The organism is Stenotrophomonas sp. GD03680 (genome assembly GCF_029844625.1).
GTDB classification, from domain to species: domain Bacteria; phylum Pseudomonadota; class Gammaproteobacteria; order Xanthomonadales; family Xanthomonadaceae; genus Stenotrophomonas; species Stenotrophomonas maltophilia_P.
This window is the reverse complement of the sequence record NZ_JAOCKC010000019.1, coordinates 1-57671: the sequence shown is the minus strand read 5'-3', so window position 1 is coordinate 57671 and position 57671 is coordinate 1. Positions and strand designations below refer to the sequence as shown.

The 57671-nt window shown below is 67.5% G+C and carries 41 protein-coding genes and 2 pseudogenes (1 of these 43 running past the window's edge); 25 read left to right on the top strand and 18 right to left on the bottom strand.

Translation table 11 applies throughout. The features are described from left to right. Window positions 1–461, bottom strand: partial view of a gamma-glutamyltransferase gene (gene ggt / locus N5J29_RS15770; protein WP_164150846.1) — the 5' end (the start) only. It extends 1258 nt beyond the left edge of the window; only the first 461 of its 1719 coding nucleotides appear in the window; the start codon lies at window positions 459–461; its stop codon lies off the left edge, out of view. Between the two features lie 696 nt (window positions 462–1157). Here ggt and ilvC point away from each other — a divergent pair. The 9 genes from ilvC (at window position 1158) to leuB (ending at window position 10819) form a co-directional block, all read left to right on the top strand. Continuing rightward, window positions 1158–2132 (top strand): ketol-acid reductoisomerase, encoded by a 975-nt coding sequence (gene ilvC, locus N5J29_RS15765; protein ID WP_053520296.1) that lies wholly within the window; start codon window positions 1158–1160, stop codon window positions 2130–2132. 37 nt (window positions 2133–2169) lie between these two features. Beyond that, complete coding sequence (ilvG, locus tag N5J29_RS15760; protein WP_111186805.1) at window positions 2170–3906, top strand: acetolactate synthase 2 catalytic subunit; 1737 nt, start codon at window positions 2170–2172, stop codon at window positions 3904–3906. Further along, entirely contained in the window at window positions 3890–4153 is a 264-nt protein-coding gene (locus N5J29_RS15755; protein ID WP_053520294.1) for an ACT domain-containing protein, read from the top strand. The genes ilvG and N5J29_RS15755 overlap by 17 nt, the downstream gene beginning before the upstream one ends. 96 nt (window positions 4154–4249) lie before the next feature. Then, window positions 4250–5341 carry a threonine dehydratase gene (locus N5J29_RS15750; protein WP_053520293.1) on the top strand — a complete coding sequence of 364 codons (1092 nt, stop codon included), beginning with the start codon at window positions 4250–4252 and terminating at the stop codon, window positions 5339–5341. Then, on the top strand, window positions 5338–6924 hold the full coding sequence (locus N5J29_RS15745; RefSeq protein ID WP_065181712.1) for a 2-isopropylmalate synthase: 1587 nt from the start codon (window positions 5338–5340) through the stop codon (window positions 6922–6924). The genes N5J29_RS15750 and N5J29_RS15745 overlap by 4 nt, the downstream gene beginning before the upstream one ends. Window positions 6925–6934: 10 nt before the next feature. After that, window positions 6935–7711 carry a class I SAM-dependent methyltransferase gene (locus tag N5J29_RS15740; RefSeq protein ID WP_111186152.1) on the top strand — a complete coding sequence of 259 codons (777 nt, stop codon included), beginning with the start codon at window positions 6935–6937 and terminating at the stop codon, window positions 7709–7711. 60 nt (window positions 7712–7771) lie between these two features. Then, the gene (leuC, locus tag N5J29_RS15735; protein ID WP_164152803.1) at window positions 7772–9190 is read left to right on the top strand and encodes a 3-isopropylmalate dehydratase large subunit; all 1419 of its coding nucleotides are present in this window, start codon (window positions 7772–7774) and stop codon (window positions 9188–9190) included. After that, window positions 9190–9768 carry a 3-isopropylmalate dehydratase small subunit gene (gene leuD / locus N5J29_RS15730; protein WP_053520097.1) on the top strand — a complete coding sequence of 193 codons (579 nt, stop codon included), beginning with the start codon at window positions 9190–9192 and terminating at the stop codon, window positions 9766–9768. The genes leuC and leuD overlap by 1 nt, the downstream gene beginning before the upstream one ends. Further along, window positions 9758–10819, top strand: a complete 1062-nt coding sequence (gene leuB, locus N5J29_RS15725; RefSeq protein WP_164152806.1) for a 3-isopropylmalate dehydrogenase — start codon at window positions 9758–9760, stop codon at window positions 10817–10819. The genes leuD and leuB overlap by 11 nt, the downstream gene beginning before the upstream one ends. Window positions 10820–10931: 112 nt before the next feature. Here the strand turns inward: leuB and N5J29_RS15720 are convergent, their stop codons facing one another. Next, window positions 10932–11705: an SDR family oxidoreductase gene (locus N5J29_RS15720; protein ID WP_053520099.1), complete on the bottom strand. Its 774-nt coding sequence runs from the start codon at window positions 11703–11705 to the stop codon at window positions 10932–10934. Between the two features lie 117 nt (window positions 11706–11822). Here N5J29_RS15720 and N5J29_RS15715 point away from each other — a divergent pair, with 117 nt between their 5' ends. Continuing rightward, window positions 11823–12728, top strand: coding sequence for a LysR family transcriptional regulator (locus tag N5J29_RS15715; protein WP_164152808.1), 906 nt, complete (start codon window positions 11823–11825; stop codon window positions 12726–12728). A 158-nt stretch (window positions 12729–12886) separates the two neighbouring features. On the opposite strand, the gene N5J29_RS15710 is transcribed toward N5J29_RS15715, so the two are convergent. Beyond that, entirely contained in the window at window positions 12887–16048 is a 3162-nt protein-coding gene (locus N5J29_RS15710; RefSeq protein WP_164152810.1) for an efflux RND transporter permease subunit, read from the bottom strand. A 4-nt stretch (window positions 16049–16052) separates the two neighbouring features. Next, entirely contained in the window at window positions 16053–17183 is a 1131-nt protein-coding gene (locus N5J29_RS15705) for an efflux RND transporter periplasmic adaptor subunit (protein ID WP_065181718.1), read from the bottom strand. A 114-nt stretch (window positions 17184–17297) separates the two neighbouring features. Here N5J29_RS15705 and N5J29_RS15700 point away from each other — a divergent pair, with 114 nt between their 5' ends. From N5J29_RS15700 to N5J29_RS15690, 3 genes are all read left to right on the top strand, one after another. After that, window positions 17298–17975 carry a TetR/AcrR family transcriptional regulator gene (locus N5J29_RS15700; RefSeq protein ID WP_065175109.1) on the top strand — a complete coding sequence of 226 codons (678 nt, stop codon included), beginning with the start codon at window positions 17298–17300 and terminating at the stop codon, window positions 17973–17975. Window positions 17976–18115: 140 nt separating this feature from the next. Beyond that, a complete protein-coding gene (locus tag N5J29_RS15695; RefSeq protein ID WP_053520104.1) occupies window positions 18116–18763 on the top strand; it encodes a protein-L-isoaspartate O-methyltransferase in 648 nt (215 codons plus the stop codon). Between the two features lie 16 nt (window positions 18764–18779). Next, window positions 18780–20138, top strand: coding sequence for a TolC family outer membrane protein (locus N5J29_RS15690; RefSeq protein WP_065175111.1), 1359 nt, complete (start codon window positions 18780–18782; stop codon window positions 20136–20138). Window positions 20139–20207: 69 nt separating this feature from the next. Here the strand turns inward: N5J29_RS15690 and N5J29_RS15685 are convergent, their stop codons facing one another. Further along, window positions 20208–21398, bottom strand: coding sequence for an amino acid transporter (locus N5J29_RS15685; protein ID WP_239519816.1), 1191 nt, complete (start codon window positions 21396–21398; stop codon window positions 20208–20210). 214 nt (window positions 21399–21612) lie between these two features. Then, the gene (gene waaA / locus N5J29_RS15680) at window positions 21613–22911 is read right to left on the bottom strand and encodes a lipid IV(A) 3-deoxy-D-manno-octulosonic acid transferase (protein WP_111186158.1); all 1299 of its coding nucleotides are present in this window, start codon (window positions 22909–22911) and stop codon (window positions 21613–21615) included. A gap of 60 nt (window positions 22912–22971) precedes the next feature. On the opposite strand from waaA, the gene N5J29_RS15675 reads away from it, so the two are divergent. Then, window positions 22972–23889, top strand: a complete 918-nt coding sequence (locus N5J29_RS15675; protein ID WP_053517401.1) for an LpxL/LpxP family Kdo(2)-lipid IV(A) lauroyl/palmitoleoyl acyltransferase — start codon at window positions 22972–22974, stop codon at window positions 23887–23889. A gap of 27 nt (window positions 23890–23916) precedes the next feature. Here N5J29_RS15675 and N5J29_RS15670 read toward each other — a convergent pair whose 3' ends face one another. From N5J29_RS15670 to N5J29_RS15655, 4 genes are all read right to left on the bottom strand, one after another. After that, window positions 23917–25260, bottom strand: coding sequence for an O-antigen ligase family protein (locus N5J29_RS15670; RefSeq protein ID WP_164152812.1), 1344 nt, complete (start codon window positions 25258–25260; stop codon window positions 23917–23919). Next, window positions 25241–26356 (bottom strand): glycosyltransferase, encoded by a 1116-nt coding sequence (locus tag N5J29_RS15665; RefSeq protein WP_065181722.1) that lies wholly within the window; start codon window positions 26354–26356, stop codon window positions 25241–25243. Before N5J29_RS15665 ends, N5J29_RS15670 begins: the two co-directional genes overlap by 20 nt. Before the next feature lie 13 nt (window positions 26357–26369). Then, the gene (locus N5J29_RS15660; RefSeq protein WP_053517405.1) at window positions 26370–26567 is read right to left on the bottom strand and encodes a zinc-finger domain-containing protein; all 198 of its coding nucleotides are present in this window, start codon (window positions 26565–26567) and stop codon (window positions 26370–26372) included. A 120-nt stretch (window positions 26568–26687) separates the two neighbouring features. After that, window positions 26688–29429 carry a TonB-dependent receptor gene (locus N5J29_RS15655; RefSeq protein WP_164152814.1) on the bottom strand — a complete coding sequence of 914 codons (2742 nt, stop codon included), beginning with the start codon at window positions 29427–29429 and terminating at the stop codon, window positions 26688–26690. Between the two features lie 459 nt (window positions 29430–29888). On the opposite strand from N5J29_RS15655, the pseudogene N5J29_RS15650 reads away from it, so the two are divergent. Together N5J29_RS15650 and N5J29_RS15645 are read left to right on the top strand one after the other, a co-directional pair. After that, window positions 29889–33232: pseudogene (locus N5J29_RS15650) on the top strand (GH92 family glycosyl hydrolase). A 4-nt stretch (window positions 33233–33236) separates the two neighbouring features. Continuing rightward, complete coding sequence (locus N5J29_RS15645) at window positions 33237–33983, top strand: basic secretory protein-like protein (RefSeq protein ID WP_164152816.1); 747 nt, start codon at window positions 33237–33239, stop codon at window positions 33981–33983. Window positions 33984–34138: 155 nt separating this feature from the next. On the opposite strand, the gene N5J29_RS15640 is transcribed toward N5J29_RS15645, so the two are convergent. Both N5J29_RS15640 and N5J29_RS15635 read right to left on the bottom strand, forming a co-directional pair. Then, window positions 34139–36430, bottom strand: a complete 2292-nt coding sequence (locus tag N5J29_RS15640; RefSeq protein ID WP_065175119.1) for an NADP-dependent malic enzyme — start codon at window positions 36428–36430, stop codon at window positions 34139–34141. A gap of 230 nt (window positions 36431–36660) precedes the next feature. Then, on the bottom strand, window positions 36661–38004 hold the full coding sequence (locus tag N5J29_RS15635; protein ID WP_053517411.1) for a dicarboxylate/amino acid:cation symporter: 1344 nt from the start codon (window positions 38002–38004) through the stop codon (window positions 36661–36663). A gap of 330 nt (window positions 38005–38334) precedes the next feature. On the opposite strand from N5J29_RS15635, the pseudogene N5J29_RS15630 reads away from it, so the two are divergent. After that, window positions 38335–39503: pseudogene (locus tag N5J29_RS15630) on the top strand (porin). Window positions 39504–39571: 68 nt separating this feature from the next. Then, window positions 39572–42217, top strand: coding sequence for a PAS-domain containing protein (locus N5J29_RS15625; RefSeq protein WP_164152818.1), 2646 nt, complete (start codon window positions 39572–39574; stop codon window positions 42215–42217). A 280-nt stretch (window positions 42218–42497) separates the two neighbouring features. On the opposite strand, the gene N5J29_RS15620 is transcribed toward N5J29_RS15625, so the two are convergent. The 4 genes from N5J29_RS15620 to N5J29_RS15605 are packed head-to-tail and all read right to left on the bottom strand — an operon-like array spanning window position 42498 to window position 46331. Continuing rightward, a complete protein-coding gene (locus N5J29_RS15620; RefSeq protein WP_053517414.1) occupies window positions 42498–43145 on the bottom strand; it encodes a response regulator transcription factor in 648 nt (215 codons plus the stop codon). Between the two features lie 60 nt (window positions 43146–43205). After that, window positions 43206–44261, bottom strand: a complete 1056-nt coding sequence (locus N5J29_RS15615; protein ID WP_164152820.1) for an ABC transporter substrate-binding protein — start codon at window positions 44259–44261, stop codon at window positions 43206–43208. After that, window positions 44258–45649, bottom strand: coding sequence for a sensor histidine kinase (locus N5J29_RS15610; RefSeq protein ID WP_164152822.1), 1392 nt, complete (start codon window positions 45647–45649; stop codon window positions 44258–44260). Before N5J29_RS15610 ends, N5J29_RS15615 begins: the two co-directional genes overlap by 4 nt. Then, window positions 45642–46331 carry a response regulator transcription factor gene (locus N5J29_RS15605; protein WP_053517418.1) on the bottom strand — a complete coding sequence of 230 codons (690 nt, stop codon included), beginning with the start codon at window positions 46329–46331 and terminating at the stop codon, window positions 45642–45644. The genes N5J29_RS15610 and N5J29_RS15605 overlap by 8 nt, the downstream gene beginning before the upstream one ends. A 326-nt stretch (window positions 46332–46657) precedes the next feature. On the opposite strand from N5J29_RS15605, the gene N5J29_RS15600 reads away from it, so the two are divergent. The 4 genes from N5J29_RS15600 (at window position 46658) to N5J29_RS15585 (ending at window position 52397) form a co-directional block, all read left to right on the top strand. Next, complete coding sequence (locus tag N5J29_RS15600; protein WP_065175123.1) at window positions 46658–47797, top strand: porin; 1140 nt, start codon at window positions 46658–46660, stop codon at window positions 47795–47797. Window positions 47798–47870: 73 nt separating this feature from the next. Beyond that, entirely contained in the window at window positions 47871–49199 is a 1329-nt protein-coding gene (locus N5J29_RS15595; RefSeq protein ID WP_053517450.1) for a CitMHS family transporter, read from the top strand. Window positions 49200–49224: 25 nt separating this feature from the next. Next, a complete protein-coding gene (gene phbB / locus N5J29_RS15590) occupies window positions 49225–49965 on the top strand; it encodes an acetoacetyl-CoA reductase (RefSeq protein WP_053517420.1) in 741 nt (246 codons plus the stop codon). 140 nt (window positions 49966–50105) lie between these two features. Further along, window positions 50106–52397, top strand: coding sequence for a TonB-dependent receptor (locus N5J29_RS15585; protein WP_164152824.1), 2292 nt, complete (start codon window positions 50106–50108; stop codon window positions 52395–52397). An 81-nt stretch (window positions 52398–52478) separates the two neighbouring features. On the opposite strand, the gene N5J29_RS15580 is transcribed toward N5J29_RS15585, so the two are convergent. Together N5J29_RS15580 and rsgA are read right to left on the bottom strand one after the other, a co-directional pair. Further along, window positions 52479–53732 (bottom strand): flavohemoglobin expression-modulating QEGLA motif protein, encoded by a 1254-nt coding sequence (locus N5J29_RS15580; RefSeq protein WP_164152825.1) that lies wholly within the window; start codon window positions 53730–53732, stop codon window positions 52479–52481. Between the two features lie 123 nt (window positions 53733–53855). Next, the gene (gene rsgA, locus N5J29_RS15575) at window positions 53856–54965 is read right to left on the bottom strand and encodes a ribosome small subunit-dependent GTPase A (protein WP_065175126.1); all 1110 of its coding nucleotides are present in this window, start codon (window positions 54963–54965) and stop codon (window positions 53856–53858) included. A 115-nt stretch (window positions 54966–55080) separates the two neighbouring features. Here rsgA and N5J29_RS15570 point away from each other — a divergent pair, with 115 nt between their 5' ends. From N5J29_RS15570 to N5J29_RS15560, 3 genes are all read left to right on the top strand, one after another. After that, window positions 55081–56355 (top strand): pyridoxal phosphate-dependent aminotransferase, encoded by a 1275-nt coding sequence (locus tag N5J29_RS15570; RefSeq protein WP_065175207.1) that lies wholly within the window; start codon window positions 55081–55083, stop codon window positions 56353–56355. A 3-nt stretch (window positions 56356–56358) separates the two neighbouring features. Beyond that, window positions 56359–56976, top strand: coding sequence for an SGNH/GDSL hydrolase family protein (locus tag N5J29_RS15565; RefSeq protein ID WP_164152827.1), 618 nt, complete (start codon window positions 56359–56361; stop codon window positions 56974–56976). A gap of 3 nt (window positions 56977–56979) precedes the next feature. Beyond that, on the top strand, window positions 56980–57671 hold a 692-nt coding region (locus N5J29_RS15560), incomplete at its 3' end, for a class I SAM-dependent methyltransferase (protein ID WP_279924473.1).

Genomic DNA, 57671 nt, shown 5'->3' with positions numbered 1-57671 from the left:
AAGCGGCCATGCAGGGCGAACCAGCCATCGACGGCACCCGGCACGGAGACCGGCAACGGCCCGGTCGCCGGGATCTCCTTCAGACCGCGGCGCTGGAACTCGGCCAGGGTCAGCGACTTCGGCGAGCGGCCGGACCCGTTGTAGCCGTACAGCTTCTGTGTCTTCGGGTCCCAGACGATGGCGAACAGATCGCCACCGATGCCATTGCCGGTCGGCTCCATCAGGCCCAGCGCAGCATTGGCGGCGATGGCGGCATCGACCGCCGAGCCGCCGGATTTCATCACGTCCAGTGCGATCTGGGTGGCCAGTGGCTGCGAAGTGGCCGCCATGGCGTGAGGCGCGATGACTTCCGAGCGGGTGGCGAAGGTGTGGCCGGTGATGCGGTCGGCAGCGAGGGAAAGCGCGGGCATGGCCGCCAGGACGGCGGCAGCCAGCAGGGAACGGGCAAGGCGTCGGGACACAGTCGGGTTCCGATGGAAGGGTGGTAGCACCGATCATCGCCGCTGCGGCCTTCACGCGGTATCGGGCAGAGGTCATGGGGCGAGGCGGCCGCGGCGACCGCTGCCGGCACCGGGTCACGCCCGGCGGGCAGAACCCCCAAAATCCGCGCAAAAACCTTGGTGAAAGGAGTGAATTCGGGTTCACCGAAACACTTTCAGCGGCAACCATCCTTGCGCCACAAGCGATTCCGCTGGACGCAGCGGAAAGTGCCTGGAATCACCCCGACAAGGGTTGACATCGTCAAAACAGCTGTGTTTCTCTCGATCACATGCTGCAACACAACACACCACCGCGAACCCACATCGAAGCCGCCGACATCGGCGCCGCGTCGCTGCGTTCGATTCTTGTGCTCGTACTTATTACCCAACCAACAGGTGCGGGACGAGCCAGCGTGTAAGCAGATAGAACACACCGGAACTCGATCAAAAACCCGCACCCGCCCAGGTGCGGGTTTTTTCATTTCAAGACCTGGTTTCAGACGCAACCACCATGACCACCGCCTTCTGCAAAACCCGGACCTGCTGCACCACGATGCCTCGTGGCGGCCGTTCCTGTGCGATGCGCGGCCCCTCCTCCACCGCTTTCCCCTGACCGGCCGGTACGTCGCTTCGACGACCGGCCGTTCTTTTTTCTTCCCACCGCAAGGAACCTCCCCCATGAGCACCAACGACCTGCCCCAGACCAAGATCGCCGTCATCGGCTACGGCAGCCAGGGCCGCGCCCACGCACTGAACCTGCGCGAATCCGGCTTCGATGTGGTGGTAGGCCTGCGGCCGGGCGGCCCGACCGAAGCCAAGGCCCAGGCCGATGGCTTCACCGTCGTGGCTCCCGCCGATGCGGTGAAGGATGCCGACCTGGTCGCCGTGCTGACTCCGGACATGGTGCAGAAGAAGCTCTACAACGACGTGCTGGCGCCCAACATGAAGCAGGGCGCGTGCCTGCTGTTCGCCCACGGCCTCAATGTCCACTACGGCATGATCGAGCCGCGCGCCGACCTGGACGTGGTGCTGGTCGCACCGAAGGGCCCGGGCGCGCTGGTGCGTCGCGAGTACGAGATCGGCCGTGGCGTTCCGTGCATCTGGGCGGTCTACCAGGACACCAGCGGCCAGGCCGCGCAGCATGCGCAGGCCTATGCGACCGGTCTCGGTGGCGCCCGCGCCAATCTGATCCAGACCACCTTCAAGGAAGAAACCGAGACCGACCTGTTCGGTGAGCAGGCGGTGCTGTGCGGTGGCGCCTCGGCGCTGGTACAGGCCGGTTTCGAGACCCTGGTGGAAGCCGGCTACCAGCCCGAGATCGCCTATTACGAAGTGCTGCACGAACTGAAGCTGATCGTGGACCTGTTCTACGAAGGCGGCATCTCGCGCATGCTGGAATTCATCTCCGAAACCGCGCAGTACGGCGACTACGTCAGCGGCCCGCGGGTGATCGATGCCGGCACCAAGGAGCGCATGAAGGAAGTACTGAAGGACATCCAGGACGGCACCTTCACCAAGAACTGGGTGGCCGAGTACGAAGCGGGCCTGCCGAACTACAACCGGTTCAAGCAGGCCGACCTGGAGCATCCGATCGAGAAGGTAGGCAAGGAACTGCGCGCCAAGATGGTCTGGTTGCAAGGACAGGCCGCGTAACCACGCGGCCCTCCCCCACCCGCTTGCAAGGTCCCCCATGAACTCTTCCACACACCGCAGCGCGCCACCCAACGGGGCGCGCTGGCTGACCCAGGCACTGGAGGCCGAAGGCGTCCGCACGCTGTTCGGCTATCCCGGCGGCACCATCATGCCGTTCTACGACGCGCTGGTGGATTCGTCGTTGAAGCACATCCTGGTGCGGCACGAGCAGGGCGCGGCGCTGGCCGCCAACGGTTTCGCACGCGCCAGCGGCCAGGTGGGCGTCTGCGTGGCCACCTCCGGCCCCGGCGCATCGAACCTGGTCACCGGTATCGCCGATGCGATGCTGGACTCGGTGCCGATGGTCTGCATCACCGGCCAGGTCGGTACGCCCCTGCTGGGTACCGACGCCTTCCAGGAGCTGGATGTGTTCGGCCTGACCATGCCGATCGTCAAGCACAGCTGGCTGGTACGCAGCGTCGATGACCTGCCCCGCGTGGTCGCCGATGCCTTCCGCATTGCCCGCGAAGGACGTCCCGGCCCGGTGCTGATCGACCTGCCCAAGGACGTGCAGGTGGCCGATGCCAGTCACCTGCCGGTGCATGTGCCGAGCAGCGTCGAACCACCGCCGGCAGCCACCGACGACGCCATCGCCGCCGCCATCGCAGCGCTGGCGGCGGCGGAGAAGCCGGTGGTGTATGCCGGCGGTGGCATCGCACTGGGCGATGCAGTGCAGGACCTGCGCGATTTCGTCGAGGCCAGTGGCATTCCCACGGTGATGACCCTGCGTGGACTGGGTGCTCTGCCGGCACACCATCCGCAGTCGCTGGGCATGCTGGGCATGCACGGCACCCGCGCTGCCAACATGGCGGTGCAGGAAAGCGATCTGCTGCTGGTGCTGGGCGCACGGTTCGATGATCGCGCCACCGGCAAGCTGGCGGAGTTCGCTCCGTTCGCGCGCGTGGTCCATATCGATGCCGATGCGTACGAGATCTCCAAGCTGCGCAGCGCCGACGTCGCCGTGCCCGGCAATGTCGGCCACGCCATCCGTGCCCTGCATGCGGCCTTCCCCTCCCCCAGGGCCCATCAGGACGCATGGCGCAGCCGCTGTGCGCAGCATCGCGACCGCTTCGCCGCCCGCTACGACGCGCCAGGGCAGCACATCTACGCACCGGCGCTGCTGAAGCGCCTGAGCGAACTGGCACCCGCCGACACGGTGATTGCCTGCGACGTCGGCCAGCACCAGATGTGGGTGGCCCAGCATTGTCGCTTCAATCATCCGCGCAACCATCTGACCAGCGGCGCGCTGGGCACGATGGGCTTCGGCCTGCCGGCGGCGATGGGCGCGCAGTTTGCCTGCCCGGAGCGCACCGTGGTGCTGGTGTCCGGCGATGGCAGCTTCATGATGAACGTGCAGGAGCTGGCGACCATCGCCCGGTGCCGCCTGCCGGTGAAGATCGTGCTGCTGGACAACAGCTCGCTGGGCATGGTCCGGCAGTGGCAGGAGCTGTTCTTCGCCGAGCGCTACAGCGAGATCGATCTGTCCGACAACCCGGATTTCGTCGCCCTGGCCCAGGTGTTCGGCATCGCCGCCAGCCGCATCGATTCGCGCGATGACGTCGAAGGTGGCCTGGCCGCGCTGCTGGCCGAGCCGGGCCCGGCGCTGCTGCACGTGGCCATCGACGCCCGCGCCAACGTGTGGCCGCTGGTGCCGCCGAACACCGCCAACAGCACCATGCTGGAAAGCAATCCAGCCCATGCCCGCCAGGAGACTCCCAATGCAATACCGGCTTGACCTGGTGCTGCAGCCGGCCGAAGGCGCGCTGCTGCGCGTGATCGGCATGGCCGAGCGCCGTGGCTTCGCGCCGCGTTCGATCAGCGGTGCTCCGGACGCCGCCGATGACGGACGCTGGCACCTGCAGCTGGTCGTGGACGGCCAGCGGCCGGCGGAGACGCTGTGCCGGCAGATCGAAAAGATCTACGACTGCGTATCGGTGGAGCTGACGCCGGTAGACAGCAGCATCGAAGGAGTATCGCAATGAACACCCGTACCGTTGTGACCACGGTGCCGGTACGGAGGCGTCTTCTTCGCCGCCCGTACCCGCATGCGGTGGTCGCGCACACCGCACCGGTGGCCCATGCCGGCCGCTGATACCAGCAAGGAAAGTGATGTCGGCGACGTAAGCGTCGCCGATGTCCTGGCCGCGCAGGCGCGCCTGCGCCGCTTCCTGCCGCCCACGCCACTGCATCATGCCGAACGCTTCGGCACCTGGCTGAAGCTGGAGAATCTGCAGCGGACCGGCTCCTACAAGGTGCGCGGGGCGTTGAACGCCCTGCTGGCCGGCCGCGAGCGCGGTGACAGCCGCCCGGTGATCTGCGCCTCGGCAGGCAATCACGCCCAGGGCGTTGCCTGGGCCGCCTACCGGCTGGATGTCCCCGCGATCACCGTAATGCCGCACGGTGCACCGGCAACCAAGATCGCCGGTGTCGCCCACTGGGGGGCTACCGTACGCCAGCACGGCAACAGTTATGACGAGGCCTGCGCCTTCGCCGTCGAACTGGCGCAGCGTCATGGCTATCGCTTCCTGTCCGCCTTCGACGACGCCGACGTGATCGCCGGCCAGGGGACGGTCGGCATCGAGCTGGCCGCGCACGCGCCGGACGTGGTGATCGTACCGATCGGCGGTGGCGGCCTGGCCGCCGGCGTCGCCCTGGCGCTCAAGTCGCAGGGCGTGCGCGTGATTGGTGCGCAGGTGGAAGGCGTGGACTCGATGGCCCGTGCGATCCACGGCGATGTCCGCGAGATCGCCCCGGTGGCATCGCTGGCCGATGGCGTGCGGGTGAAGATCCCCGGCTTCCTGACCCGTCGCCTGTGCAGTTCGCTGCTGGACGACGTGGTGATCGTGCGCGAGGCCGAACTGCGTGAAACGCTGGTGCGGCTGGCACTGGAAGAACACATCATCGCCGAAGGCGCGGGCGCGCTGGCACTGGCTGCCGGTCGACGCATCGCCGGGCGCCGCAAGTGCGCCGTGGTCTCCGGCGGCAACATCGATGCCGGCGTGCTGGCCGGCCTGCTGACCGACATCCGCCCACGCCCGCCGCGCAAGCCGCGCCGGCGTCGCGCCGAGACGCCCCGCCCGCCGGCACGGACCGGCGTCACGCCCACCACCGCTGCCCCCCCTTCCCCCCTGCACGCCGTTGCACCTGTTGTCGAGGAGATCTCCCTGTGACCACCATCGAACGAATTACCACCCCGCGCATCCGCATCTTCGACACCACCCTGCGTGACGGCGAGCAGTCCCCCGGCTGCAGCATGAGCCCACCGCAGAAGCTGGTGATGGCGCGTGCGCTGGACGAACTGGGCGTGGACATCATCGAGACCGGCTTCCCGGCCAGCTCGCAGTCCGACCGCGAAGCGATGGCCCTGATCGGCCGCGAACTGCGCCGTCCGGGCCTGAGCCTGGCCGTGCTGTCGCGCTGCCTGCAGGCCGATATCGAGACCTCGGCACGTGCCCTGGAAGCCGCGGCCAACCCGCGCCTGCACGTGTTCCTGTCGACCAGCCCGCTGCACCGCGAGCACAAGCTGCGGATGACCCGCGAGCAGGTGCTGGAGTCGGTACGCAAGCATGTATCGCTGGCCCGTTCCTACATCGACGATGTCGAATTCTCGGCCGAAGATGCCACCCGCACCGAGCTGGACTACCTGATCGAGGTCTCGCGCGTGGCCATCGCCGCCGGCGCCACCACCATCAACCTGCCCGACACCGTCGGCTTCACCACGCCGGAGGAAATCCGCGCGATGTTCCAGCAGGTCATTGCCGGCGTGGCCGACGTGCCCAATGCCGCCAACGTGATCTTCAGCGCGCACTGCCACAACGACCTGGGACTGGCTGTGGCCAACTCCCTGGCCGCCATCGAGGGCGGCGCCCGCCAGGTCGAGTGCACCGTCAACGGCATCGGTGAACGCGCCGGCAACTGCTCACTGGAAGAAATCGCGATGGCGCTGAAGGTGCGCCAGGCCTTCTACGAGCAGGACACCGCGATCAACACCCCGCGCATCGTCGGCACCTCGCAGCTGCTGCAGCGCCTGGTCGGCATGCCGGTGCAGCGCAACAAGGCCATCGTCGGCGCCAATGCCTTCGCCCATGAATCGGGAATCCACCAGCATGGCATGCTGCGCCATCGCGGCACCTACGAAATCATGCGCCCGGAAGACGTGGGCTGGGAGGATTCGCAGATGGTGCTGGGCCGCCACAGTGGCCGCGCCGCCGTCGAAGCGCGCCTGCGTGCACTGGGCTTCTGGCTGGACGAAGAAGAGCTGAAGCTGGTGTTCGAACAGTTCAAGGGCCTGTGCGAGCAGCAGCGGGTGGTCACCGATGCCGACCTGCAGACCTTGATGCAGGGCGGCGCCAATGCACAGGGCTATCGCCTGGCCTCGATGACCATCAGCGATGTCGGCAGTCGCGCCAATGCACTGGTCGAGCTGTCCGACCCGGACGGCAACCGCGTGGCCGAGACCGCACAGGGCGATGGCCCGGTGGATGCGCTGTTCGGCGCGTTGTCGGCCGCCACCGGCGTGCAGCTGATGCTCGACAGCTATCACGTGCACAGCGTCGGCATCGGTGCCGATGCACGCGGCGAGGCCAACCTGAGCGTGCGCCACGACGGCATCGAATACGACGGCACCGGCACCAGCAAGGACATCATCGAAGCCTCTGCGCTGGCCTGGCTGGACGTTGCCAACCGGCTGCTGCGCCAACGCCAGGCTGCTGCCAGCAGCGTCAGCGAAACCGCCACCCCTGCCACCGCCTGAGAAACCTGACATGAGCGCCTTCGACACGACCACGTCCGCTACGGCGGGCCAGCAGTGGAACGCCCAGGACTATGCGATCGATGCCGGCTTCGTGCCGCTGCTCGGCGGCGCGGTGTCGCGCCTGCTCGACCCGCGCGCCGGTGAGCACATCCTCGATCTGGGCTGTGGCGATGGGGTGCTCAGCAGTGAACTGGCGTTGAGCGGTGCACGCATCCACGGCGTGGACGCGTCGCCGGAACTGGTGATCGCCGCGCGCGCGCGCGGCGTCGATGCGCAGGTGATGGACGGCCATGCCCTGTCCTTCGACAGCGCGTTCGACGCGGTGTTCAGCAACGCCGCGCTGCATTGGATGCGCCACCCCGACGCCGTGCTGGAAGGCGTGCGCCGTGCACTGCGTCCCGGCGGCCGCTTCGTGGCCGAGTTCGGTGGCCATGGCAACGTGGCGACCATCATCGCCGCGGTGCAGGCCGCACGTGCTGCGCATGGCCATGGCGCCAGCGGTTTCCAGTGGTATTTCCCGACCGCCGACGCCTATGCCGACCGCCTGCGCCAGCACGGCTTCCAGGTGCAGCTGATCGAATGCCTGCCGCGCCCCACCGCACTGCCGACCGGCGTGGCAGGATGGCTGCGGGTGTTCGCCGCACCGCTGCTGGACGACCTGCCCGTCGAGGCCCGTGCCACCGTTCGCGAGGCCGCCGCGGCCCTGCTGGCCGACCTGCCCCGCAACGCGGCGGGCCAGCCGCTGGCTGACTACGTGCGCCTGCGCGTACTCGCGCGCCGCCGTTGACTTGACCCTTTCCCGTTATTTCCCGATGTTCGTTCAATCGTACTTCTGCCAGGCAACCGCATGACCTCCGCACCCCGCACCCTGTACGACAAACTGTGGGACGCCCACGTGGTCGTTCCCGAATCCGACAGCGCCCCTGCGGTGCTGTACATCGACCTGCACCTGATCCACGAGGTGACCTCGCCGCAGGCGTTCACCGAGCTGCGCGAACGCGGTCTCCGCCCACGCCGGCCGGACCGCACCAAGGCGACGATGGATCATTCCACGCCGACCCTGCCGGCCACCGCCGACGGCCGGCTGCCGTACGCCAGCGCCGCCTCCGAGGCGCAGGTCGCCACGCTTGCGCGCAACTGCAGCGAGCACGGCATCGAACTGTTCGACATGAGCTCGGACAACCGGGGCATCGTCCATGTCATCGCGCCCGAGCAGGGTTTCACCCAGCCCGGCATGACCATCGTCTGCGGCGACAGCCATACCTCCACCCATGGTGCGTTCGGCTCGCTGGCCTTCGGCATCGGCACCAGCGAAGTGAGTCATGTGCTGGCAACACAGTGCCTGCTGCAGCGGAAGGCGAAGACGCTGGCAATCACGGTCGACGGCCCCCTGGCGCCGGGCGTCGGCGCGAAGGACGTGGTCCTGCACATCATCGGTGTGATCGGCGTCAACGGCGGCACCGGCCATGTGATCGAGTTCCGTGGCAGCACCATCGAAGCGATGGACATGGAGCAGCGCATGACCCTGTGCAACATGTCCATCGAGGCCGGCGCGCGGGCGGGCATGGTGGCACCGGACCAGGTCACCTTCGATTTCGTCGCCAACACGCCACGCGGCCCCAAGGGCGCCGATTTCGAGGCGGCCGTGGCCCGTTGGCAGGAACTGCGCAGCGATGAAGGCGCGCGCTTCGACAGCGAAGTCCACATCGATGCAGCCGACATCCGTCCGACCCTGACCTGGGGCACGCATCCCGGCACCGCCATCGCGGTCGATGTGCCGATTCCTGCGGCCAACGACGCCGCCGCGCAGAAGGGCCTGGACTACATGCACTTCCAGGCCGGCCAGGCACTGGCCGGCACGCCGGTCGATGTCGTGTTCGTCGGTTCGTGCACCAACGGCCGCCTCAGCGACATGCGCGAAGTGGCACAGGTGCTGCGTGGCCGCCGCGTCGCCGAGCGCGTGCGCATGCTGGTGGTACCGGGCTCGGAGATCGTCAAGCGCCAGGCCGAAGCGGAGGGCATCGATGAGATCGTGCGTGCAGCCGGTGCCGAATGGCGCGAGCCGGGCTGCTCGATGTGCATCGCCATGAATGGTGATCTGGTCGCCCCCGGCCAACTGGCAGTGAGTACCAGCAACCGCAATTTCGAGGGCCGCCAGGGGCCGGGCTCGCGCACACTGCTGGCCTCGCCGATGAGCGCCGCCTGGGCGGCGGTGAAGGGCCACGTGGCCGATACCCGCGAACTGTTCGCGCAGGAGGTGGCGTAATGGCCGGTTTCCGCACCTTGACCTCGTCCAGCGTCGTGCTGCGCCAGACCAACATCGACACCGACCAGATCATTCCGGCCCGGTTCCTGTCCACCACCGAGCGTGCCGGACTGGGCCGCAACGCGTTCAATGACTGGCGCTGGCAGTCCGACGGTTCGCCGGTGGCCGATTTCGCCTTCAACCAGCCGCACAACGCCGGCCGCAGCATCCTGCTGGCGGGCCGCAACTTCGGCTGTGGTTCCTCGCGCGAGCACGCGCCGTGGGCGCTGACCGACCTGGGCCTGCGCGCCATCGTCAGCAGCGAGATCGCCGACATCTTCCGTGGCAACTCACTGAAGAACGGCCTGCTGCCGATTGTCCTGGACGAAGCCGACGTTCAGGCACTGATGCAGCGCCCCGACGACGAACTGACCATCGACGTGGCGGCACGCGAGCTGCGTACGCCGGATGGCCGGGTCTACTCCTTCCCGCTGGATGGCTTCTCGCAGACCTGTCTGCTGGAAGGCGTCGATCAACTGGGTTATCTGCTGGGCCGCGTCCCTGACATCGAACGTTACGAGAGTGAGCATGCACGCTGAGATCGTTGTACTCCCCGGTGATGGCATCGGCCCGGAAGTGGCCGCCGCTGCGGTTGCGGTCCTGAAAGCCATCGGCGAACGCTTCAACCACACCTTCACGTTCAGCGAGCACGATATCGGTGGCATCGCCATCGATCGCCATGGCGAGCCCCTGCCCGCCGCCACCCTCGCCGCATGCCAGGCCGCGAATGCCGTGCTGCTGGGTGCAGTGGGTGGACCGAAGTGGTCCGACCCGAACGCCAAGGTGCGCCCCGAGCAGGGCCTGCTGGCGATCCGCAAGGCGCTGGGCCTGTACGCCAACCTGCGGCCGGTGCGTACCCATGATGCCGCCCTGGGGGCATCGCCGATCAAGGCCGAACTGCTCAAGGGCGTGGACTTCGTGGTGGTACGCGAACTGACCGGCGGCATCTACTTCGGCGACAAGACCCGCGATGCCGACAGCGCCAGCGACCTCTGCCGCTACACCGTGGCCGAAATCGAGCGCGTGCTGCGCAGCGCGTTCCGCCTGGCACAGCAGCGCCGAGGCAAGGTGACCTCGGTGGATAAGGCCAACGTGCTGGAGACGTCCCGCCTGTGGCGTGACGTCGCCGCCCGTATCGGCCGCGAGGAGTTCCCGGACGTCGCGCTGGAACACCAGCTGGTCGATTCGATGGCGATGCACCTGCTGGCCAAGCCACGCGAATACGACGTGATCGTGACCGAAAACATGTTCGGCGACATCCTCACCGACGAGGCCTCGATGCTGGCCGGCTCACTGGGCCTGCTGCCGTCGGCATCGCTGGGAGAACCGGGTGCGGTCGGCATCTACGAGCCGATCCACGGCTCGGCACCGGACATCGCCGGCAAGGGCATCGCCAACCCTTACGCGACGATCCTCAGCGCGGCCATGCTGCTGCGCCACTCGCTGGGCCTGGATGCCGAAGCGGCGGCTGTGGAGGCGGCCGTGCACGCGGTGCTGGATGATGGCGTGTTCACTGCTGATCTGGCTGCAAAGGGCCAGGCCGTGAGCACGACGGCGGCGACCGACGCCGTACTGGCGAAGCTGGGCTGACCCGCCGGGCGGCACCTGTAGCGTCGAGCCATGCCCGATGGCTGTTGCATGAGCCGGGCATGGCCCGGCGCCACAGGTGCAGTGCGGTGGAGCCGCGCCCAGCGTGGCCCGGTTACTTGGTGGTGTAGCCACCGTTGACCAGCACCGTCTGCCCGGTCATCCACCAGCCGTCGGTAACCAGGAAACGGATCCACGGCACGATGTCGGCAATGTCGGTCAGACCGGTGCGGGTGAACGCGGACAGCGCCGCCGCGGTCTTGTGATACGCCTGCGCATCGGCACTCTCGGCAGGATAGAAGAACGGCGTGTCCATCGGCCCGGGACCGATCGCGGTCACCGAGATGCCCCGCTCGCCGAACTCCTTCGATGCCGCGCGGGTGAAGTGCTCCACCGGCGCCTTGGTGCCTGCATAGCTGGAGTAGAACGGCGTGTAGGCGCCCAGCAGCGACGTCACCAGGGTGCAGATGCGGCCACCATCATTGACGTGACGGCCGGCCTCCTTGAGGAAGAAGAACGCCGCCTTGGCATTCACCGCGCTCATCTCGTCGTACTCCGCTTCGCTGATCTCCAGCAGCGGCTTCTTCAGGACCTTGCCGACGGTATTGATGGCGACATCGGGACGGCCGACGGCTGCGACAGCGTCGGCGAACAGGCGCTCCATGGCGGCAGCGGAGGTCAGGTCGCCCTGCAGGGCCACGGCCTTGCTGCCCGCAGCCTGGACCGCCGCGACGGTCGCTTCGGCGTCGGCCTGGCTGGCGTCGCTGTTGTAATGGATGACGATGGCCCCGGCGCCGTGGGCGGCGAAATCGCGGGCGAGCAGGCCACCGAGGTTCTTGGCACCGCCTGCGATCAGCACGGTCTTGCCCTTGAGGGAGTGGTCGGTCATGGCTTCGGTCTCGGAGTGGGGCTGTCCGGGATGGCAACCCTGCCCCGATGACGATATCGTGCGGAAAATGCGGATAAAGCCCGCAACATTGACTTAACTTTCCAGATCGAGCGAACAATGGATCGGATCGACCGCTTCCGCATCTTCAGCCGGGTGGTGGAGTGCGCCAGCTTCACCCGCGCCGCCGACCAGCTCGGACTGCCCCGTTCCACGGTATCGGCGGCGGTCGCCGAACTGGAGCAGCGGCTGGGTACGCGCCTGTTGCAACGCTCGACGCGACGCGTCTCCACCACCCACGATGGCGATGTGTTCCACGCCCGCTGCCTGCGCCTGATCGCCGAGGTCGAAGATGCCGAATCGCTGTTCCGTCAGGAGGACGCGCAGCCGGTCGGCCTGCTGAGGATCGACGTACCCAGCCGCATCGGCAGGCGCATCGTGGCGCCGGCGCTGCCTGACTTCTTCGCCCGTTACCCGCAGGTGGAGGTGGATCTGGGCATGACCGACCGCGCAGTGAACCTGATCGAGGAAGGCTGCGATGCGGTGTTGAGGGTCGGCCAGCTGGGCGATTCCAGCCTGGTTTCGCGCACGCTGGGCACGCTGGACTTCGTCAACGTGGCCGCGCCGTCCTACCTGCGCGCGTACGGCGTCCCGCAGCAACCGACGGACCTGCAGCAGCACCAGGCGGTGAACTACGCCTCGCCGACGACCGCGCGGGTGGAACCGTGGGAATGGCAGGACGGAACCCAGCTGCGCACGCTGCCCATGCAGGGTTGGGTGCGGGTGAACAGCGCCGAAGCCTCGATCGCCTGCTGCGTGGCCGGACTGGGACTGCTGCAGATTCCGCGCTATGACGTGCAGGACGAGCTGCAGTCCGGCACGTTGGTGGAAGTGATGCCACGACACGTCGCACAACCGTTGCCGGTGACCCTGCTGCAACCGCATCGGCAGCATCGGGCACAGCGCGTGCACGTATTCCTGGAGTGGCTGGTGCCACTGCTGCGGAGCGGCCTGCAACTGCAGTAGATCCACGCCATGCTCGACTCACCCCATCATCGCGCGAAGAGCAGCCGAGCATGGCTCGGCTCTACAGAAAGCAGATCCCGCGAGCATGCGTGGATGCAACGCGCCGTGCCAACCAGGGTTGGCACCTGCCAGAGGCGGCGGCCCTGGAACCCGGGGCATTACGCCCCGGATTCATCCGGCTTCACCCGGAACCACGCCGCATACAGCGCCGGCAGGAACACCAGGGTCAGCACGGTACCCACGATCAACCCGCCCATGATCGAAATCGCCATCGAGCCATAGAACGCGCTGCGCGACAGCGGAATCATCGCCAGCACCGCCGCCAGGGCGGTCAGCACGATCGGGCGGAAACGCCGTACCGTCGCGTCGATGATCGCATGCCAGCGATCATGCCCGGCATCGATGTCCTGCTGGATCTGGTCGATCAGGATCACCGAGTTGCGCATGATCATGCCGGCCAGCGCGATCGTGCCCAGCAGCGCCACGAACCCGAACGGTGCACGGAACAGCAGCAGGAACAAGGTCGCGCCGATGATGCCCAGCGGTGCCGTCACCAGCACCATCGCGGCACGCGAGAAGCTGCGCAGCTGCAGCATCAGCAGCGTTGCGACCACGATCAGGAACAACGGCATGCCTGCCTTGATCGAGTCCTGGCCACGTGCCGAATCCTCCACCGTTCCGCCGGTTTCCAGCAGGTAACCGCTCGGCAGTGCAGCGCGGATGCCATCCAGCGTCGGCAGGATCTGCTGCACCACGTCCAGCGCCTGGCTGCCGTCACTGATATCGGCACGCACGGTCACGGTCGGCAGGCGGTTGCGATGCCAGATGATGCCGTCCTCGAAGACGTACTCCAGGCGCGCCACCTGCGAGAGCGTCACCGACGTGCCACTGGCGGTGGGAATGGCCAGGCTGCCCAGCATGCCCAGCTGCACGCGCTCGTTCTCCGGCCCCCGCAGCAGCATCTCGATCAGGCGATTGCCCTCGCGATAGGTGCTCACGCTCATGCCCGACAGCGAAGTGCCCAGCAGCTGGCTCACCTGCGCACTGCTCACGCCCAGCGCGCGCGCACGGTCCTGGTCAAGCACCAGCCGCACGACCTTGCTCGGCTCGCTCCAGTCCAGGTTCACGTTCATCACATGCGGGTTCTCCCGCACCTTGTCCTGTATCTGGCGTGCGATCGCCTGCACCTGCTCGATGTGCTCGCCGGAGATCCGCAGCTGCACCGGGTAGCCCACCGGCGGACCGTTCTCCAGCCGCGTCACGCGCATCTGCACATCCGGGAACTGCGGGATCACGTCCTTCAACAGCCAATCGCGCGTGGCCTCGCGCGCCTTGGCGTCTTCGGTGAGCACCACGAACTGCGAGAAGTTGGTCGCCGGCAGCTGCTGGTCCAGCGGCAGGTAGAAGCGCGGCGAACCGGTACCCACATAGGCCACATAGTTGGCGATGCCCTCACGGCCCTTCAGCAGCTTTTCCAGCTTGCTGGCCTGCGCCTGCGTGGCCTGCAGAGACGCGCCTTCAGCCAGTTCGATATCCACCATCAGTTCCGGGCGGGTCGAATCCGGGAAGAACTGCTGCGGCACGAAGCGGAACATCAGCAGCGAGAACACGAACAGGGCCACCGTTGCTGCGATCACCCACCAGCGGTGGCGCAGGCACATGTCCAGGAAACGGCGGAAACGCGTGTAGAACGGCCGCTGGTACGGATCGTGGTCGTGTGCATGCTCCTTCGGTGCGACCCAGCGCAGCAGCGCCGGATGGCGATCGGCCCAGGCCAGGCGCTTCGCACGCCAGCGACCGGCCAGGCTGTCCGGCTTGGGCAGCTGCGGATTGAACAGATCCGGCAGCATCTTGTCACCCAGGTACGGAATGAACAGCACCGCCGCAATCCATGACACCACCAGCGCGATGGTCACCACCTGGAACAGCGAACGGGTGTACTCACCGGTGCTTGACGCCGCCGTGGCGATCGGCAGGAAACCTGCCGCCGTGATCAGCGTACCGGTGAGCATCGGGAACGCCGTGGATTCCCAGGCGAAGCTGGCCGCGCGCAGGCGGTCGTAGCCCTGTTCCATCTTGGTGGCCATCATCTCCACCGCGATGATCGCATCGTCCACCAGCAGGCCCAGCGCCAGCACCAGCGCGCCCAGCGAGATCTTGTGCAAGCCGATATCGAAGTAGTGCATGACGAAGAAGGTCATCGCCAGCACCAGCGGAATGGTCACGCCCACCACCAGGCCCGTACGCAGGCCCAGCGAGAAGAAGCTCACCAGCAGCACGATCACCACCGCTTCGGTCAGCACCTGCACGAACTCACCCACCGACTCTTCCACCGCATGCGGCTGGTCGGAGACCTTGCGCAGGTGCATGCCCGCCGGCAGCGTCTTCTGCAGGCGCTCGAACTCGGCATCCAGCGTGGAGCCCAGCTTCAGGATGTCGCCGCCGTCTTTCATCGCGACCGCAATGCCGATCGCATCCTCACCCATGAAGCGCATCTTCGGCGACGCCGGATCGGCGAAGCCGCGCTTGATCTCGGCGATATCGCCCAGGTGCACCGTGCGGTCGCCGGCCTGGATCGGGAAGCGACGGATGTCATCGATGCTCTGGAACTGGCCGGTCACGCGCAGCTGCACGCGATCGGTCGGGGTCTCGAAGAAGCTGGTGGCGCTGATCGCGTTCTGGTCGGCCAGCGCCTGCTGCACCTGCTGCAGCGACACGCCCAGCGTGGCCAGCTTGGTGTTGGACAGCTCGATCCAGACCTTCTCGTCCTGCAGGCCCTGCAGCTCGATCTTGCCCACGTCCGGCACCCGCTGCAGTTCCAGCTGGATGCGATCGGCGTAGTCACGCATCACGGCGTAGTCGAAGCCCTGCCCGGTCAGCGCGTAGATGTTGCCGAAGGTGTCGCCGAACTCATCGTTGAAGAACGGACCGACGATTTCGCGCGGCAGGTTCGGCTTGATGTCGCCCACGCGTTTGCGCACCTGGTACCACAGGTCCGGAATGGCCTTGGAGCGCAGGCTGTCCTTGGCCGCGAAGATCACCTGCGACTCGCCCGGGCGCGAGTAGGAGCGGATGAACTCGTACTGCCCGGTGTTGAGCAGCGCCTTCTCGATCGGCTCGGTCACCTGGCGCGAGACCTGCTCGGCGGTCGCGCCCGGCCACATCGTGCGTACCACCATCACCTTGAAGGTGAACGGCGGATCCTCGGACTGGCCCAGATGCTTGTACGACCAGGCGCCGATGAGGGCGAAGGCGAGCATGGCGAACAGCACCAGCGCGCGGTTGCCCAGCGCCCATTCGGATAGATTGAAACGGCGCACAGGCTTACTCCTTCGCCTTCGGTGCGGCAGCCGGCGCTGCGGGCTTCAGCACCGGGCGATTCTGCCGGTCCACCGCGACGACCTGCTGGCCGGATCGCAGCAGATGGCCGCCCGCAGCCACCACCCAGTCGTCGGCGTCCACGCCGGACAGCACCGGCACGGCGTCGATGCCATAGGCGCCCGTGCTGACGGTGACCGATTTCAACGTGCTGCTGGCCGGGTCCACCACCCACACACTGGTTGCGCCACCTGCACCGCGCTGGAGAGCGGCCATCGGCAGCTGCAGGGTGCCGTGGCGGCCGGCGCTGCTGAACACGCGCGCGCTCTGCCCCAGCTCGACATCGGCCAGTGCATCGGCGGGCAGGCTGACCCGGGTTGCGTAGGTCCGCGCCTGCGGATCGGCGGCGGCGGCGATCTCGCGGATCGTGCCGGGCAGGCGCTGCCCCGGGCGGTTCCACAACTCCACTTCCACCGGCTGGCCTACCGCGTAGTCGCGGATGGTGGCTTCCGGCAGGTCGATCAGCACTTCGCGGCCACCGTCTGCGGCCAGGTTGAAGATGGTCTGGCCCGCGGCCACCACCTGCCCGGCTTCCGCCTCACGGCTGGCGATCACACCATCGGCCGGCGCACGCAGCTGGGCGTAGCCGGCCTGGTTGCGCAGCACGTCCAGGTTGGCCCGGGCCGCGTTGGCCTGGCCCTGCGCGGCCTTGAACGCGGCAGACTGCTGATCCAGCTGCGAGCGGCTGACCAGCTGCTGGTCGGCCAGCACCTGGTAGCGCTTGAGATCGTCGCGGGCGCGTACCAGATCGGCTTCGGCCGCGGCCAGCTGCGCCTGCGAGGCGCGCGCCTGCAGGGCGAAGTCGGCGACATCCAGCTCGGCCAGCACCTCCCCCTTCTTCACCCGTTGGCCGGCGTCCACATGGCGCTTGACCAGGTTGCCGCCGACGCGGAACGACAGCGGGCTCTCCTGGCGTGCCCGGACCGTACCGGGAAACGCTGCCGGCGCCTGCCCGACCTGCTCGCCGGGATGCACCACCAGCACCGGCACGGCCGCCGGTGGCGCCTGCTCCTGTCCCGAACAGGCTGCCAGCGCAGCCACCCACACGATACCGCCCATCCAGCGCACGATCTTCATCGGTCAACGTCCTGACAACACTGAGTTCAGCAGGGGAGCCGCAACGTCCGGCCCAATTTAGTAAACTGGCCGGTATAGTATAAATATCGAACCGCTTGGTCTAGTATTACCGCAATGAGTTCTTCCACTTCCCGCAAGCCGTCGGCCAAGCCTGCTGCCAAGGCCGCCGGACCCGGGCGTCCCAAGGATCTTGGCAAGCGCGCGGCGATCCTCGAGGCGGCCAAGACCCTGTTCATCGAACAGGGCTATACCGGTGTGAGCATGGACAGCATCGCTGCCCAGGCGGGCGTGTCGAAGCTGACGGTGTACAGCCATTTCGGCGACAAGGAGACCCTGTTCTCCGAGGCCGTGCAGTCCAAATGCATCGAGATGCTGCCGGATGCGCTGTTCGTGGCCGACGCCGAAGGGCCACTGCGCGACCAGCTGATCGGGATCGGCCTGGCCTTCTTCAAGCTGATCACCTCCGACGCGGCGATCTCGATCCAACGGGTGATGATGGCCCCGGAGACCGACGAACGCCTGCGTGAGCTGTTCTGGCAGGCCGGGCCCGAGCGCACCTGCGAGGCGCTGGCCGACTTCCTGCGCTCGCGCAGCGAGCGGGGCGAGCTGCAGATTCCCGACCATCACCTGGCCGGGCAGCAGTTCCTGACCCTGGTCAAGGGTGAAGTGCACATGCATATGATGTGCGGCATGCCACTGTCATCGGTGGAGATCGATCCTGTCACCCACGTGGCGGCCAGCGTCGACTTCTTCCTGCGCGCCTATGCGCCCGGAGGAGCCGGAACCGGCTGAAACGGCAAAGCTGAACGAACCGGTGGTCGCGATGACTTCCGGCACTGCGACCCCGGCCCCCCGGCAGCGGATGCTCTGGGCGCGCCGCCGGCCTCCGGCACCGGTAAAATGGCCGGCCCACTGCGCTGGATTTGAACCTCATGACGATTGATTACGCCCACGCCCGCGAACTGATGGTGGAACAGCAGATCCGTCCCTGGGACGTGCTGGACATCAAGGTGCTCGACGTCCTGGCCCGCCTGCCGCGCGAGGCCTTTGTCGCCGACGCGCACCGGGCACTGGCCTACGCCGATGTTGAACTGCCGATCGGCAATGGCCAGAAGATGATGAAGCCCGTCATCGAGGGCCGTACCCTGCAGGCGCTGGACCTGCAACCGGGTGACGAAGTGCTGGAGATCGGCACGGGCAGCGGCTTCCTGGCCGCCTGCATCGGCGCGCTGGCGCGCGACGTGCTGAGCCTGGAGATCGACCCGGAACTGGCGACCGCCGCGCGCGCGCGGCTGGATGCCTCCGGCCTTGGTACCAACGTCCGGGTGGAAGTGGCTGACGCGCTGGCGTGGCAGACCGAACGTCGCTTTGACGTGATCTGTGTCACTGGTGCTGTCAACGTGGTGCCGTCACAGTTCGCCTCGTGGCTGCGTCCGGGTGGTCGCCTGTTCGTGATCCAGGGCCGTTCGCCGGCGATGGAAGCGCTTCTGATCAAGGCCGATGGCAGCACCGAATCCCTGTTCGAGACCGATATCGATTACCTGCGCGGTGCCGCCCCGGCACCCCAGTTCCACCTCTGAGTCCAAGGAAGCCGCAATGATCCGCCGATCCCTCGCTGTTGCGCTGGCCACTGCCCTGCTGCCGTTGTCTGCCCATGCCGCTGACCTGTTGCAGGTCTACGAGATGGCGCGCAATGGCGATCCGCAGCTGTCGGCCGCCGAATCCACCCGGCTGTACGACAAGGAAGGCGCCGTGCAGGCGCGCGCTGCCCTGCTTCCGCAGATCAACGGCCAGGCCACGCTGAACCGCACACGCAGCGAAGCCAACGCCGATGCCAATACCGGCACGGTCAGCAGCAAGCGCCGCAACTACACGATCGACGGTTCGCAGACCCTGTTCAACTGGACGCAGATCAACAACCTGCGCTCGCAGCGCGAACTGAGCAAGGCGGCTGACTTCACCCTGGATTCGGCCAACGACAGCCTGATCGTCCGCACCTCGGCGGCCTACTTCAACGTGCTGGTGGCGATCGAATCGCTGAATGCCGCACAGACCAACGAAGCGGCCGCGAAGAAGCAGTTCGACTTCGCCGACAAGCGCCTGGAAGTGGGCCTGGCGCCGATCACCGACGTGCACGAAGCGCGCGCGCAGTATGACCAGGCGCGCGCCAACACCATCGTCGCGCAGAACACCCTGGCCGATAACTACCAGGCGCTGACCGAACTTACCGGCCAGCCGGTGCTGAACCTCAAGGGGCTGCCGGCCGACTTCCGTCCCGAAGTGCCGGCCAACCGCGGCAACATCGATGAACTGGTGCAGCAGGCGACCAGCCAGAACCCGTCGCTGAAGGCGCAGGAGCTGAAGGTCAGCGCGGCCGAGGCCGGCGTGCAGGCCGCCCGTGGCGCCCACTACCCGACGCTGTCGCTGGGCGGCAGCTGGGGCAAGACCGCGACCTGGGGCGACAGCACCGGTTCGGGTTCGCTGTCCCCGGATGCGCGCACCAACAGCATCGGCCTGACCCTCAGCGTGCCGATCTTCGCCGGCGGCGCCACCCAGTCCGGCGTGCGCCAGGCGCTGGCCCAGCGTGACATCGCCCAGGATGGCTACGAACAGCAGAAGCGCGCGCTGGATCGCAACACCCGCAATGCCTACCAGACCCTGGTGCAGGGCATCAGCGAGGTGGAAGCACGCCGCCTGGCCGTCGTCTCGGCACAGAGCGCGTACGACGCCTCGCAGGTCGGCCTGGAAGTGGGTACCCGCACGGTGCTGGACGTGATCCAGAACCAGCGCATCCTGTTCTCGGCACAGCTGGACTACGCGCAGGCCCGCTACACCTTCCTGCAGAACCGCCTGCTGCTGAGCCAGTCGCTGGGCGCGCTGGACGTGGCCGAACTGCAGGACATCAATCGCCTGCTGACCCAGGACGCGGGCAATCCCGCCACGACCACGCAGTAAGTCGTCACCCGCGTTGACGGAAAGCCACCCGACCGGGTGGCTTTTCTGTTTGTGCAGCTGCGATGTGATCTAGCGCAGGAGCGGCAGCAGGCACAACGCTGCTGCCGCCATGCCCAGCACGGCGTCGGCAGGCGAGCGCGTCACCTCGCTGCGCCGCTGAAGTCCTCCCAGGCACACGGCGGCGACCACCAGCAGTCCCACCGGCCCCGGCATCGTCGGCAAGACGCCGGCCGGCAGCCACAGCGCCAGCAGGGTCGCCAACAGGATGATCGCCACGGTCGCCACGCACGCCGCCGGTGGGTCGCCCTCGTTTCCAAGCGGCCACAGCGGCAGCGCCAGCCGCGTCGCCAGCATCAGCAGCACCAGCTGCAGCGCCGCCAACCCTGCATAGCCTGCCAGCGGCAGCCACGGCAACATCCAGGACAACTGGGGATGGCTTCGCAGCGCAACCGTCAAGGGCCGGCTGCTGGCCAGCGCTGGATAGTCGACCAGGCCCGCCTGCAGTGCGGCCAGTGCGATCAGCATCAGCGTCGCCGCGACGAGCACCATGAGCATCGTCAGTGGGCGTCGCGCCAGCCCGCCAACAGGCAACCCGGGAACGCCCAGTGCCAGGCCGGCGCTGGCAAAGATGCCCAGCAGCGGCACAGCCGCAGCGAGCACGCCTCCCAGGCCGAAGCGATACGGTGCAGTGGTGGGGGGAACCCATGGGATCCAGTGCGCGTAGTGCACATACCGGGCCGCCAGCGCCAGCAGCAGCACGCCGATGCCGATCTTCACGGTCAACAGCGCACACACCAGCAGCACCGTCCGCGCCGGTCGCATCAGCGCGGTGGCTCCCAACAGCAGCAGGCCTGCAGCGGCCGTCACCTGCACCGGCAGCGTACCGGCGCTGGATGCGCCCGCCGCCGCCAGTGCCGCATGCAGATGGCCAGCCCCGGACTGCGCCGCACCCGCCAGCGTCGCCGTGCACTCCAGCAACAACGCCAGGCACAGTACGCGGGCAATCGACCGCCCCCAGCCGGCCACCAGCAGGCCATGCAGGCCATCGGCCATATCCGCCTGCGTCACCACCCTGTACAGGCATGCCAGCACCAGCGCCGCACCGAGGGCTGCGAGCAGCAGACTGAGAACGACGGCCGGCCCCGCCTGCGCCGCCGTGTACTGACCGACCCGTGCGATGACACTGCCACCGAGCAGCAACGTCATCAGGATCACGCCCAGATGATCCATTCCAAGCCGATGGCCATCGCTGCCGCTCATCTCAAGCTCCCTTGATGCCGTCCAAGCACGGTCGACATCAGGCTGGCAGCCTGTGTTGGCAATCGATAGTCAATTTGCATCTGCATGCCGCGAGGTGTGATCCGAGGCACGTTGCGGCGTCGGCAATCGGTCCTGCGGCGACAGAACGATGGCCGTCAAGCAGGCTTAATCCAGTTGATCGCGACAGTACGGCGGCGAGTGCGCCGCGTGCGGCTCAGCCGCGGGGCGGTGGCAGGTGCGGGGCCACCAGCGCCAGCGTCCGCTGCAGCGCGCCGCGCCCATTGCTGACCAGCGTGCATCCAGCGTGCGCCATGTCCTCGCGGGCCTGCGGATCCTCCAGCAGGTGCTGCAGCAGACCGCCGACCGCCTGCACGTCTTCGCCGATCAACAGCGCACCGGCCTCGCGCATGCGCCGCGAGATCTCCGAGAAATTGTGCAGGTGCGGACCGGTCACCGCGGCAGTGCCCATCGCCGCCGGCTCCAGCAGGTTGTGGCCACCGATCGGCTGCAGGCTGCCGCCGACGAAAGCGACCTGCGCACAGCCATAGAACGGCATCAGTTCGCCGAGGGTGTCGATGATGAAGGCGTCGGTATCGGCGGACGGCCACTGCTGCGCACGGCGGGTCGCCACGTTCCAGCCCTGCTCGCGCGCCAGCGCCTCCACCTTCGGAAAGCGCTCGGGATGCCGGGGTGCCCACAGCAGCAGCAGGTCCGGATGGTGCTGGCGCAGGCGCCGGTGCAGTTCGATCACCGCCTGCTCTTCGCCATCATGGGTACTGGCCGCGATCCAGACCGGTCGCGTGTCCGGCACCCGTGCGTGGAACTGTTCGATGAAGGCCTGCACGTCCGGCGTGGCGATGTCGAATTTGAGGTTGCCCAGTGCCTGCACCTGGTCAGGCGCCGCCCCCAGCTGCACGAAGCGCTCTGCGTCGTCCTGCGACTGGGCTGCCACGCACGTCACCGTGCGCAGCGCGCGGCGGATCAGCGCGGCCAACAGCCGGTAGCCACGCAGCGAACGGGCCGACAGGCGGGCATTGAGGATGTAGACCGGAATGTCGCGGTCACGGCAGCCGAACAGCATGTTCGGCCACAGCTCGGTTTCCAGGATCAGCGCCAGGCTGGGCTGGAAGTGGCCGAGGAAACGGTTGACGCTGCCGGGCACGTCATACGGCAGGTAGACGTGGTCCAGCGCATCGCCCCACAGCGCGCGCACGCGCTCGGAGCCGGTGGGGGTGATGGTGGTGATGACCCAGCGGATATCCGGGCGCTGCTGGCGCAGGGCGTTGACCAGCGGCGCGGCGGCGTTGACCTCGCCCACCGAGACCGCATGCAGCCAGACCCGTGGCTGGCCGCTGGGCTGGGGATAGGAGGCGTAGCGCTCGTCCCAGCGGCGGAAATACTCACGGACCCGGAAGCCGCGCCAGACCAGGTGGTACACGGTGATCGGCAGCAGGATGTAGAGCACGACCGAATACAGGCCGCGCAGGATCCATTCGACAGGGTCTTTGCGCATGCGGCAAGGATACGGGACACCCCCGGGAAAGACACGCAGCCGGATTGCTAGAATGGCGCCATGTCCGATGCCTCCACTGCCGTCCGCCCGTCACTGCGCGATCCCCGCAACTGGCCGATGTTCGCCGCCATGTACGGCGCTTTCGCCATCGCCCGCCTGCCGTGGATGCTGCAGCGCGCCCTCGGTCGCGGGGTGGGGTCGATCGCCTGGCGCCTGGCCGGCAGCCGTCGCCGTGCAGCCGAGGTCAATCTCGCGCTGTGTTTCCCGGAAAAGGACGATGCCTGGCGCAAACGGTTGGTTCGCGACAGCTTCGACGCCCTGGGCGTGGGCGTGTTCGAGTGCATCCGTGCCTGGTGGGGCAGCATCGACAGCATCCGCCCGCAGGTGCAGATCGAAGGGCTGGAGCACCTGCGGCAGATGCAGGCCGAGGGTCGCGGCGTGCTGCTGGTGTCCGGGCACTTCATGACCCTGGAGATGTGCGGCCGCCTGCTGTGCGACTACGTCGACCTGTCCGGCATGTACCGCAAACACAAGAATCCGGTGTACGAGTGGGCGGTGAAGTTCGGCCGCCTGCGCTATGCCAAGGCGATGTTCGCCAACGAGGACATCCGCGCCACCGTGCGCCACCTGAAGAAGGGCGGCTTCCTCTGGTATGCCCCCGACCAGGACATGCGTGGCAAGGACACCGTGTTCGTTCCGTTCTTCGGCCACACCGCCGCCACCATCACCGCCACCCACCAGCTGGCGCGGATGACCGGTTGCGCGGTCATTCCGTACTTCCACCGCCGCGAAGGCGGGAAGTACTTCCTGAAGATCGGCGCGCCGCTGGAGAACTTCCCGAGCGAGGATGTGGAAGCCGATACCGCGCGCGTCAACCAGGCGATCGAAGAGATGGTGCGCGAAGCCCCTGACCAGTACCTGTGGATCCATCGCCGCTTCAAGCGCCAGCCCGGCGGGCGCAGCGACTTCTACAAATAGATCCAGGCACGCCTGGATCCGCACGGATTACCTGCCCGTTTCCATCGCGCGTGGTGAGTCATCCGTGTCACGCGCCAGCAGGCTGCCGGCGAACAGCGCCGCCAGCAGCACGGTCAGCCCACCCCAGAACGCAGAGTAGAACGCCAGGTGGGTGTTGAGCGGGAACACGGTGACCGCCAGCGCCAGCATCGCCGGCCGCGCCCGCTCGCGGGCCGCGGTCGGTGCGAAGCGCCACGCCCGCCAGGCCTGTGCCACGGCGGCCAGCCACAACAGCAGGCCCAGCACGCCGGTCTCGGCCAGGATCTCCAGCACGATCTGGTGCGCGTGCAGGGCCGGTTCCGCGCCCCACACCGCGGTTCCCTCCCCTGCGACGCAGGCGGGATACGCATCGCGGAAGCCACGCGCGCCGACACCGTTGATCGGATGTGCTTCGATCATGCACGCCGCTGCGCTCCAGATCCGCGCACGCCCGGACAACGCCTGGTCGACGCCCGTCTCGTCCCCCTCCCAGGCCATCGTCGTGCGCAGCACGCGCTCACGCAGCTGCGGCACACTGGCAACCAGGACCCCGGCCCCCAGGACCCCGACCATCGCCAACAGCGCCAGCCGCTTCCAGCCGAACTGGCGCATGCCGCTGTAGGCCAGCACGAGCGCGAAGGTGATCCACGAGGCGCGTGAGCCGGCCAGCAGCAACACACTGCCGAGGGCTGCAGCGGCCAGCAGCCAGCCGGCAGCACCGAAGCGGCGCGCCAGCGGCAGCAGCAGGAACGGCGACAGGCTGGCCAGCACCTGGCCGAATTTCAGGTTGCACGGGCCCAGTACGCCACTGAGCCGGTCGGCCAACGCCGCTTCATCGGCCGGGCACAGCGCACGCCCGCTGATTGCCAGTTTGAGCTGCTCCAGCGACCAGAACCATGGGCTGGTGCCGGCCACCGCCTGCACCAGCGCATCCAGCGTCCAGGCGCCGGTGATCACCGCCAGTCCACCCAGGGTGAGTCTGCGCCGCTCCGGCGTGGCCACTGCGATCGCTACCAGCCACATGAAGGGCAGGTAGCGCAGGCCTGCTGCTGCCTTGGTCCACGAGGCCGACGGGTCGATCGCATCGAATGCGGAAAATGCCTGCGGCAACCAGTAGCCGATGAACAGGATCGAGGTCAGCGCCCAGGCCGCCGGGCTCAGCAGATGCGGCCGGCGCTGCAGGCGGCGGATGACCATGCGCACTGCGGCATAGATCGCGCCCAGGCCCAGGACGGTCTCGGCGATGCCTGGCAGCGGCCACAACGCCACGTAGGCAAGCACCCACCAGGGCGCCCAGCGCCCGGCGCGTTCATCGCGCAGGACGGCTGCGGTGTCAGCCTGCGAGGTCGGCATAGAGACGGAGGGTATCGCGCTGCATGGCCTGCAGGGTAAACGGGATACGGCCCGGCAACGATGGCGGCTGCGCCAGAAGGGCCAGCGCACGTTCACCCAGTGCCTGCGCATCTCCCAGCGGCACCGCACCGGTGGGCTGGAGCTGCTGCAGCAGTTCGCCCACCCCACCGTGGTTCCAGCCGAGCACCGGTCGGCCCACCGACAGTGCTTCCACCACGGTACGGCCGAAGGCTTCGGGCTTGTCGGACAGCTGCAGCACCAGATCGCTGGCGGCATAGGCCTGGGCAATGCGGGCGGTCGGCGTGCTGATGTGGACCGCGTCTGCGATGCCGAGCGTGGCGGCCTGGCGGCGCAGGTCGGCCACATAGGCTTCGCGCCCCGGCTCGTCGGTGCCCAGCATCCACAGCTGCGCCGGCACGCCGGCAGCGCGGACGTCGGCCAGCAGCTGCAGCGCGTGCGCGTGCCCCTTCAGGCGCGTGCCACGGCCCGGCAGCAGCAGCAGCGGCCCGTCCACCCCGGCCAGCCACGGGTAGTCCGCCACCAGCGACAGGCGCGGCCGGCGATCACCGCGCGCCACCCGCGGGAACTGACTGACATCGACACCACGCGGGATCACCCGCAGGTGGTCCTCCGGCACGGTCGGATAGTGGCGCTGCACGTATTCGCGCACGCTGTTGGAGACACAGATCACCCGCTCGCCGCTGGTCATCACCGCGCTGTAGCGGCTGGGCGAGTTCAGCCCGTGCACGGTGGTTACCCAGTGCGGCCGCTGCGCCTGCGGCATCGCCCGGATCGCATACAGCCCCAGCCACGCGGGCAGGCGCGAGCGGGCGTGCACGATATCGGCGCCGACCTCGGCGAACAGGCGACGCAGGGTCGGCAGATGACGCAGGGTCAGCAGCGACTTGCGGCCGATATCGAGGGTGAGATGCTCGGCACCGCTGGCCAGCAGCGGTTCAACGAGGCGGCCACCGGCAGACACCACCAGCGCGCGATGGCCGGCTGCCACCAGTGCCGACGCGATTTCCAGGGTCGAGCGCTCGACGCCGCCGGAGTGCAGCGCCGGCAGCAACTGCACCACGGTCAGTCGACGCATCGGTGAAGGCCGTTCAGTCAGCCAGTACGAACACGGAACCGCAGTACGGGCACTGCGCTTCACCGTTGGGTTCGTCTTCGATCGCCAGGTAGACCCGCGGATGCGAGTTCCACAGCGCCATCTCCGGGGTCGGGCAGCTCAGCGGCAGGTCGCTGCGGTGCACGGTGTAGCGCTTCTCGGCGTTGGCGGGCGCGGTGGCGGTATGGCTCATGGCGGATGTCGATGAACGGATTGCGAGGCCTGCGATTCTAGCACCTGGGGCGGCGACCCGGCCGCCCCTGTCCTTTCCTGGCCCCCGCCCCCTGACAGCCGGGACCTGCCAGCGCCCGGCCTACTGGAAGTCCAGCGACAGCTCCAGGAAGGCCGAGCGGCCATAGGCGTTGTAGATGCCCTGATCGTAGTACGGCCAGTTGCCGTTGCTGCGGTCGATCGGCGGCATCTCGTCGGTCAGGTTGTTGACCGTCAGCAGCAGGCTGGCCAGGTCATTGATGCGGTAGCCGACCGTGGCGTTCCAGGTGGTCCACGGGCCGATGTTGCGCTGCTCGCCACGGCTGTCCCAGGTGGGCGCGTTGCGCACGCCGAACGCACTGGCGCTGAACGGCCCGCGCTTCCAGTTCACGCCCAGCGTGGCCCGGTACTGCAGTTCATTGGAATTGCCGCAGCACAACTGGTCGTAGACCGGATCGCCTTCCTTGTCCTGGGTGGTGTGCTTGAGCGGGCGGTAGTAGCCCGCGTTGACCGTGAAATCTCCCGCCGAGGAGGTACCCCAGCGATAGTCCAGCGCTGCCTGCACACCGGTCTGGCGTTGGCTGGCGATGTTGATCGGGTAGGAGAACACCTTGTCCACACCGTTGGGGTTGAGCGGATCGGTAGCCGGCTTGCGCTGCACCTGGCCCAGGACCTGCTGGCAGGTGGGCGAGGTGATGTCGAAGCGGGTCTGCCCGTTCTCCGATACGCCCAGCCGGCAGTTGGCCTCGGTGTCGAGGATGCTGTCGGTACCGAGGATGCGTACTTCGTTCTCGATCACCACCGAGTTGTAGTCCACCGACAACGTCAGCGCGTTGTCCAGTGTCGACCACACCGCACCATAGGTGAACGTGCGTGCAGTGATGTCCTTCAGATCGCGGTTGCCGGTACTGGAAGACAGCACCGCCAACCCGGACTGCTCGCAGTCATCGAAGTTGTCGGAGGTGTAACCGGCCTGCCGGCACTGGTAGAGGTCGGTGTTGGTGGTATAGCCGCTGCTCTCGCGGGAAAACAGGTAGAACATGTCCGGCGAACGGAACGCAGTGGCGTAGCTGCCACGCAGCAGCAGCGATTCGATCGGCCGGTACTCCAGGCCAAGCTTCCAGGTCGCCTTGCCGTTGCCGCCACCGCCCTGCAGGGCGTACTTGTCGTAGCGGCCGGACAGATTGGCGCTGAAGGTATCGATGATCGGCACCTGCAGTTCCGCACCCAGCGCGTACAGGTCCCGCTGGCCCTGCGCCGAGGTGCCGGCGGTCTGCCCGCGGAACAGCACACCGGCATCGGGATCGGCCGACTGGTTGAAGAACTTCTCGCGCTGGCCCTGGGCGATCAGCGCGAAACCGACGTCGCCGGCCGGCAGGGTGAACAGCGAACGATGGGTCAGCAGTGCCGTCACTGCTGTGCGCGACGCGCTGGATGCAGCACGGTTGAGGCCGCTGAAGCTGTCGTACTGGTCGCGGGTGATCGGCTGGTAGAGGCGCGACAGGTCCGGGGCGTAGACCTCGTAGCCATCCTGCATGCCCAGCATCGGCCCCACGTAGTAATCGTCCACGCCGTTCCGGGCGAGGAAGTCGGTGGATTTGCGGGTGACATCGGTGCTGGAACGGTTGACGTAGACGTCGTAGTCGAAGCTGCCCAGCACGCCACGCACGCCGGCGGTGACGTTCAGCGATCGCGTGTAGACGCGCTGGTCCTTGGCATCCAGGCCGACTTCCTCGGGCGCGTAGATGCGCTGCCACTGCTCGTACTGGCCGCTGGTGCGGTTGTAGAAGGTCTTGTTCCAGAACGGGCTGCCACCGCTGTAGGTCGGCCGGCTGAAGCCGAACAGGATGTCCGAGTACAACTCGGTATCCGGGCTGAGGTGATAACGCAGGAAGGTGGTCGCGTTGACGTCCTGGCTGGCGTTGTACAGCGACGCGGTGCCGACGTTGTCGGGGGTGCCGCAGTAGTAGCCACCGCCGGAAATGTCGCGGTGCGCGTACACGGTGCTGCCACCGAACAGATTCGACAGCGGCGCGCAGGTGGCCGCGCCCGGGTCGATGTAGGCGTTGGGCCCCTGGCGCATACGCAGGAAGCTGCGCGACGGATCCTGCGGCCCGGTCGGGTTGTCGTTGACGCTGTCGATGCGGCTGCGGTCGAAGGCGTAGATCGCCTTCTGGTTGATGTATTCCAGCCCGTAGCTGATATCGAGGTTGCCGAAGGTCTGTCCACTGCTGGCGCTGAAGCGCTGGCTGGAACCGCCGCCTTGGCTGTAACCACCGACGCGGTAGCGCAGATGGGTGCCTTCCACGCGGTCTTTCAGCACGATGTTGACTACGCCGGCCACGGCCGACGAGCCATACACCGAGGACTGGCCACCGGTGAGCACATCGATGCGTTCGACCATGCCCAGCGGGATGTTGGCAATGTCGGCGATGCTGGTGTTGCCGTTGTAGGCCAGCGGATAGCTGTTGATCGGCCGCCCGTTGATGAGGGTAAGGGTGTAGCTGGGGTCCAGACCGAACAGGCTGATGGTCTTGGCGCCCGGAGTGTAGAAGCCGGTTCCCTGGGAATCCTGCACCGACCCATTGGAGACCGGCAGCGAGCGCAGCGCATCGAACACCGTGGTGAAACCCTGCGCCTGGATCTGCTCGGCGGTGATGGTCGTCACCGGTGAGGGGCCCTCCACCTGCGCGCGCGGAATGAGCGACCCGGTCACCGTGACCGCATCCAGGTCGCGCGTACGCGGCGGATCGGCGCCCTCCCCTGCGTTGGAGGACTGGGCCTGCACGGCCAGCGGCGACAGCAGCAGCGAAGACATCAACAACGACAGCAACCTCGGTTTCATCAAGCGCTCTCCAGAGACGGATGACGGTCCTGCCGGTGGGGGACGGACGGGAGGGTCGTGGATGGACGGTGGTGACGGGCAGCAGCAGCAAGCGCAGGCCGCCCGCCCGGATCAGGGCATGCAGGGTGTTCCGGGACAGATGGAAGGGTTGGGATCGGGACGGGAAGGACGCCGCCTTCCCCGGGCCTGGACCCCGGCCACTTTTAAATCGATCCAATCCCCTCTGTCAATAATTTGAAATGAAACGTTTTTCCCGGATTTGGATCGAACTAATTGCACTTGTCAGGGGGCAACGCACTGAGGCAGGATCGGGACCACTCCGACGACCCGATCGCATGGCCCGCCCCCACCGGACCGGCATCGCTCCTTTCCACCGCCCCTGGGCGGCGGGCGCGATGCTGGCCGTGGTACGTGCCGATGCGGGTCCTGCCTGCCGCCTGCCCTTCCGGGAGACCCTGCATGACCCTTTCCGATCCGCGCCGCGCCCTGCTTCCGCTCGCCCTGGCCCTGGCCTGCGCCACGCCCGCCCTGCCCGCAGTGGCACAGGGCCTGCAGACCTCGTTCGAAGCAGGTGAGCCCGCACCGGCCAAGGCCGGCGGCGCGCTGCAGGTGCAGATCGGCACCGGTCCGGCGGCGCCGTATGCAGCCAAGCGCAACGCCGGCTACAGCGGCCTGCGCGCGCTGCACTACCAGGCCGACGGCGGCGCGGCGCGGCGCGACCTGTTCAGCACGGACCTGACCATCGACGCCGACACCACCCTGTCCTGGCTGGTGCTGCCGGAGATCGTCGACAAGGACACGGTGGCCTCCACCTACGTCTCGCTGGACCTGCGCCTGGACGATGGCAGCCGCGTATCGGCCAGCTCCGCGCGTGATCAGCACGGCATCGCCGTGGGCGCGCGTGCGCAGGGCGATTCGAAAACGCTGTATCCGCAGCAGTGGGCGCGCAAGGCCGTACGCCTGGGCGATGTGCCTGCGCTGCGCGGCCGCCGGGTGGTCGCCATCGAGCTGGAAGTGGCCAGCGCCGACGGTGCGCCGGTGTCCGGCTGGATCGATGACGTGCGCCTGGATGCGCAGCCGCGGCAGGTGCCGCAGCGGGTCTCGGACTGGGTGCTGACCACCCGCGGTACGCAGGCCAACGGCACGTTCTCGCGCGGCAACAATTTCCCGGCCACGGCGGTGCCGCACGGCTTCAACTTCTGGACCCCGGTGACCGATGCCGGTGCACTGAACTGGCTGTACCGCTGGAACGAGCAGAACGATGCGAACAACCGCCCGCAGCTGCAGGCGCTCGCGCTGAGTCACCAGCCCAGTCCCTGGATGGGCGACCGCCAGACCTTCCAGGTGATGCCATCGGCCAGCCGCGGTGTGCCCGAGGCCGACCGCAGCAAGCGGGCGCTGTCCTTCGACCGCACGCACGAGAACGCGCGCCCCTACCGCTACGACGTGCGCTTCGACAACGGCATCGCCGCCTCCATCGCGCCGACGGACCACGCCGCGGTCTTCCGCTTCGATTTCCCTGCGGAAGGTGATGCCAACCTGCTGTTCGACAATGTGGATGCACGCGGCGGGCTGACCCTGGATGCGGCCACCCAGACACTGTCCGGCTACACCGACACGCGCAGCGGCCTGTCCAACGGTGCCGGCCGCATGTTCTTGGTGGCCCGCTTCGACCGGCCCTGGCGCAGCAGCGGACGCATCGACAGCGGCCGCCCGACCGGCTACATCAAGTTCGATGCCGGCAGCGATCGCCGCGTCACCATGCGCATTGCCACCTCGCTGATCTCGCTCGAACAGGCGCGGCACAACCTTGCTCTGGAGATTTCCGCCACGGATACGCTGGAAAGCGTGGCCGGCCGCGCCCAGGATGCCTGGGATGCGCGCCTGGCCCGCTTCGATATCGGCGATGCCACGGACGACCAGAAAACCACGCTGTACTCCAGCCTCTACCGGTTGTACCTGTATCCCAACTCCGGCCACGAAAACGTCGGCAGCGCTGCCGCCCCCGAGTGGCGTTACGCCAACCAGGCCAGCGCCAGCGAGAACAACACCGATGGCAGTGACAATCGCACCTTCAGTGGCGTGCGCGATGGCCGGGTGTTCGTCAACAATGGCTTCTGGGATACGTTCCGCACGACGTGGCCGGCGTACGCACTGTTCACGCCGGAGGACGCCGGCCAGCTCGTGCAGGGATTCATCGAGCAGTACCGCGCGGGCGGCTGGATCGCCCGCTGGTCATCGCCGGGCTACGCGGACCTGATGGTCGGCACCAGTTCCGACGTGGCCTTCGCCGACGCATGGCTGAAGGGCGTCGGCGGTTTCGATCCCGCCGAGGCCTATGCCGCGGCGCTGAAGAATGCCACCGTGGTACCGCCCGATCGCCATGTAGGGCGCAAGGGCATGGATCGCTCGACGTTCCGCGGCTATGCCAGTGCCGACGTGCATGAAGGCATGTCATGGACGATGGAAGGCGCGCTGAACGACTTCGGCATCGCCAACATGGCCGAGGCACTGGCCAAGCGCGCGACCACCGCCGCGCAGCGCGAGCGCTACAGCACCGAAGCCGACTACTTCCGCTACCGCGCTGCCAGCTACGCGACCCTGTTCGACCCTGCCGCCGGCTTCTTCCAGGGCCGCAAGGCCGACGGCAGCTGGCGCGTGGACGCCAAGGACTACGATCCGCGCGTGTGGGGCCACGACTACACCGAATCCAACGGCTGGACGTTCGCCTTCACCGCCGCGCACGATGGCGAGGGCCTGGCCGCGCTGTACGGTGGCCGCGACAGGCTGGCCGCCAAGCTCGATGCCTTCTTTGCCACGCCGGAGACCGCCGATGCCGCGTTTGCAGGCTCCTACGCGGCATCATCCATGAGATGACCGAAGCGCGCGACGTGCGCATGGGCATGTACGCGCACAGCAACCAGCCGGCGCACCATATCCCGTGGATGTATCTGTACGCCGGGCAGCCCTGGAAGACCCAGCAGCACGTGCGTGAGATCCTGTCGCGGCTGTACGTGGGCAGCGAGATCGGCCAGGGCTATCCGGGCGATGAGGACAATGGCGAGACCTCCGCATGGTACGTGCTGGCTTCGCTGGGCCTGTATCCACTGCGGATGGGCGCGCCGGAATACGTGATCGGCTCCCCGGCATTCAGGCACGCCCGGGTGGAACTGCAGGGTGGCGCGGTGCTGACCGTCAACGCGCCGCAGAACTCCGCGGAGAACGTCTACGTCCAGTCGCTGAAGATCAACGGCACGCCATGGACCCGGACCTGGGTACCGCACGAGGTGATCGCCAAGGGCGCGACGCTGGACTTCGAGATGGGCCCGCAGCCTTCGCGCTGGGGCACAGGCGCCGACGACGTGCCCCGTTCGCTGACCGCACCGGGCCAGCGACCGCAGATGCTGCACGATCTGCTGGGCAGCAGCACGCGCGCTGCGCTGGCCGATGGCCGCGCCGTGCCCGCGCTGTTGGACGACGATGCGACCACGGCCGTTCCGCTGGGCGCGGGTGCCACCCTCATGCTGAGCGCCGTGGGTGACGGCGCGCCGACGATGTATACGCTGACCAGCGGCGAAGGGCCGATCCGGGGGGCCGGATGGACCCTGGAAGCCCGTAACGGCGACGACCGCTGGACCACGCTGGACCAGCGGCGTGGCGAAGACTTCAGTGCTGCGCGGCAGACCCGTCCGTTCCGCATCGCCTCGCCCTCACGCTATGCCGAGTACCGCCTGCGCGTAACTGCGCCGGGACGCCTGCAGCTGGCTGAGATCGAACTGTTGTCCCCCTCCACTGTACGGTGACCCCATGCGCATTCGCCTGCTGACCCTTGCACTTGCTGCATTCACTCTGCCCGGCATTGCGCTGGCCCAGCCGTCGCAGCCCCGGGCCTTCGATGGCCAGTTCACCCGCGAAGGCATCACGTTGCACTACCAGGATGCGACCGGTGCGCTGGCCGCACCGGCACGCCAGCGCATCGTCGATACGTTCTATTCCGCCTACCTGCGCGAACGGGCGGACTTCCACCCGGCGGCACCGGCCGAGGTGCACATCGTGATCGATCCGGCCTACGACGGCGTCGCCTACGTGGGCGAGAAGGACAAGGCGAGCACCATCACCATCAACCCGGGCTGGCTGGTGAAGCACCCCGATGACATCGACCTGGTGACCCACGAGGCGATGCACATCGTGCAGGGCTACCCGAGCTACGGCGACACGCGCGTACCGGGCTGGCTGGTGGAAGGCATTGCCGACTACGCCCGCGACCGCTACGGCACGGACAATGCCGCAGCGGGCTGGGCGCTGCCGGACAAAGTGGGCAAGGGCCAGAGCGTGGAAAGCGGCTACCGGGTAACCGGGGCCTTCCTGAAATGGGCCGAAGCTGGACACCCCGGCTTGGTACTGGCGCTGGACAAGGCCCTGCGCAACGGCCAGTACACCCTGGCGCTGTGGCAGCAGCACACCGGCAAGGGCCTGCCGGCGCTATGGGCCGAGTACGCCAAGCCGCGTTCGGATGCCCCGCCGCCGGCACCGGCACGAGGCGGCAAGCGCTGAGCGGTTGCGCCGGGCCATGCCCGGCGGAATGCCTGATTTGCCGCGCTGCGCGCTCGCCGGGCATGGCCCGGCGCTACCCGATCCGGTTTCCGCTGTGCGGAAACAGAAACGCGCCTCGTGGGGCGCGTTTCTGCAGCGATCGCGGTGACGAAGGATTACGCCTTCTTTTCCGCTTCCAGCTGTTTGCGGATCTGCGCATCGACCGCAGCAATGGCGGTCATGTTCAGGATGCGGCGCGAGGTCGCGCTGGTGGTCAGGATGTGCACCGGCTTGTTCACGCCCATCAGGATCGGGCCGATCGCCACGCCATCGGTGAACACACGCACCAGGTTGTAGGCGATGTTGGCCGCTTCCAGGTTGGGCAGCACGAACAGGTTGGCGCGACCCTGCAGGGTGGAACCCGGCAGCAGTTTCTGGCGCAGCGCCTCGTCCCAGGCGGTATCGCCCTGCATCTCGCCGTCCACGTTCAGGCGCGGATTGCGCTTGAGCAGCAGCTCGCGGACCTGGCGCATCTTCAGCGCGTCCTTGGAATCGTGGCTGCCGAAATTGGAGTGCGACAGCAGCGCCACCTTCGGTTCGATGCCGAACAGTTTCATGCGGTACGCAGCCTGCAGGGTCGCCTCGCAGATCTGCTCGGCACTGGGATCTTCCTGCACGTGCGTGTCGACGAAGAAGAACACGCCCTGCTGGTTGATGACGCCGGTCATCGCCGAGGTCGAGGTGACCTTCGGCTCCAGCGGCAGCACGCTGCGGACATAACCCAGCTTCTTGTGGAAACGGCCGACGATGCCGGTCAGCATTGCATCGGCTTCGCCACGCGCGACCATCACCGCGGCAATCAGGGTCGGCCGCGAACGCATCAGGTTCTTCGCCGCCGCCACGGTGACGCCGCGACGACCGGTCAGCCCGTGGTAGTACTGCCAGTATTCGTTGAAGCGCGGATCATCATTGATGTTGGTGATCTCGAAGTGCTCACCAGCCTTCAGGCGCAGGCCCAGGCGCTCGATGCGCGCTTCGATCACGTCCGGCCGGCCGATCAGGATCGGATGTGCGAGCCCTTCATCGACCACGTTCTGCACCGCCTGCAGCACCACTTCCTCTTCGCCTTCGGCGTAGACCACGCGCTGCTTGTCGGTGCGTGCACGGTCGTACACCGGCTTCATCATCAGGCTGGTGCGGTAGACGAACTGGGCCAGCTTGTCACGGTAGGCGCCCATGTCGGCGATCGGCCGGGCGGCCACCCCCGAGTCCATCGCGGCCTGGGCCACGGCAGCGGACAGCTCCACCAGCAGGCGGCGATCGAACGGGCGCGGGATCAGGTACTCGCGGCCGAAGCTCGGGGTTTCACCGCCGTAGGCCGAGCCCATGTCGGTCGCGGCGCGGCGTGCCAGTGCGGCGATGGCGCGCACGCAGGCGATCTTCATTTCCTCGTTGATCGCGGTGGCGCCCACGTCCAGCGCACCGCGGAACAGGTACGGGAAGCACAGCACGTTGTTGACCTGGTTCGGGTAATCCGAACGGCCGGTGCCGATGATCGCGTCCGGACGCGCCGCACGCGCCACTTCCGGCATGATTTCCGGGGTCGGATTGGCCAGTGCGAAGATCACCGGGTCCGGCGCCATGGTCTTGACCATTTCGGCGGTGAGGATGCCCGGCGCCGACAGGCCCAGGAAGATATCCGCGCCGTCGACGATCTCGGCCAGGGTGCGCTTGTCGGTGTCGCGTGCGTAACGCTGCTTTTCCGGGTCCAGATCGGTACGACCGGTGTGGATCACGCCCTCGCGGTCGAACGCCAGGATGTTCTCCGGCTTCAGGCCCAGCTGCACCAGCATGTTGACGCAGGAAACGCCCGCCGCGCCCATGCCCGTGGTCGCCAGCTTCACCTCCTCGATCTTCTTGCCGGTGATCGCCATGGCGTTCAGCACCGCCGCGCCGACGATGATCGCCGTGCCGTGCTGGTCGTCATGGAACACCGGGATCTTCATGCGCTCGCGCAGCTTGCGCTCGACCACGAAGCATTCCGGCGCCTTGATGTCTTCCAGGTTGATGCCGCCGAAGGTCGGCTCCAGCGAGGCGATGATGTCGACCAGCTTGTCCGGATCGGTTTCGTCCACTTCGATGTCGAACACATCGATGCCGGCGAACTTCTGGAACAGCACGCCCTTGCCTTCCATCACCGGCTTGCCGGCCAGTGCGCCGATGTTGCCCAGGCCCAGCACCGCGGTGCCGTTGGAGATCACCGCCACCAGGTTGCCGCGGGCGGTCAGCTCGCTGGCCTGCTGCGGGTCGGCCTTGATTGCTTCACAGGCGTACGCCACGCCCGGCGAGTACGCCAGCGACAGGTCGCGCTGGGTCAGCATCGGCTTGGTCGCGGAGACCTTGATCTTGCCCGGCGGGGACATCCGGTGGTAATCGAGGGCGGCCTGTTTGAAATCTTCGTTGGACATCGACGTTGGATACATGAATGGGCAAGAGGGACAGGGGATCATACCCCCGTTGGAGCGCCCGGACCTGTCGCTATCCTGTCGCAGGCATGCTGCGACCGCACAATTCCCTGGCGTATGCGACAACCTGGAGCCACCAGCTTCGGCGCTGCCCATGACAGCCATGGGACGCCTTGAAACGCCGCGGGGCCGCACCACTCACGTGACCGGCCCCGCGGTACCACACACCTGGATCAGCCCTTGGCGGGCAGTGCCTCCGGCACGGCATCGACCGGCGGCGGCAGTTCGCTTTCGCGACCATCCAGCGCCAGCTTCAGGCGGTCACGGTCCAGTGCGCCTTCCCAGCGCGAGACCACCACCGTGGCCACGGCATTGCCGATGAAGTTGGTCAGCGAGCGGCATTCGCTCATGAAGCGGTCCACGCCGAGGATCAGCGCCATGCCGGCCACGGGCACTTCCGGCACGACGGCCAGGGTGGCCGCCAGGGTGATGAAGCCGGCACCGGTGACGCCGGCCGCGCCCTTGGAGCTGAGCATGGCGACCAGCAGCAGCGCGATCTGGTGGCCCAGGGTCAGTTCGGTGTTGGTGGCCTGGGCGATGAACAGCGCCGCCAGGGTCATGTAGATGTTGGTGCCGTCCAGATTGAACGAGTAGCCGGTGGGAACCACCAGGCCCACCACCGACTTGCTGCAGCCGGCCCGCTCCATCTTCTCCATCAGCGACGGCAGCGCCGACTCGGACGAAGAGGTACCCAGCACCAGCAGCAGTTCGGCCTTCAGGTAGCGCGCCAGCTTGAACACCGAGAACCCGCACAGGCGGCAGACCACGCCCAGGATCACCGCCACGAACAGGAAGGCGGTGATGTAGAACGAGCCGACCAGCCAGGCCAGGTTGATCAACGACCCCACGCCGTACTTGCCGATGGTGAAGGCGATCGCGCCGAAGGCACCGATCGGAGCAGCCTTCATCAGCATGTGCACCAGCTTGAACACCGGAGCCACCAGCGCTTCGAGGAAGTTCTGGATCGGCTTGCCCTTCTCGCCGACCGACGCCAGCGCGATGCCGAACAGCACGGCCACGAACAGCACCTGCAGGATGTTGCCGTCCACGAAGGCGCTGATCAGCGTCTTCGGGATGACATCCATCAGGAAGCCGACCAGGGTCAGGTCATGCGACTTCTCGACGTAGCTGTGCACCGCGGTCTGGTCCAGCTCGGCCGGGTTGATGTTCATGCCCGCGCCAGGCTGCACCACGTGGGCCACGATCATGCCCACGACCAGCGCCAGCGTGGAGAAGAACAGGAAGTAGGCCATGGCCTTGGCGAACACGCGGCCGACCGTGCGCAGATGGGTCATGCCGGCAATGCCGGTGACGATGGTCAGGAAGATCACCGGCGCGATGATCATCTTCACCAGGTTGATGAAGGCATCGCCGAGCGGCTTCATCTTCTCGCCGATCAGGGGTTCGTAATGGCCGAGGATGGCGCCCAGGACGATCGCCACGATCACCTGGAAGTACAGCTGGCGGTAGATCGGCAACGGCTTTGCAGGCGCCGGGGCAGCGGTCGGGATGTGCATGGCGGACTCCGGGGAAGGGCGTTTTCAGGCACGTATGGCCCCGGAACTGCATGGGAGCCGATACCGTGGAAGCTGGTCACCCCCCCTCGCTCCACGCGCAGGGTGGCGACCAATGGACGCCTTTGTACGCGCCGGGCACGCCAACGCAGATAACCTATTGGTACTAGCCCCCCGGTTCAGGTGGCCGGGACCCCTAAACTGGCCCGGCATCGCACCGCGCCGGGAGGCCGGTGGCGCGGGCTGAACGGCCCGCGGCGTCCCTGCCCAAGTTCCGGCCCCGGCGGCCGTTGTTGTCCTGACCCTACGCAATCCGAGAGAGCCGCACCCAACATGCGCCCCATTCCCACCCTGCTGGCCCTGTCGCTGGCCGCCCTGCCCGCCTTCGCGTCCGCTGCCGATTTCGACAACTGGCCGACCAAGTACGCGTTCGGCGACGGCACCGAGCTGGCGGCCACCGCCAACATCGCCTACGACTACAACGATTTCTCCTCCGGCAGTGGCCTGGACGATGACGACGCCGTGCGCCGCAAGGAATTCGGCGCCACGCTGAAGAAAAGGGCGTGTACGACGCGATGGTGTACTACGACTTCCAGGCCGACACCTGGCTGGACGTGTTCCTGCGCCTGGAGAGCAAGGCCTTCGTGGGCCGCGACATCGGCCGCTTCCGCTTCGGCTACATGAAGACGCCGGTCGGCCTGGATGCCAACACCTCCTCGCGCGCCGGTAGCTTCCTGGAGACCGCGCTGCCGGTGCAGGCGTTCTACGCCGGCCGCCGCACCGGTGTGGAATGGGTGCTGGAGCGCCCGCAGTACCTGCTGCAGGCCGGTGCCTACGGCGGCAAGGACCTGCAGGGCGACAACCCCGGCACCACGCAGGCGGTACGTGCGGTGTGGACGCCGGTGAAGGCGCCTGGCGGTGTGATCCACCTGGGCCTGGCCTACTCGCAGGAAAACCCGCGCGGCTACCGCGATGGCCGTGACGTCCATCACGAGGCCAGCGCACGGTTGCGCGCGCGCCCGGAAGCCGGCCTGACCGACATCCGCTACGTGGATTCCGGCGCGCTGGTGACCGCCGACCAGATCCGCCGCACCGGCCTGGAAGGCATCTGGATCCGTGGCCCCTTCTCGCTGCAGGCCGAAGCGCTGCAGGCCACTGTCACCCGCAACGACGGCAAGCCCGACTACACCGGCCACGGCCAGTACGCGATGGCCAGCTGGGTGCTGACCGGCGAGTCCCGTCCGTACAACGCCGGCGCCGTGGCCAACATCAAGCCCGCCCACGACTATGGCGCGGTCGAGCTGGTGGCACGCTACAGCCGCCTGGATCTGGACGACGGCAGCATCCTGGGGGGCCGTCAGCACGACCTGACCCTGGGCGCGAACTGGTACCTGACCAGCCATTTCAAGTTCCAGGCCAACTACGTCAAGGTCGATGCCAGCCGCCGCGGTGTGCACAGCACCCCGGAGATCTTCGAACTGCGCGCACAGATGCACTTCTGATCCGCGCCACGGTGCGGAATCCGGCGGGCATGCACGTCATGCCCGCCCTCACTGCGTAGACTGCCGCCATGTACTGGCTCGGCCGCCACAGGATGCTGCTGCTGACCCTCCTCGCGCTGGCCGGAGGCACCGTGCTGTGCGCGATCGCGGCGGGCCACTACGCGTGGCGCAGCGCCCTGGCTGCCGAGAGCACGCAGGTCCAGCGCCAGCTGCAGCTGTACGGCCAGGGCCTGCAGCAGCGTATCGACCGCTTCGGCACCCTGCCGCAGGTGATGGCACTGGACCCGGACCTGCTGCGCGTACTGCGCACGCCGCCCTCGCCCGCCGAGCGCCAGCAGCTGAACCTGAAACTGCAGCGCGCCAACCAGGTCACCCGAACCTCCACCCTGACCCTGGTCGGCCGCGATGGCGTCGCGGTCGCGGCCAGCAACTGGGACCAGCCGACCACCAACGTCGGCGAGGACTACAGCTACCGGCCCTATTACCAGCAGGCCCTGGCCCACGGCCGCGGCCGCTTCTACGGCATCGGCATGACCACCGGCGTGCCCGGCTATTTCATGTCCGAGGCGATCGTCGACGACCGCGGCCAGCGCATCGGCGTGATCGTGATCAAGATCGAGCTGTCGGCGCTGGAACAGGAGTGGCTGAACAGCCCGGACGTGGTGCTGGCCAGCGACAACCATGACGTGGTGTTCCTGTCCAACCGCGATGCCTGGCGCTACCGCCTGCTGCGGCCGCTGGGCGCGGACGAGCGCCGCGAGATGCTTGATGCCCGCCAGTATGCCGACCGCTCGTTGCAGCCCCTGCGGGTGCGTACCGAGGATGTGCTGGCCGATGGAGGCCGCATGGTGCGCCTGCTCGACCCGGTGCTGCCACAGGCGATGCTGTGGCAGAGCCTGGCGCTGCCCGACGAACACTGGAACCTGCATCTGCTGCACGATGCCAGTGCCGCCACCAGCGCCGGACGCGGTGCCGCCCTGGCCGGCGCCGCTGCGTGGCTGGCGTTGGGGTTCCTGCTGCTGTTCGTGCAGCAGCGCCGGCGCCTGGCCCGGCACCGCCAGCGCAGCCGCAGCGAACTGGAAACCCTGCTCAAGCAGCATGCACAGGAACTGCGCACCGCCCAGGACGGATTGCTGCAGGCTGCCACCGATGCCGACAGCGGCCTGAGCCGCAGCCTGGAGCACCTGCCGCAGGGCGTGGTGATCATTGATCGCGAACAGCGCCTGGTCGCCTGGAATTCGCGCTATCTGGAACTGTTCCGCTTCCCGCCGGGGCTGGTCCGTGTCGGCCGGCCCATCGAAGAACTGTTCCGCTACAACGCACGCCGCGGCCTGCTCGGGCCGGGGCCGATCGACGAGGCCATCGAGCGTCGCCTGAACCACCTGCGCAGTGGCCGCCCGCACATGCGCGAGAGCGAAAAGGACGATGGCACCGTTCTGGAGATCCGTGGCAATCCGCTGCCTGATGGCGGCTTCGTCACCAGCTACGCCGACATCACCAGCTACAAGAACGCTGCACGCGAACTGCGGTCACTGGCCGATGCGCTGGAACACCGCGTGGCCGAGCGCACCCATGACCTCGACGAGGCCCGCCGCGAAGCCGAACAGGCCAACCGCTACAAGACCCGTTTCGTCGCATCAGCGGTGCACGACCTGCTGCAGCCTTTGAACGCCGCGCGCATGTTCGTCTCCGTCCTGCGCGGCAAGCTGACCGACCCGGCGCAACAGCAGACCACCGACCACATCGATGCCGCACTGGCCGCGCAGGATGCCATCCTCAACAGCCTGCTCGACATCGCGCGACTGGAGTCAGGCAGCCTGCCCACGCGCGTGCATGCGTTCCGGCTGGGCCCGCTGCTGCAGACGCTGGCACGCGAGTTCGGCATCGCCGCGCAGACACGCGGGCTGGTCGTGGACTGGGTCGATACCCGCGCGGTGGTGGTCAGCGACGAAGCACTGCTGCGCCGCATCCTGCAGAATTTCCTGTCCAACGCACTGCGCTACAGCGAGCGTGGCCGGGTGCTGCTCGGCTGCCGCCGGCGCGGAGATCAGTTGTGGATTGAAGTGCATGACCAGGGCCCCGGCATTCCTGATGCGCTGCAGGGTGAAATCTTCGAGGAATTCCGCCGCCTGCACGATGGTCACCAGCGCGGCGCCGGCCTGGGTCTGGCGATCGTCGACCGTATCGGGCGCCTGCTCGGCCATCCGATCCGCCTGCGTTCGCAGCTGGGGCGTGGCAGCGTGTTCGCAGTGCGCGTACCTCTTGGCGATGCCAGCGCGATTCCCGCTGTTGCGCAGGCACCGGCGCTGGCACAGGAACCGGCGGCGGACAATCCGCTGCGCGGCCGCCGCGTGTGGGTGATCGATGATGATCCGCATGTCTGCGCAGCCAGCCGTGCCCTGCTGGAGCGCTGGGGATGCGAGGTGGTCCTGGCCGATGGCCCCCAGGCCGCGCTGCAGCTGGCCGGCCTGGAATCCGTGCCGGAACTGGTGCTGCTGGACGTTCGCATGGGCGACCATCACGGACCGGTGCTGTACGAAGTGCTGGCCGAGCACTGGCAAGCACGGCCGCCGGTGGTGCTGGTGACCGCCGAGCGCGACGCAGGACTGCGCGAAATGGCGGCCGAACGAGGCTGGGGCATGATGGCCAAGCCGGTGAAGCCGCCGGCGCTGCGGGCGCTGATGAGCCAGTTGCTGATCCGCCATCGCGGGTGACATGTAACGCAGTTCATGGTTGAGGTCGGACACGCTCCTTGTTCGTCCACCCACGGCGAAGAAAAGGAATATCAAACGCGGGTCGCGACGCCGCGCGTGCCCGTGTAGAGCCGAGCCCATGCTCGGCTCCACAGAAGGCGGCCGGACAGGCTGCTTCTGCTTTTGATCTTTTCCCTTTTCCGTGGGTGGCAGGCCACCGAAATCTGTCAGAGATCGGCCGGGTTGGGTTCGCGGGGGCGTCCGCCGCATGGATGCGGCAGCCAAGCCTCCAGGGACGGATTCACGGCGCTCCCGCATCACCTTCCGGCTCAAGCGCCTTCACCAGCACCGCGGCCTGCGTGCGGCTGTGGCATTCGAGCTTCTTCAGGATCGCGGTGACATGCACCTTCACCGTGTTTTCGGCCAACCCCAGCGTGTAGGCAATCTGCTTGTTGAGCAGGCCATCGGCCAGGCACAGCAGCACCCGGAACTGCTGCGGTGTCAGCTGCGCCAGGCGGCTGGCCAGCAGTGCATCGGCCTCAGAACGCTCGGCCGCCATCGCCGGGAACCACAGGCCACCCTCCAGCACCGCCGTCACCGCCTCGCCAATGGTCTCGGCGGGCGCCGACTTCGGGATGAAACCGGCTGCGCCGAACTGCTGCGCGCGCCGGATCACCCGGGGATGATCGTTGGACGACAGGATCACCACCGGAATGTCCGGATGCGAGCCGCGCACGTGCAGCAGCGCGGAGAAACCGTGGGCACCGGGCATGGTCAGGTCGAGCAGCACCAGGTCCACGTCAGGATGCGCATCCAGCGCCTCGGCGAGCGCTTCGGCACTGGCCACCTCGCGCACCTGGGCAAGCGGCAGGCTCTGCCGCAATGACTGCACCACCGCCGAACGCAGCAACGGGTGGTCATCGGCGATCAGGATGGTGTATTCGCTCATGCGGCCATTGTACGGGCAGCGCACTGCATCCGCCGGGCATGGCCCGGCGCTACCAGGGCATCAGCGCCCCGCCGGCTCCACGCTGCTGCGCCAGGCATCGAGGAACTGGCGCCGCTTGAGCGCGTCCAGGTAGACCAGCAGTCCCGGCCCGAGCTGGATCGGGCGCCGGCTGCGACCGGGCGCATCATCGCGCCGGGCATCGCTGCGCACGATCGGCATCAGCCGCGCCTCGCGCGACAGCACCTGCTGGCCGCGCGGCGACAGCAGGTAATCGAGGAAACGCCGCGCCTCCTCCGGATGCGGACTGGTGCGCGGGATCACGGCCGTGCGCAGCACCACCAGCGTGTAGTCCTCCGGCTCGATGATGGCCAGTGGCGCGCCGGCATCGATGCGCGCCTGCGCGTACGAGCCGAGCACGTTGTAGACCAGCGACAGCTGGCCGCTGGCAACCTTGTCCAGCAGCATCCCGGTGCGCTCCTCGCGAACCACCTCGTTGTCGCCGAGCGCCCCGAGCAGCGCACCGGCAATGCTGCCACGCTGCGCATCCTGCGTGGCCAGCAGGTAGCCCACACTGCTGCGTTCGATGTCGTAGGTGCCCACCCGTCCGCGCAGGGGCGCGCCTTCCGCGCGCAGCAGGTCCAGCAGCTGCCGGCGTGTATGCGGCACCTTGGCAGCAGGCAATGTGCGCGTGTTGTGGACCATCACCACCGGCTCGTAGCTGATCCCGAATGCCTCGCCCCGCCACTGTGCCCAGGCCGGCAGCGCCGCGGTCTGCGCCGAGCGGTGTGGCAGGGCATGACCGTCATTGACCAGCTTGGTCTGCAGGTCCATGCCGCTGGAGATCAGCAGATCCGGCGACGCCGGGCTGGTGCGGTCCTGCAGGTAACGCGCGTACAGATCCTGGGTGATGATGTCCTCGTACACCACTTCCGTGCCGGGATGCAGCCGCTGGTAGTCGGCGATCACCACGGCGAACACCTCGATGTCGGTGGTGCCGTGGATGCGCAGCTGGGCAGTGGCGGTCTCACGTGCGGGGAAACGGCGCACATCGCCGGGTGCAGCCTGCGCAGGCAGAGCCAGCAGCAGCGCGATGACGGCGGCAAACAGGCGGATCATGGGTTGCTCCGGGGCAGGCGGATGGTGGCGATCAGCCCCCCCTGCGGGCGGTTGCTGAGGTCGATATGGCCTGAATGGCTGTCGATCACGCGTTTGACGATGGCCAGCCCCAGGCCGGCGCCACCGGATGGCACGCCTTCGCCACGGGCGAATCGCTCGAACACCCGTTCGGCGTCGGCCGCGGCGATGCCCGGGCCGTGGTCGGCAATGGTCAGCACCGCCTGGCCGCCCTCGACCGTAAGTGCGATCTGCAGCGGACCATCGCCGCCATACTTCAACGCATTGTCGACCAGGTTCTTGATCGCCTCGCGCAGCAGCAGCGCATCGCCGTGCACATGCACCTGCTCGGAAGTGACGGCCAGCTGCACGCGCGGCGCGGGACCGGCCTGCGGCAACGCATCGTGCAATGCCTGGTGCACGGTTTCTGCCAGATCCACCGGCGCGAACCGCTGCAGATGCGAACGGTGGATCACGCTGGCATCGCTGAGCAGCTGGTTGAGCAGCCGGCTCATGTGCGTGGCATTGCGCTCGATGGCCTGCAGGCTGCGCCGCATGTCCTGCGGGTCGTCATCATCCAGCGCCAGCTGCGCCTGCGCGCGCAGGGCGGCCAGCGGGGTACGCATCTGGTGCGCGGCTTCGGCCATGAACGCGCGCAGGGTCTCGTTGCTGCTCGACAGCCGCTCCATGAAGCGGTTCAGCGCCGCCACCATCTGGTCCATCTCACGGGGCACACGTGCATCCAGCGGCTTCAGGTCCGACGGTTCACGGCGCGAGAGTTCGCGTTCCACCCTCACCAGTGGCCGGAATGCACGGTGTACACCGAAGGCGACCAGCGCCAGCAGCAGACCGGACAGCACACCGATCGCCAGCAGCGACCGATTGACCATGTCCTGCGCCACCGCCTCGCGCGCGCGCCGGGTCTGGCCGACCTGCACCAGCACCTCGCCCTGCGCGGACGCAGCAGCGAAGCTGCGGCCCACCACCACGAACCGCACGGTCTCACCGCTGTAGCGCGCATCAAAGAACTGCGGTTGGCTCCCCGGCCGCCGGGGTGGCACAGGCAGGTCGCCGTAGCCAGTGATCAGCGTGCCGCGACTGTCCGCGACGCGGTAGAACACCCGGTCCTCCGGCGCCATCGCCAGCAGGTCGAGCGCCGCGTACGGCAGGTCGACCTGCCATTGGCCATCGGCCAGGGCCACCGAATCGGCGATGGACAGTGCAGAGGACGCCAGCAGGTGATCGTAGGAGCGATTGGCCGCACGCTGGCCGTAGTCGCGTGCGGCAAACAGCAGGGCGACTGCGAACACCGCCAGCAGCGCACCCAGATACAGCAGCAGGGTCCGCCGCAGCGAACCCGGCGCGGCCGCTGCCGGGCGCGCGTCAGCCATCGCTGTCCACGCCTTCGTCGCGGGCCTCGAGCAGGTAACCGACGCCGCGCACGGTCGTGATGCGCAGCGGCGCGTCGGCGAGCTTCCTGCGCAGGCGGCCGACATAGAGCTCGATTGCGTTCGGCCCGGCCTCGTCATCGAAGCCGAACAGGCCGTTGCCGATCTCATCCTTGCCGACCACGTGGCCCAACCGGCCGACCAGGATTTCCAGCAGACGGTACTCGCGGTTGGGCAGCTCGATCGGCTCGCCATCCAGGGTGACCCGATGCGCGGCATTGTCGAACTGGAAGCCGCCCACCTGCACCACCTCACTGGCCTGGCCGCGGGCCCGTCGCAGCAGCACGCGGCAACGCGCCTCGAACTCGCGGAAGTCGAAGGGCTTGCCGAGATAATCATCGGCACCCACGTCCAGCGCCTGCACGCGGTCCTCGATGCCGTCGCGCGCGGTCAGCATCAGCACCGGCGTGCTGTCGCCGCGCTCGCGCATGCCGGCCAGCACACGTAGCCCATCAAGCTTGGGCAGGCCGATATCCAGCACCACCAGATCGAAACTCTGGTAGCGCAGCACGCTTGCGGCGGCCAGGCCATCGGCCTGCCAATCCACCGCGTGCCCACTGCGGCGCATGCGACGGATGATCGCATCGGCCAGATCCGGGTTGTCTTCAACCAGCAGCAGGCGCATGGGGACAAGCGTGGGAGGGGAAGCGAATGCTACCGCATGCCGCCCGGCCTGCCCGCCGGGCATGGCCTGGCGCTACCCGGGCGTCGCGGGGGGGGATGGATGGACCGGCGCGATCGGGGAGCCTGCACGGGGGTAGCGCCGGGCCATGCCCGGCGAGCGCAGCGGCCGCTTTTACGCTGCAACGCACAAACCGCTGACAGGCGGATGACAGCTTGCGCGACCCAGACTGCGGCCGCGCACCATCCGGTGCCCACGATTGCCGCGCGCCTGGCGCGCACCTGGGAGGGTTTGTGGAATTCACGTTTGCCTGGCCGCGTTCCGCCGCCATGATGGCCCTGGCTGCGTTGGCCGCGCCGGCCTTTGCCGCTGATGACGAGCGGCCGGTCACCGCCACGCTGGGCGGTCGCCTGCACCTGGACTTCGCCACGTTCGACAATGACAACCGCGGTACGCCGAACAAGGATGACACCGAGATCCGCCGCGCTTGGCTGGATGTCTCCGGCAGGTTTTTCGTGGTCGACTACAAGATGGAAGCCGACTTCTCCGGCGACCGTGTGGAAGCCAAGGACGTCTATCTGGCACGCAGCTTCGGCAAGGCCGGCAAGCTGACGGTCGGCCAGTTCAAGCAGTACTTCTCGCTGGATGACCGCACCAGCTCCAACTACGGCAGCTTCCTGGAGCGTGGCAATGCCGGTACCACGCTGGCGCCGCTGTACCGGCTGGGTGCCTCGTGGCAGGCCAATCCGGGTGACTTCACCTGGGCCGCCAGCGTCTACAGCCTGGAGAGCATCGATGCCTGGCAGGTGAAGGGGCGCGCCGCCGGCGGCCGCGTGACCTGGGCGCCCTCGCCCAGCGACGGCGATGTACTGCACCTGGGCCTGTCGCTGGCCCGTGAGGCGTACGACAACCCTGGCGCCAACGGTGTGCCGGCACTGCGCATCCGCCCGCGCCCCGCCGGCCATCTGTCCGATGAGAGCCGCCTGACCCTGGTCGATTTCTCCGCAGGCCGCGATACCGACGTCAACAAGTGGTCGCTGGAGTACGCCCAGGTCCGTGGCCCGTTGTCATGGCAGGGCGAGTTCAGCGGCGCAACCTTCGATGACGGCGCCCAGCGCGGCGACGTCATGGCCGGCTACGGCATGCTCAGCTGGTTCGTTACCGGCGAGAGCCGCGCCTACGACCGCAAGACCGGCCGCTTCGCACGGGTGAAGGACATCCGCCACAAGGCAGGTGCCTTTGAAGTCGCGCTGCGCTACGACCGGATGTGGGGCGCGCAGCACCTCGACGGCGCTCCCGACCTGCGCCGCGGCAGCACCGAAGCCTGGACGCTCGGCGGCAACTGGTACCTGCGCGACAACCTGCGATTCATGCTCAACGTCATCGAAAGCCGCAACCGTGACCGCCTGGCCGGGATCACGGTGGACCGCACGCGCGCCGTGACCGGCCGCCTGCAGTACGACTTCTGAGCCTCTTCCGCGCCCCCCTCCGCACCCGCCCCTCCCTTTCCCACGTCCTGTTTTCTCAAGGAGTCCGCAGATGATGCTGAGCATCCTCGGCTTTGGCATGGTCATTACATTCATGTACTTGATCATGAGCAAGCGGCTGTCACCGCTGGTGGCCCTGATCACCATCCCGATCCTGTTCGCGCTGATCGGTGGCTTTGGCGCCGGCATCGACGAAATGATGCTGGAAGGCATCAAGAAGATCGCGCCGACCGGCGTGATGCTGATGTTCGCCATCCTCTACTTCGGCGTGATGATCGACGCGGGACTGTTCGATCCGCTGGTGCGGGTGATCCTGCGGTTCGTCAAGGGCGATCCGATGAAGATCGTGCTCGGCACCGCCGTGCTGGCGATGCTGATCTCGCTCGATGGCGATGGCTCGACCACGTACATGATCACGGTCTCGGCAATGCTGCCGCTGTATCAGCGGCTGGGCATGAACGCGCTGAACATGACCTGCGTGACCATCCTCGCCGGTGGCGTGATGAACCTGACTCCGTGGGGCGGCCCGACCGCACGCGCCGCCACCGCACTGCACGTTGATCCTGCTGATGTGTTCGTGCCGCTGATCCCGTCGATGGTGATCGCCTGCGCGGGCGTGCTGCTGCTGGCGTGGTACCTGGGCCTGAAGGAACGCCGCCGGCTGGGCGTGGTGACGCTGCCCAAGGGCGGCAGCTGGATGGACAGCAGCGTGTCCGACGACAGCAATGCGCTGCCGACGGTCGAGGATGCCGAGGACATCAAGCGGCCCAAGCTGCTGTGGGTGAACCTGGTGCTGACCCTGGTCCTGATGACCGCGCTGATCGTCGGCGTGCTGCCGATGCCGGTGCTGTTCATGGTCGGCTTCGCCATTGCCCTGGTGATCAACTACCCGAACCTGGCCGAGCAGCGCCGTCGCGTGGTCAACCACGCCGGCAACGTGCTGTCGGTGGTGTCGCTGATCTTCGCGGCGGGCATCTTCACCGGCATCCTCAACAACACCGGCATGGTCGAGGCGATGTCGCACAGCTTCCTGGCGGTGATTCCGGATTCGTGGGGCCCCTATCTGGCGGTGATCACTGCCGTGGCCTCGATGCCGTTCACCTTCTTCATGTCCAACGACGCGTTCTACTTCGGCGTGTTGCCGATCCTGTCCGAAGCCGCTGGCAACTACGGCATCACGCCGGTGGAAATGGCCCGCGCCTCGCTGGCCGGCCAGCCGGTGCATCTGCTCAGCCCACTGGTGCCCTCCACCTACCTGCTGGTGGGCCTGGCCAAGGTCGAGTTCGCCGACCACCAGAAATTCACCCTGAAATGGGCCATCGCCATCTCGCTGCTGCTGATGGTCGGCAGCCTGCTGTTCGGCCTGTATCCCCTCGCCGCCTGATCCCGTTACCAAGGAGCGTTCCGCAATGACTCTTCGCATCGCTTACGTCACCAGCGGCATGGGCAGTGTCGGCACTGCCATCTGCCAGAGCCTGGCCCGCGCCGGCCATACCGTTGTTGCCGGCTGTGCGCCGAATTCGCCGCGCAAGGCCAACTGGCTGCGCGAGCAGCGCGAGCAGGGCTTTGACTTCATCGCCTCCGAGGGCAATGCCACCGACTGGGCCTCGACCAGCGCCGCCTTCGCCAAAGTGCGCGCGGAAGTGGGTGAAGTGGACGTGCTGGTCAACAACTCCGGCGGCAGCCGCGACCTGCTGTTCCGGCAGATGACGGTGGAGGACTGGAATGCGGTGATCGCCTCCAACCTCAACGCGCTCTTCAACCTGACCAAGCAGGTGGTCGATGGCATGGCCACGCGGGGCTGGGGACGCATCATCAACATCGGCTCGGTCAGCGCCCACAAGGGGCAGATCGGCCAGGTGAACTACGCCACCGCCAAGGCCGCCATGCATGGCTTCAGCCGGGCGCTTGCGGCCGAAGTGGCGTCACGCGGAGTGACGGTCAACACGCTCTCGCCGGGCTACATCGCCAGCCAGGCCATCAGCAGTTTCCCCCCGGATGTCCTGGACCGCCTGGCCGCATCGGTGCCGGTACGGCGCCTGGGCCGTCCGGAAGAAGTCGCCGGCCTGTGCGCCTGGCTGGCCTCGGACGAGGCGTCGTATGTGACCGGCGCCGATTATCCGGTCAATGGTGGGCTGTACATGGGCTAATGAGCCGCCCTGGGTGCGCCGCCAACGTGGCGGCGCGTACCCGCATGGGTGTTCCGTAAAGAAGCTTTCATGTTCCGTTCGCATAGTGGGGCGGCATCGCGCACGCACGCCGGTGCCCATCCCCCATGCAACGGACCACCATGCAGACTCGACACCTGACGATCGCCGTAGCGATCGCGCTTTCCGCCGCTGCCAGCGCTGCTTCCGCCTCTGCCGCCGATACCGGCACCGATGCCGCGCCCAGCGCGCAGACGCTGGATACCATCTCGGTGATCGGCCAGGGCGAGACCCGCCAGGTGCAGCGCATTACCAGCGTCGACAAGCAGGTGCTCCCGCCAGGCACCAGCGGCCAGAAGATCCTCGATCGGCTGCCGGGCGTGTCGGTGCAGTCCAACGATGCGTTCGGCGCCAACGAGGAATCGCAGACCATCAGCCTGCGCGGATTCGACAAGAGCCGGCTGGGCTATACGCTCGATGGCATTCCGTTGGGCGACAACAGCTACGGCAACTACAACGGCCTGAGCATCGCCCGTGCGCTGATCGCCGAAAACCTGGCCGGCGCCGAGCTGTCGCAGGGCATCGGTTCACTCGGCGTGGCCTCGACCAGCAATCTCGGCGGCACCATCCAGTACTTCTCGTCCGATCCGTCCACCGAGTTCGGCGGCCGTGCCAGCGTCACCGTCGGCGACGACAATCAGCGCCGTGGTTACCTGCGCGTGGATACGGGCGACCTCAACGGCTTCTCTGCGTATGTCTCCGGCGTTCACCAGGACCAGGACATGTGGGCCGCGCCGCATCAGAACCAGACCACCCGCCAGTTCAATGCCAAGGCCGTGTGGAACGTGGGCGACCATCGCTTTGGCGCGTTCGTGGCGACCTCGCGTGCCAGCCAGGCCAACTACGCCTACCTGTCCAAGGACATGCTGGCCCGGGGCCTGGGCTGGGACTGGAACATCTATGCGCCGGACTGGAACCGCGCGGTGGCCGCCGCCTACTGCGCGCCGGCTACGCGTGATCCGGCGCGATGTGCCTACAGCGGCGGCGTGACCAGCATCGACGATGCGTACTACCAGAGCCGTGCGCTGCGCGATGACAACCTGTACTCGATCGATGCCGACCTTCGCCTGGGCGAGCAGGGCCGCCTGAAACTGCTGGCCTACCACCATGACAACCGCGGCCAGGGTCACTGGTGGGCGCCGGGCCAGCCGTCCTACCCCGGCACCGACCGGGTGCTGCCGATCTCCATCCGCAGCACCAACTACACGATCAACCGCGACGGCGTGACCGCAGCGCTGTCATGGACGGCTGGCATCCACGAGCTGGAAGCCGGCCTGTGGTACGAGCAGAACGACCACAACGTGTCGCGCAATTTCTACTACATCAGCGGTCCGTTCCTGGACGACCTGTACCTGAAGAATCCGGACCGCCTGCTGTTCAACCAGGACTACGACATCCGCACGCAGCAGTTCTACGTGCAGGACCGCATGCGCTTCCTCGACCAGCGCCTGACCGTTGATGTCGGCATCAAGAGCCCGAACACCCGCATGCGTGCCACGGCCCGCCCGGGCGTGGAAACCCGCCTGGCGTCCGGCACGCTGACGGCCAAGGAGTCGGTGCTGCCGCAGCTGGGCGTGGGCTTCAAGCTCAACGCCAACAACGAGCTGTTCGCCTCGTACGCCGAGAACATCGCCGCCTTCGTCGGTGGTGGCAGTGGCGGCCCGTTGCAGGTGGCACCGGAATCGTTCGCTGCCAGCGCCGACCTGGAACCGGAAAAGTCGAAGAGCCTGGAGGCCGGTTTCCGCACGTTCGGCGAGAAGTACCAGGCCTCGATCGCCGCCTACAACGTCACGTTCGACAACCGCCTGCTGTCACTGAACCCGTGCTCCAGCATCGAAGTGGGCACCCGACCGGAGTGCGTGACACGCTTCATCAACGTCGGCTCGGTGAAGAGCCACGGCGCGGAACTGACCTTCATCCTCAAGCCGGTCGATGGCCTGCAGTGGTACAACGCGCTGTCCTGGAACAAGACCACCTACGAAGATGACTACATCTCCGGCGGCGCGGTGGTGCCGGTGGCCGGCAAGATCACGGTGGACACGCCGCAGCGCATGGCCTCCAGCGAAATCAGCTGGAACCGCGATGGCTTCTTCGCCAGCCTGCGTGCCAAGTACACCGGCAAGCGTTATTACACCTACACCAACGATCAGTCGGTGCCGGGCGTGACCACCTTCGATGCGGGTGCCGGCTATGACTTCGGCCCTGGGCTGGGACTGCGCAACGTGCGGGTCTCGTTGAACGCGACCAATCTGACCAACAAGCGCTACGCCGGCCAGCTGAGCTCGTTCGCGCCGACCGACCCGGAAGGCAAGCGCTACGCGATCCACGCCAGCGCACCGCGGCAGGTGTTCATGACGGTGGCGGCAGAGTTCTAAGTCAGAAGCGGGCGCTGCGGCGCATCGAGTGTTCCTGCATGGCGCGGGCAGGCAGGCCCATGCAGGATCCGCCAACGCATGTCACTCCGGCGCCAGCTGGTCCATCCGTATCCGGTTGGCAAACAGGGAAAACGCCAGCATGCCGGCCAGGCCATTGGCCCGGCTGACCCAGTGCGGCAGCCAGCGTGGTGGCTTCAACACCCCGGCCTGGAACAACGGCGCGAACGCGATGGCGTCCTGCAGGCTCATCTTGCCCGCGAACAGCCACCGGCAGACCTGCAGGCGATCCTCGGCCAGCATGTGGCGGAAGAAGGTGTGCACCGATACCAGCCCGCGCAGGTACACGGTGTCCTTGGTGAAGGCCAGCCCGCCGCCGGGGGGCACCCCGCGGAACACGCGCTGGGCCGATGCGAAGCTCTCTTCCGGGTTCTGCCCGGCATCGCAGAAGTAGCGGAACACCTCGATGAAGTCGGCGCCCTCGCGGGCCATCGCGATGGCTTCGGTACGCAGGCTGATCCGCTTCAGGCGCTCGATGTCGATGCTGCCGGTGATCTGCTCGGCAAACGTGGCCAACCCTTCCTGGGTAGCCGTCACCCGCGGTGAGGACAAGGCCAGGCTGGGCAGCACCGGTTGCTCCCGGCCATTCAACGCGGTCAGCGAATGCACCAGCGCTTCGTGATGGAACAGCTGTGCACGATCGTAGGCGCTGAAGCGCGCACTGGTACGCAGGCGGATCCGCGTCGATCCGGCGGCCGCCTTGGACACCAGTTCCGGGTCCAGCTGCACCTGGATGATCCGCGATTCGAAGAAGGCATCCAGATCGTTCTGCAACTGCAATTGCAGCGCGATCGCAGACACCGGCACCTGTTCTTCCGGCGCCAGCAGTTCATGGTCCAGCTCGGCCGCGATCTGGATGAAATGGCGTGCTGCATCGCGCGTGCTCGGGCCATTGCCCGGCAAGGGCTGTTCGGGGGCGCCGAACAGCTGCACCGAACAGGTGTCCACCGCTGCGGTACCCAGTCCCTCCAGCAGGCGTGCGGCCAGGTCCCAGCTGTGCGCGGACTGCTGCACGTAGTGACCCAAGGGATGCCCCGCGTCGCAGTCGGCGGCGATGGCTGCCAAGGTGCGGCGTTCCTCGCTGAAATCCAGCTTCGGGTAGTCCACCTTCGGCAACTGCGGCTGCCCGCGCGCAACGCTGTCCAGGAACGGTGCCTGCACCGTCGCCGGCCAGCTGGTCAGGCCCAGCAGGCGGATGCCACCCACGGCCTCGACCAGCCGCGCATCGAGCGCCGCATGGTGGGCCACCTCGCGATCCAGCACGGCGGTCGTTTCCATGCGCGGACTATAGCGCCCTGCCCGGCCGTGCGCTGTCCACCGCGTGCCCAGCATCAGTGAGGGCGTTACCCCGGCATCCCGGGATGAATCTCCATGCAGCCGCGCCCATGGCCGGCTGCCTCATCAACGACGTCGCGGCTTTCCTGCCGGACGGAACTGCTGGCCCTTGCCTTTCCTGCCACCTCGTTCCTGCGCGGTCTCGGCCTGGCGCACGGCCAGCTTGGCGGCCGCAGCCGCCACTTCTTCCTTCAACTTGAAGTAGTTCAGCAGCCGGCTTTCCTCAATCTCACCCGCGTCGATGGCCGCCCGTACCGCACAACCGGGCTCCTGGTGATGCGAGCAGTCGCGGAAGCGGCACTGTTCGGCCAGTGCTTCGATATCGGCGAAGCCCCCTTCGGCCAGCGTCTCCTCGCCGGTCGGCTTGAGCTCGCGCATGCCGGGCGTGTCGATCAGGCAGGCGCCGGTCGGCAACGGCATCAGCGCACGATGGGTGGTGGTATGACGCCCGCGTGAGTCGTTGGCGCGCACCGCATTGGTCTTCATCCGCTGCTCGCCAAGCAGCGTGTTGGTCAGCGTGGATTTGCCGGCGCCGGAGGAGCCCACCAGCACCACGGTGCGGCCCGGCCCCAACCATGGCTGCAGCACAGCCACGCTGCCAGCATCCAGGCCATTGATGGCATGCAGGGCGATCCCCTGCATTTCCAGTTCTTCCAGCACCGCCAGCGCATCTTCGCTGTATTCGGTCTGGTCGGCCTTGGTCAGCACCACCACCGGTTCGGCACCGCCGCCGCCCACCAGCAGCAGGTAGCGCTCGATACGGCGTGGATTGAAGTCCGCATCCAGCCCGCAGACGATGAACACCGTATCGATGTTGGCCGCGATCACCTGCTGGTGATAATGCTCGCCGGCGGCACCGCGCTTGATCGCGGTGCGACGTGGCAGCAGCGCCACGATGCGGATGCCGTCGAGCAGCACCCAGTCGCCGACCGCCGGCCGCTCATGGCTGGGAAAGCGTGGCCGCTGCCATTCCGGCAGCGATTCGGCCTTGATCGCAGCGTCCGGGGCGTCGGCCACGACATAGTGCGTACGGTGCTGCTCGATCACCCGGGCCGGGCGGGCCTGCGGGTGCTCGGCCATCATGGCCTGCCAGTCGGCCTGCTGCGCCGGGCCCGGCCAGGGCCAGCCGATGGTCTGCAGGGCGGTGAAATCGGGGGTCTGGGTCATCGCCTCCATTCTACCCGTGCCAACGCCGCTCCAGCCCAGCAGCGGCGGGCCCTGGGGGCCTTGCCATGCAGTGCAGCAATTCCGCTACCATGGAACCTCCATGCCATCCGACGGCTCACCGACCATGTCAACCTCCGCGCCCAAGCCCCTGGCCACCCGCGAGCGCCTTTCCGAAGTGCGCTACGAAATCCGCGGAGAACTGGCCCGGCGAGCCCGGGAGCTGGAGGCGCAGGGCCGCAAGCTGATCAAGCTCAACATCGGCAACCCCGGCAATTTCGGCTTCCGCGCCCCGGAACACCTGCAGCGCGCGATCGCCGACGACATGGGTCGCACCGATCCCTATACCCACCAGCAGGGCCTGCCGGTGGCGCGCGAGGCGATCGCTGCCTACTACACCCGTCGCGGCGCTCCCGACGCGCACCCGGACCGTGTGTTCGTCGGCAACGGCGTCAGCGAACTGATCGACCTGTCGCTGCGTGCGCTGCTCAACCCCGGCGATGAAGTGCTGGTGCCGTCCCCGGACTACCCGTTGTGGTCGGCCTCCACCATCCTCAACGACGGCCGGCCGGTGTACTACCGTTGCGCCGCCGAGAACGGCTTCCAGCCGGACCCGAGCGAGATCGAGACCCTGGTGTCCTCGCGCACCCGCGCGATCGTGCTGATCAATCCGAACAATCCCAGTGGCGCCAGCTACCCGCGCGAACTGCTTGAACGCGTGGTGGACATCGCGCGCCGGCACAACCTGCTGCTGCTGGTCGACGAGATCTACGACCAGATCCTGTATGACGAGGCGGTGTTCCAGCCAGTCGCACCGCTGGCGGGCGACCATCCGTGCCTGACCTTCAGCGGGCTGAGCAAGGTGCATCGCGCCTGCGGCTGGCGCGTGGGTTGGGCGCACCTCAGCGGCGATGACGCACGCCTGGGCGACTTCCGCGCGGCGATGGACCTGCTCAGCGCGCTGCGCCTGTGCGCCAATGTGCCCGGCCAGTACGCCATCGAGGCTGCGGTGAACGGGCCCGACACCATTTCGGCACTGTGTGCCCCGGGCGGGCGCCTGTACGAAACCCGCCGCGCGGTGATCGAAGCCTGCGAGGCCAGCGAGCATCTGTCGCTGGTGGCCCCCGCCGGCGCGCTGTATGCCTTCCCGGCGGTGGTCGGCGCTGCCGCCAAGGGCTTCGACGATCACACCTTCGCCCTGGACCTGATGGACAACGAGGGCGTGCTGGTGGTGCCCGGTTCCAGCTTCAACGTGCCCTACCGCAACCACTTCCGCGTAACCCTGCTGCCGGAGGCCTCGGTGATGCGCGATGTGTTCGCCCGCATCGACCGCGTGCTGGCCCGCCGCGCCGAGGATGCAACCAAGGTCGTACCGATCAAGCCACGCCGTTCGGTGGCCTGAGTCGTGGGCTTGTCCTATCTGGCGCTGGGCGACTCCTACACCATCGGTGAGGCCGTCGCGGTCGAAGGCCGCTGGCCCCATCAGCTGGCCGCCGCGATGCGCGCACAGGGCGTCGCGCTGGCCGATCCGCAGACCATCGCCACCACCGGCTGGACCACGGACGAGCTCGATGCCGGCATCGACGAGGCCGCCCCGCAGGGGCCGTTCGACTTCGTCAGCCTGCTGATCGGGGTCAACAACCAGTACCGCGGCCGCCCGCTCGACGAATACCGCACGCAGTTCCAGGCCCTGCTGCAGCGCGCGATCGGTTTTGCCGGCGGCCGTACCGATCGGGTGCTGGTGCTGTCGTTTCCCGATTGGGGCGTGACGCCGTTCGGCGCCAGCAGCGGCCGACACCGTGGCCGCATCGGCATCGAAACCGACGCGTTCAACGCGGCTGCGGAGCATGTCTGCAGTGGCCTCGGCGTCGACTTCGTCGACATCACCGACATCAGCCGCGTCCACGGTCACGACCCGGCGATGATCGCCGAAGACGGTCTGCACCCCTCCGCGCGCATGTATGCATTGTGGAGCGAGCGCGCCTTGCCGGTCGCCCTGCGCCGGCTCGGCGACGCTGGCTGACCCGTGGACGGCACGCCACGGAATGGCACGCCCCTGCCCTGCTCCCCGCTGACCTCCCCGCAGGCCCGCGCGATCGCCGAGGCGTTCCGACCTGCACAGGCCTGGGGCAGCCGCCGCGACTATTACTACACCCGCGGCAAACTCGGCAGCGATCCGTTGTACGACGGCGTGCTGCAACAGCTGCCCGAGGATGGCCAGCCGGTGCTGGACCTGGGTTGCGGACTGGGCCTGTTCGCGCATGTGCTGCGCCAGCGCGGGCGCGGCCAGCCCTATCTCGGGGTGGACGTGGACGCCGCCAAGATCGAGCGGGCGCGGCAAGCCGGTGAAGGCCTGCCGGCCGTGCGCTTCGAATGCCTGGATGTGCAGGCTGCGCTGCCGTCGCACGTCGGCCATGTACTGCTGCTGGACGTAGTGCAGTACCTGGATGCCGGACCGCAGCAGACGCTGCTGCGTGCCGCAAGCGCGCGGGTGTCCCCCGGAGGACGGCTGCTGCTGCGCACGCCGCTGGCGACCGGTGATGGCCGGGACCGCACCACGCGGGTCGCGGACCGCCTTGCCTGGCTGGTGGGCTGGATGGGTACCCGCCCGCGGCACTATCCCCAGCCGAAGACCTTGCTGGCGACACTGAGCGAAGCGGGATTGCGCGTCGCCGCACCACGGCCGCTGCACGGGCGCACACCGTTCAACAGCTGGCT

What these genes read in the sequence shown, in the direction of transcription:
- N5J29_RS15700 (WP_065175109.1), top strand. Translation starts at nt 17,298, where the DNA reads ATGAGTTCTTCCACTTCCCGCAAGCCGTCGGCCAAGCCTGCTGCCAAG.
- N5J29_RS15585 (WP_164152824.1), top strand. Translation starts at nt 50,106, where the DNA reads ATGCAGACTCGACACCTGACGATCGCCGTAGCGATCGCGCTTTCCGCC.
- N5J29_RS15665 (WP_065181722.1), bottom strand. Translation starts at nt 26,356, where the DNA reads ATGCGTCGACTGACCGTGGTGCAGTTGCTGCCGGCGCTGCACTCCGGC.
- N5J29_RS15625 (WP_164152818.1), top strand. Translation starts at nt 39,572, where the DNA reads ATGTACTGGCTCGGCCGCCACAGGATGCTGCTGCTGACCCTCCTCGCG.
- N5J29_RS15705 (WP_065181718.1), bottom strand. Translation starts at nt 17,183, where the DNA reads ATGAAGATCGTGCGCTGGATGGGCGGTATCGTGTGGGTGGCTGCGCTG.
- phbB (WP_053517420.1), top strand. Translation starts at nt 49,225, where the DNA reads ATGACTCTTCGCATCGCTTACGTCACCAGCGGCATGGGCAGTGTCGGC.
- N5J29_RS15670 (WP_164152812.1), bottom strand. Translation starts at nt 25,260, where the DNA reads ATGCCGACCTCGCAGGCTGACACCGCAGCCGTCCTGCGCGATGAACGC.
- N5J29_RS15685 (WP_239519816.1), bottom strand. Translation starts at nt 21,398, where the DNA reads ATGAGCGGCAGCGATGGCCATCGGCTTGGAATGGATCATCTGGGCGTG.
- leuD (WP_053520097.1), top strand. Translation starts at nt 9,190, where the DNA reads ATGGCCGGTTTCCGCACCTTGACCTCGTCCAGCGTCGTGCTGCGCCAG.
- leuC (WP_164152803.1), top strand. Translation starts at nt 7,772, where the DNA reads ATGACCTCCGCACCCCGCACCCTGTACGACAAACTGTGGGACGCCCAC.
- waaA (WP_111186158.1), bottom strand. Translation starts at nt 22,911, where the DNA reads ATGCGCAAAGACCCTGTCGAATGGATCCTGCGCGGCCTGTATTCGGTC.
- N5J29_RS15755 (WP_053520294.1), top strand. Translation starts at nt 3,890, where the DNA reads ATGCAATACCGGCTTGACCTGGTGCTGCAGCCGGCCGAAGGCGCGCTG.
- N5J29_RS15655 (WP_164152814.1), bottom strand. Translation starts at nt 29,429, where the DNA reads ATGAAACCGAGGTTGCTGTCGTTGTTGATGTCTTCGCTGCTGCTGTCG.
- N5J29_RS15605 (WP_053517418.1), bottom strand. Translation starts at nt 46,331, where the DNA reads ATGCGCCTGCTGCTGGTTGAAGACAACCCGGATCTGGCCGATGCGATC.
- N5J29_RS15690 (WP_065175111.1), top strand. Translation starts at nt 18,780, where the DNA reads ATGATCCGCCGATCCCTCGCTGTTGCGCTGGCCACTGCCCTGCTGCCG.
- N5J29_RS15720 (WP_053520099.1), bottom strand. Translation starts at nt 11,705, where the DNA reads ATGACCGACCACTCCCTCAAGGGCAAGACCGTGCTGATCGCAGGCGGT.
- N5J29_RS15640 (WP_065175119.1), bottom strand. Translation starts at nt 36,430, where the DNA reads ATGTCCAACGAAGATTTCAAACAGGCCGCCCTCGATTACCACCGGATG.
- N5J29_RS15595 (WP_053517450.1), top strand. Translation starts at nt 47,871, where the DNA reads ATGCTGAGCATCCTCGGCTTTGGCATGGTCATTACATTCATGTACTTG.
- N5J29_RS15580 (WP_164152825.1), bottom strand. Translation starts at nt 53,732, where the DNA reads ATGGAAACGACCGCCGTGCTGGATCGCGAGGTGGCCCACCATGCGGCG.
- N5J29_RS15715 (WP_164152808.1), top strand. Translation starts at nt 11,823, where the DNA reads ATGGATCGGATCGACCGCTTCCGCATCTTCAGCCGGGTGGTGGAGTGC.
- N5J29_RS15675 (WP_053517401.1), top strand. Translation starts at nt 22,972, where the DNA reads ATGTCCGATGCCTCCACTGCCGTCCGCCCGTCACTGCGCGATCCCCGC.
- N5J29_RS15660 (WP_053517405.1), bottom strand. Translation starts at nt 26,567, where the DNA reads ATGAGCCATACCGCCACCGCGCCCGCCAACGCCGAGAAGCGCTACACC.
- N5J29_RS15750 (WP_053520293.1), top strand. Translation starts at nt 4,250, where the DNA reads ATGCCGGCCGCTGATACCAGCAAGGAAAGTGATGTCGGCGACGTAAGC.
- N5J29_RS15610 (WP_164152822.1), bottom strand. Translation starts at nt 45,649, where the DNA reads ATGGCTGACGCGCGCCCGGCAGCGGCCGCGCCGGGTTCGCTGCGGCGG.
- ilvG (WP_111186805.1), top strand. Translation starts at nt 2,170, where the DNA reads ATGAACTCTTCCACACACCGCAGCGCGCCACCCAACGGGGCGCGCTGG.
- N5J29_RS15600 (WP_065175123.1), top strand. Translation starts at nt 46,658, where the DNA reads ATGATGGCCCTGGCTGCGTTGGCCGCGCCGGCCTTTGCCGCTGATGAC.
- N5J29_RS15695 (WP_053520104.1), top strand. Translation starts at nt 18,116, where the DNA reads ATGACGATTGATTACGCCCACGCCCGCGAACTGATGGTGGAACAGCAG.
- leuB (WP_164152806.1), top strand. Translation starts at nt 9,758, where the DNA reads ATGCACGCTGAGATCGTTGTACTCCCCGGTGATGGCATCGGCCCGGAA.
- N5J29_RS15570 (WP_065175207.1), top strand. Translation starts at nt 55,081, where the DNA reads ATGTCAACCTCCGCGCCCAAGCCCCTGGCCACCCGCGAGCGCCTTTCC.
- N5J29_RS15740 (WP_111186152.1), top strand. Translation starts at nt 6,935, where the DNA reads ATGAGCGCCTTCGACACGACCACGTCCGCTACGGCGGGCCAGCAGTGG.
- ilvC (WP_053520296.1), top strand. Translation starts at nt 1,158, where the DNA reads ATGAGCACCAACGACCTGCCCCAGACCAAGATCGCCGTCATCGGCTAC.
- N5J29_RS15645 (WP_164152816.1), top strand. Translation starts at nt 33,237, where the DNA reads ATGCGCATTCGCCTGCTGACCCTTGCACTTGCTGCATTCACTCTGCCC.
- N5J29_RS15635 (WP_053517411.1), bottom strand. Translation starts at nt 38,004, where the DNA reads ATGCACATCCCGACCGCTGCCCCGGCGCCTGCAAAGCCGTTGCCGATC.
- rsgA (WP_065175126.1), bottom strand. Translation starts at nt 54,965, where the DNA reads ATGGAGGCGATGACCCAGACCCCCGATTTCACCGCCCTGCAGACCATC.
- N5J29_RS15615 (WP_164152820.1), bottom strand. Translation starts at nt 44,261, where the DNA reads ATGATCCGCCTGTTTGCCGCCGTCATCGCGCTGCTGCTGGCTCTGCCT.
- N5J29_RS15620 (WP_053517414.1), bottom strand. Translation starts at nt 43,145, where the DNA reads ATGAGCGAATACACCATCCTGATCGCCGATGACCACCCGTTGCTGCGT.